41 protein-coding genes, 2 tRNA genes and 1 pseudogene (1 of these 44 only partly in view) are annotated in these 48,555 nt (G+C 40.4%); 16 read left to right on the top strand and 28 right to left on the bottom strand.

The window, feature by feature from the left end; genetic code table 11:
• Window positions 1-73: 73 nt before the first annotated feature.
• A pseudogene (locus A9479_RS01090) lies at window positions 74-1,204 on the top strand (methyl-accepting chemotaxis protein); the annotation flags it as partial.
• Window positions 1,205-1,284: 80 nt separating this feature from the next.
• Here the strand turns inward: A9479_RS01090 and A9479_RS01085 are convergent.
• The 3 genes from A9479_RS01085 to A9479_RS19905 form a co-directional block, all read right to left on the bottom strand.
• Window positions 1,285-2,820 carry a leucyl aminopeptidase family protein gene (locus A9479_RS01085; protein WP_064662483.1) on the bottom strand — a complete coding sequence of 512 codons (1,536 nt, stop codon included), beginning with the start codon at window positions 2,818-2,820 and terminating at the stop codon, window positions 1,285-1,287.
• Between the two features lie 110 nt (window positions 2,821-2,930).
• Window positions 2,931-3,986 carry a DNA polymerase IV gene (gene dinB / locus A9479_RS01080; RefSeq protein ID WP_033102619.1) on the bottom strand — a complete coding sequence of 352 codons (1,056 nt, stop codon included), beginning with the start codon at window positions 3,984-3,986 and terminating at the stop codon, window positions 2,931-2,933.
• A gap of 72 nt (window positions 3,987-4,058) precedes the next feature.
• Entirely contained in the window at window positions 4,059-4,235 is a 177-nt protein-coding gene (locus tag A9479_RS19905) for a hypothetical protein (protein WP_013464196.1), read from the bottom strand.
• A 317-nt stretch (window positions 4,236-4,552) separates the two neighbouring features.
• On the opposite strand from A9479_RS19905, the gene A9479_RS01075 reads away from it, so the two are divergent.
• The 3 genes from A9479_RS01075 to A9479_RS01065 all read left to right on the top strand — a co-directional run bounded on the left by A9479_RS01075 (window position 4,553) and on the right by A9479_RS01065 (window position 7,105).
• Entirely contained in the window at window positions 4,553-4,984 is a 432-nt protein-coding gene (locus tag A9479_RS01075; RefSeq protein ID WP_028834338.1) for a thioesterase family protein, read from the top strand.
• 12 nt (window positions 4,985-4,996) lie between these two features.
• A complete protein-coding gene (locus tag A9479_RS01070) occupies window positions 4,997-6,049 on the top strand; it encodes an aldo/keto reductase (protein ID WP_064662482.1) in 1,053 nt (350 codons plus the stop codon).
• Window positions 6,050-6,172: 123 nt separating this feature from the next.
• Window positions 6,173-7,105, top strand: coding sequence for an ABC transporter substrate-binding protein (locus tag A9479_RS01065; protein WP_010390904.1), 933 nt, complete (start codon window positions 6,173-6,175; stop codon window positions 7,103-7,105).
• Here A9479_RS01065 and A9479_RS01060 read toward each other — a convergent pair.
• The 3 genes from A9479_RS01060 to A9479_RS01050 form a co-directional block, all read right to left on the bottom strand.
• Window positions 7,038-7,658 (bottom strand): fumarylacetoacetate hydrolase family protein, encoded by a 621-nt coding sequence (locus A9479_RS01060; protein ID WP_064662481.1) that lies wholly within the window; start codon window positions 7,656-7,658, stop codon window positions 7,038-7,040. The two genes, A9479_RS01065 and A9479_RS01060, sit on opposite strands and share 68 nt — an antisense overlap.
• Before the next feature lie 242 nt (window positions 7,659-7,900).
• Window positions 7,901-10,417: an exo 1,3/1,4-beta-D-glucan glucohydrolase gene (locus tag A9479_RS01055; protein WP_064662480.1), complete on the bottom strand. Its 2,517-nt coding sequence runs from the start codon at window positions 10,415-10,417 to the stop codon at window positions 7,901-7,903.
• 16 nt (window positions 10,418-10,433) lie between these two features.
• Window positions 10,434-11,699 (bottom strand): sugar MFS transporter, encoded by a 1,266-nt coding sequence (locus A9479_RS01050; protein WP_028834342.1) that lies wholly within the window; start codon window positions 11,697-11,699, stop codon window positions 10,434-10,436.
• A 251-nt stretch (window positions 11,700-11,950) separates the two neighbouring features.
• On the opposite strand from A9479_RS01050, the gene A9479_RS01045 reads away from it, so the two are divergent.
• The 3 genes from A9479_RS01045 to A9479_RS01035 are packed head-to-tail and all read left to right on the top strand — an operon-like array spanning window position 11,951 to window position 15,642.
• Entirely contained in the window at window positions 11,951-13,285 is a 1,335-nt protein-coding gene (locus A9479_RS01045) for a GH1 family beta-glucosidase (RefSeq protein WP_064662479.1), read from the top strand.
• A 15-nt stretch (window positions 13,286-13,300) separates the two neighbouring features.
• Window positions 13,301-14,629, top strand: a complete 1,329-nt coding sequence (locus tag A9479_RS01040) for a glycoside-pentoside-hexuronide (GPH):cation symporter (RefSeq protein WP_024601541.1) — start codon at window positions 13,301-13,303, stop codon at window positions 14,627-14,629.
• A gap of 11 nt (window positions 14,630-14,640) precedes the next feature.
• A complete protein-coding gene (locus A9479_RS01035; RefSeq protein ID WP_064662478.1) occupies window positions 14,641-15,642 on the top strand; it encodes a LacI family DNA-binding transcriptional regulator in 1,002 nt (333 codons plus the stop codon).
• Between the two features lie 32 nt (window positions 15,643-15,674).
• Here A9479_RS01035 and A9479_RS01030 read toward each other — a convergent pair whose 3' ends face one another.
• From A9479_RS01030 to A9479_RS01010, 5 genes are read right to left on the bottom strand one after another with little or no spacing between them, the layout of a single operon-like run.
• Window positions 15,675-17,636, bottom strand: coding sequence for a response regulator (locus A9479_RS01030; RefSeq protein WP_064662477.1), 1,962 nt, complete (start codon window positions 17,634-17,636; stop codon window positions 15,675-15,677).
• Window positions 17,637-17,661: 25 nt separating this feature from the next.
• The gene (locus A9479_RS01025; RefSeq protein ID WP_064662476.1) at window positions 17,662-18,123 is read right to left on the bottom strand and encodes a response regulator; all 462 of its coding nucleotides are present in this window, start codon (window positions 18,121-18,123) and stop codon (window positions 17,662-17,664) included.
• A 1-nt stretch (window position 18,124) separates the two neighbouring features.
• Entirely contained in the window at window positions 18,125-19,609 is a 1,485-nt protein-coding gene (locus A9479_RS01020; protein ID WP_064662475.1) for an ATP-binding protein, read from the bottom strand.
• Window positions 19,610-19,627: 18 nt separating this feature from the next.
• Window positions 19,628-19,837: a hypothetical protein gene (locus A9479_RS01015; protein ID WP_028834349.1), complete on the bottom strand. Its 210-nt coding sequence runs from the start codon at window positions 19,835-19,837 to the stop codon at window positions 19,628-19,630.
• A gap of 17 nt (window positions 19,838-19,854) precedes the next feature.
• Entirely contained in the window at window positions 19,855-21,195 is a 1,341-nt protein-coding gene (locus tag A9479_RS01010; RefSeq protein WP_028834350.1) for a sigma-54 dependent transcriptional regulator, read from the bottom strand.
• Window positions 21,196-21,422: 227 nt separating this feature from the next.
• Here A9479_RS01010 and A9479_RS01005 point away from each other — a divergent pair, with 227 nt between their 5' ends.
• On the top strand, window positions 21,423-21,938 hold the full coding sequence (locus A9479_RS01005; protein WP_013464184.1) for an NUDIX hydrolase: 516 nt from the start codon (window positions 21,423-21,425) through the stop codon (window positions 21,936-21,938).
• A gap of 28 nt (window positions 21,939-21,966) precedes the next feature.
• Here A9479_RS01005 and A9479_RS01000 read toward each other — a convergent pair whose 3' ends face one another.
• The 3 genes from A9479_RS01000 to A9479_RS00990 form a co-directional block, all read right to left on the bottom strand.
• A complete protein-coding gene (locus tag A9479_RS01000) occupies window positions 21,967-22,473 on the bottom strand; it encodes a YgjV family protein (RefSeq protein ID WP_024601536.1) in 507 nt (168 codons plus the stop codon).
• A gap of 62 nt (window positions 22,474-22,535) precedes the next feature.
• The gene (locus A9479_RS00995; protein WP_028834352.1) at window positions 22,536-23,102 is read right to left on the bottom strand and encodes a Crp/Fnr family transcriptional regulator; all 567 of its coding nucleotides are present in this window, start codon (window positions 23,100-23,102) and stop codon (window positions 22,536-22,538) included.
• A gap of 6 nt (window positions 23,103-23,108) precedes the next feature.
• Window positions 23,109-24,143, bottom strand: a complete 1,035-nt coding sequence (locus tag A9479_RS00990; RefSeq protein WP_028834353.1) for a nitronate monooxygenase family protein — start codon at window positions 24,141-24,143, stop codon at window positions 23,109-23,111.
• A gap of 200 nt (window positions 24,144-24,343) precedes the next feature.
• On the opposite strand from A9479_RS00990, the gene A9479_RS00985 reads away from it, so the two are divergent.
• Window positions 24,344-25,720: an NAD-dependent succinate-semialdehyde dehydrogenase gene (locus tag A9479_RS00985; RefSeq protein ID WP_064662474.1), complete on the top strand. Its 1,377-nt coding sequence runs from the start codon at window positions 24,344-24,346 to the stop codon at window positions 25,718-25,720.
• A gap of 71 nt (window positions 25,721-25,791) precedes the next feature.
• Here the strand turns inward: A9479_RS00985 and A9479_RS00980 are convergent, their stop codons facing one another.
• From A9479_RS00980 to A9479_RS00965, 4 genes are all read right to left on the bottom strand, one after another.
• Window positions 25,792-26,328 carry a DUF924 family protein gene (locus A9479_RS00980; RefSeq protein WP_028834354.1) on the bottom strand — a complete coding sequence of 179 codons (537 nt, stop codon included), beginning with the start codon at window positions 26,326-26,328 and terminating at the stop codon, window positions 25,792-25,794.
• 132 nt (window positions 26,329-26,460) lie between these two features.
• A complete protein-coding gene (locus A9479_RS00975) occupies window positions 26,461-27,540 on the bottom strand; it encodes an endonuclease/exonuclease/phosphatase family protein (RefSeq protein WP_064662473.1) in 1,080 nt (359 codons plus the stop codon).
• 9 nt (window positions 27,541-27,549) lie between these two features.
• The gene (locus tag A9479_RS00970) at window positions 27,550-27,921 is read right to left on the bottom strand and encodes a hypothetical protein (RefSeq protein WP_064662472.1); all 372 of its coding nucleotides are present in this window, start codon (window positions 27,919-27,921) and stop codon (window positions 27,550-27,552) included.
• 72 nt (window positions 27,922-27,993) lie between these two features.
• Entirely contained in the window at window positions 27,994-28,242 is a 249-nt protein-coding gene (locus tag A9479_RS00965) for a TIGR03643 family protein (protein ID WP_013464176.1), read from the bottom strand.
• A 143-nt stretch (window positions 28,243-28,385) separates the two neighbouring features.
• On the opposite strand from A9479_RS00965, the gene A9479_RS00960 reads away from it, so the two are divergent.
• Together A9479_RS00960 and A9479_RS00955 are read left to right on the top strand one after the other, a co-directional pair.
• Complete coding sequence (locus tag A9479_RS00960; RefSeq protein ID WP_064662471.1) at window positions 28,386-29,042, top strand: YoaK family protein; 657 nt, start codon at window positions 28,386-28,388, stop codon at window positions 29,040-29,042.
• Window positions 29,043-29,098: 56 nt separating this feature from the next.
• Window positions 29,099-31,168 (top strand): TonB-dependent receptor, encoded by a 2,070-nt coding sequence (locus A9479_RS00955; RefSeq protein ID WP_064662470.1) that lies wholly within the window; start codon window positions 29,099-29,101, stop codon window positions 31,166-31,168.
• A gap of 58 nt (window positions 31,169-31,226) precedes the next feature.
• On the opposite strand, the gene A9479_RS00950 is transcribed toward A9479_RS00955, so the two are convergent.
• The 5 genes from A9479_RS00950 to A9479_RS00930 form a co-directional block, all read right to left on the bottom strand.
• Window positions 31,227-32,366, bottom strand: coding sequence for a Na/Pi symporter (locus A9479_RS00950; protein WP_064662469.1), 1,140 nt, complete (start codon window positions 32,364-32,366; stop codon window positions 31,227-31,229).
• A 402-nt stretch (window positions 32,367-32,768) separates the two neighbouring features.
• The gene (locus A9479_RS00945; protein ID WP_064662468.1) at window positions 32,769-33,761 is read right to left on the bottom strand and encodes a fatty acid desaturase; all 993 of its coding nucleotides are present in this window, start codon (window positions 33,759-33,761) and stop codon (window positions 32,769-32,771) included.
• 165 nt (window positions 33,762-33,926) lie between these two features.
• Window positions 33,927-34,736: an ABC transporter substrate-binding protein gene (locus A9479_RS00940; RefSeq protein WP_064662467.1), complete on the bottom strand. Its 810-nt coding sequence runs from the start codon at window positions 34,734-34,736 to the stop codon at window positions 33,927-33,929.
• A gap of 1 nt (window position 34,737) precedes the next feature.
• Window positions 34,738-36,018, bottom strand: coding sequence for a GGDEF domain-containing protein (locus tag A9479_RS00935; RefSeq protein WP_064662466.1), 1,281 nt, complete (start codon window positions 36,016-36,018; stop codon window positions 34,738-34,740).
• Between the two features lie 500 nt (window positions 36,019-36,518).
• Window positions 36,519-36,603, bottom strand: a tRNA-Leu gene (locus A9479_RS00930).
• 271 nt (window positions 36,604-36,874) lie between these two features.
• Here A9479_RS00930 and A9479_RS00925 point away from each other — a divergent pair.
• Complete coding sequence (locus A9479_RS00925; RefSeq protein WP_064662465.1) at window positions 36,875-37,375, top strand: RDD family protein; 501 nt, start codon at window positions 36,875-36,877, stop codon at window positions 37,373-37,375.
• Between the two features lie 114 nt (window positions 37,376-37,489).
• Here the strand turns inward: A9479_RS00925 and lptG are convergent, their stop codons facing one another.
• Window positions 37,490-38,557 carry an LPS export ABC transporter permease LptG gene (gene lptG, locus A9479_RS00920; RefSeq protein ID WP_016900139.1) on the bottom strand — a complete coding sequence of 356 codons (1,068 nt, stop codon included), beginning with the start codon at window positions 38,555-38,557 and terminating at the stop codon, window positions 37,490-37,492.
• The gene (gene lptF, locus A9479_RS00915; RefSeq protein WP_029609988.1) at window positions 38,554-39,666 is read right to left on the bottom strand and encodes an LPS export ABC transporter permease LptF; all 1,113 of its coding nucleotides are present in this window, start codon (window positions 39,664-39,666) and stop codon (window positions 38,554-38,556) included. The genes lptG and lptF overlap by 4 nt, the downstream gene beginning before the upstream one ends.
• Before the next feature lie 307 nt (window positions 39,667-39,973).
• Between lptF and pepA the strand changes: the two genes are divergently transcribed.
• The 3 genes from pepA to A9479_RS00900 all read left to right on the top strand — a co-directional run bounded on the left by pepA (window position 39,974) and on the right by A9479_RS00900 (window position 45,015).
• Window positions 39,974-41,485, top strand: coding sequence for a leucyl aminopeptidase (pepA, locus tag A9479_RS00910; protein ID WP_064662464.1), 1,512 nt, complete (start codon window positions 39,974-39,976; stop codon window positions 41,483-41,485).
• A 172-nt stretch (window positions 41,486-41,657) separates the two neighbouring features.
• On the top strand, window positions 41,658-42,104 hold the full coding sequence (locus A9479_RS00905; RefSeq protein ID WP_013464165.1) for a DNA polymerase III subunit chi: 447 nt from the start codon (window positions 41,658-41,660) through the stop codon (window positions 42,102-42,104).
• Between the two features lie 58 nt (window positions 42,105-42,162).
• On the top strand, window positions 42,163-45,015 hold the full coding sequence (locus A9479_RS00900) for a valine--tRNA ligase (RefSeq protein ID WP_064662463.1): 2,853 nt from the start codon (window positions 42,163-42,165) through the stop codon (window positions 45,013-45,015).
• Window positions 45,016-45,144: 129 nt separating this feature from the next.
• Here A9479_RS00900 and A9479_RS00895 read toward each other — a convergent pair whose 3' ends face one another.
• Window positions 45,145-46,446, bottom strand: coding sequence for an outer membrane protein transport protein (locus A9479_RS00895; protein WP_064662462.1), 1,302 nt, complete (start codon window positions 46,444-46,446; stop codon window positions 45,145-45,147).
• A 282-nt stretch (window positions 46,447-46,728) separates the two neighbouring features.
• Here A9479_RS00895 and A9479_RS19580 point away from each other — a divergent pair, with 282 nt between their 5' ends.
• Window positions 46,729-47,049 (top strand): hypothetical protein, encoded by a 321-nt coding sequence (locus A9479_RS19580; RefSeq protein WP_081745107.1) that lies wholly within the window; start codon window positions 46,729-46,731, stop codon window positions 47,047-47,049.
• On the opposite strand, the gene A9479_RS00890 is transcribed toward A9479_RS19580, so the two are convergent.
• Both A9479_RS00890 and A9479_RS00885 read right to left on the bottom strand, forming a co-directional pair.
• Window positions 47,009-48,226 (bottom strand): HD domain-containing phosphohydrolase, encoded by a 1,218-nt coding sequence (locus tag A9479_RS00890; RefSeq protein ID WP_016900134.1) that lies wholly within the window; start codon window positions 48,224-48,226, stop codon window positions 47,009-47,011. The two genes, A9479_RS19580 and A9479_RS00890, sit on opposite strands and share 41 nt — an antisense overlap.
• A gap of 284 nt (window positions 48,227-48,510) precedes the next feature.
• Window positions 48,511-48,555 (bottom strand) — tRNA-Arg (locus tag A9479_RS00885); it runs 30 nt beyond the window's last position.

The following is a 48,555-nucleotide window of genomic DNA, read 5'->3' as shown; positions in this document are numbered from 1 at the left end:
TATGATAATTTAAACGAGTCAGGTAAAGTGGCCTGACTTAAACAAACTGGTCTCCGATGAACTCGGGGCGATTCAATGGATCATCGGCTCGGGCGTTTACCTTGATACCATAGACAACACCTTTTCGCAGCAACGTACTATTATCGTTATCAATGTAATGATTATGATCGTCGTTGTCGTACTTTTTAGCTACTTTATTGGTCGCAGTATTTTAACGCCGACTCGTTTAGCAGCAGAAATGATGAAAGATATATCTCAAGGTGAGGGGGATTTAACCCGTACTCTCAACGAAAATGGCAATGATGAAATATCTCAGCTTTCGAGATCATTTAATTTGTTTGTCTCTAAAATTAGGGAGTCTTTGGTGCTGGTTGCCAAAAGCGCAAACGATGTAAACGAGCATGCCCATGCTGTAGATGATTCTAGCAAAACCAGCCAGTCGTTTATTGAGCTTCAAAACGACAGTAGCACCCAAGTAGCCGCGGCAATGGAGCAAATGACTCATCAAATTCATGATGTTAGCCGTAATGCCGAAGCTGCTGAGCAAGCCGCAAATGATGCTGCTAGTAATGCATCAACGGGTAAAAATGTAGTGTCGAAAACCATTACCGCCATTGAAACCCTCTCTAGTAATATAGAAACCGTGAGCAAAGTGACCGCCGACCTTGCTCAAGAGAGTAATAATATTGGCTCGGTACTTGATGTTATTAGAAGCATTGCTGAACAAACCAATCTGTTAGCGCTAAACGCAGCTATTGAAGCTGCAAGAGCAGGTGAACATGGAAGAGGCTTTGCAGTTGTAGCCGACGAAGTAAGAACACTTGCCAGCCGGACAGGTAAAAGCACTGATGAGATTCAAGCTATGATAGCTAAGCTGCAAGAAGGGGCTAAAGCTGCAGTTGAAGCGGTAAAATCTAGCCAAGAGATTTCTATTTCTACGGTTGAACAAGCCTCTTCAGCTAATGCATCACTTGATGAAATAGACAGGCTGGTATCGGTGATCACCGATATGAACGGCCAAATTGCTCGCGCCACAGAGCAGCAAACATCAGCCGCAGACGAGGTGAATTTAAGAATTAACGATTTATCACAATCTACAGAGCAATCATTGGGTAACACCAAAGATTTAACTCGCGCTAGCGACAAACTCAAACAAAGCAGTGTTGAGTTATCAAGCGTGGTATCGCGCTTTAAGCTTAGTTAACCTGAACTCCGGATAATAAATATCTTCCACCAATTAAAAAGCCCTGATTTTCAGGGCTTTTTAGGATTATTTATAGAAAATTATAAACAATAGCGGGCAAATAAACTGCTTACTGACGCTGCAGTTGGTTTACCATGTTGCCAGTCGCCGCCTTCAACGCCACTACCAGCAATATCCATATGTATATAAGGAAGTGGTAAAGTAGATTCACTGCCATGCTTATCTAATCCACCTACCACAGCTAAAAATGCCATAGGGAATTGATGGCCGCGCGCTGTGACAGCAGAAGCTGCATTATTACTAGAAAGCACATCGTCAGCTAAAGTGCGTGGTTTTATAAAATCATAATCTTCACGGCGTGAACGCGACACTTCAGCACCGTCAGCCCATAAATCACCACAATCGGCTAATTGGCGTGAAATATTAGCACTACGCGCGGGCCCATTCTCAACATATGCGCCATAAGGCCCCATAGCGCGCGCAGCGTGCCCTGTTAAGGTTGCCACTGTAAACAACGTTGGATTTATTTCATTTTTAGCTAAATCTTTCATTTCACTAAGTAAATCCCCCATAGCTAAACGCCCTTCGGCATCGGTATTACCAATACGTACTCGCACACCTTCACGGCTAGTAATTATTTCATCAGGGACAAAACAATCTGAACCAATAGAGTTGCGTACAACCGCTAAAAAGGCAATCACTTTAACCCCTTTAGGCTGATAATCGGCTACTGCTTTCATAAATCCAGCAACCGAGGCCGCACCGCCTTTATCGCGGCTCATGCCCGCCATAAAACCACCGACTTTTAAATCTGCACCGCCCGTGTCATAGACTAAACCTTTACCAACAAACATCAGTGTTCGGGTTACTTCGCCCTCAGGCACGTATTCAAGTTTAACAACGCGTGGATGATGACGCTCTACCGCATACGATGCGCGAGCAACGGTACTTAGCATGGGGTAATGCTTATCAATGGCAGCTAAATCATCAATCACATCAACGCTCACCGCACTGTTTTCAAATAACTCAGTACAATAATCAGCAAAACGTGGGGGGGCCATGCGTTCAGGCTCGGTGCCACATAAATCACGTGCGGCATATTGCCCCGCAGCTAACGCATTGACTGCTTTGATTGTTTGCTCATTGGCATCAATTAAGCCTATTTGAGTAATAGGTTCAATACCTTGACCATGAAACTCACGCGCTTCTAGGGGTTGCCATAATGCTTGGCATGCGCCTAAGTAAGCCACTTCAAGAGCATGTTGATAACGGCTATCCGTATTTAAAGCGGGTAAATAAATAGCAGGGTTAACACTACCTGATGCTTTTGCCTCATTAATGGCTAATTTGGCTGCATCAAAATAACGACGAACGTCGTCATAATCTCTGTTTAAAGAGCCTGTTGGCGCTAACACGACACGTTTACCGGCAATCACTAACAAGGTGACTTGATTGCCTATGCGAGAGTCTACTTGGGCTTGGTCTAAAATTGCATCACGCAGTGGCGTATTTGGTAAATGAGAAAAGTCGTTGCTGATAATAATAAGTGCATCATGCGATGTACAATCTAGGCTTGCACTTACCGGCTTAGCCAGTACTGCTTTTGGATATGCCATAAAAAAGGATCCTGTTAGAAAACGTAGTCCCTATTATTATTTATTTAGCAATTTATAACCAGTGAACTGCGATAACCTGCATATTTACTGGCAACTTGGAGTTACACGTTTTACACATCTAAAATACTGAGCTGTAAATTATGCTCTGGTTGATTTTTAATACCCACGCCAATTCCTAATAAGCGCACCGGTTGTTGTAATCCACGTTGATAGGCTTTGGCGAGTAACTCTTTAAAAATAGCCGTGTTTAATTGATGCGCAGCTTGATCTGCTGAGGTCACTACAAAATTAGCAAATTTAACTTTAACACTTAATTTATTAATTTTATGTTGTAGTTGCTGTTTATTTAATCGAACCACGAGTTCATCTAACAGTTGCGGTAATTGTTCAAGGCATTCATCTAGGCTGTTTTTGTTGTATTCATAAGTATGTTCCACACTCAATGACTTACGTACCCGCTCGGTGGAAACGCGCCCTATATGCTCACCCATGCACTTTTGATATAACGACACACCAAAATTACCCACATGCTGTTGCATCCAATTAGCCCCTTTTTCGCGCACATCTTGCCCCGTGTATAACCCTTTTAAATTAAGCTTTTCTAGAGTTACTTTACCCACCCCTGGAATTTTACCTAATGGCAATTGGGCTAAAAACGAGTCAACCTGCTCAGGCAATACTACAAATTGGCCATTGGGCTTATTTTCATCACTAGCAATTTTGGCTATAAATTTAATTGGGGCAATCCCTGCAGATGCAGTCAGTCCTGTGGTATTAAAAATATCGGTACGAATTTGCTCAGCAATTAACGTTGCACTACCTTTAAAAGCAGTACTATGGCTCACATCTAAATATGCTTCATCAAGCGAAAGAGGTTCTACAAGGTCAGTATAGCGGTTAAAAATGGCGCGGATCTGTGTTGATACTTGTTTATAAACAGCCATTCTGCCAGGCACAATAACTAAGTCAGGGCAAAGCTGTTTGGCATGATAGTTAGACATAGCAGAGCGCACCCCATACTCTCTAGCAATATAGTTAGCGGTAGAGAGCACTCCACGGCGACTATTTCCGCCAATTGCCAGCGGTACGCTTGCAAGCTTAGGATTGTCGCGCATTTCTACGGCCGCATAAAAGCAGTCCATATCTATATGAATAAACTTTTTCATCACACAATAACAACTGTTTATTTATACAGCCATTATTGTGGAATCACTTTTAATTAGCAAGCATGTTATTGCTTAAAAAGAGCGTTTACTTTTCTTTGGCTTATTAAAACAATACATCCAAAATAAAATTTCTAAAGAAAAGCCTAATAAAATCAAAACAATTGCCCCAGCCTCATTACCCATAGCGTAACAAGTAAACGACGCTATAAAAACGGTGCATGCCAATAACCAATTAATTATATTCTGCATAGTTATCTCCTTGTGTGTTAATAGTTACTATAGCCATGAATTTAAAGAGGTACAATTTTTACTCAAGGGTTTTTATTTAGCACTGTTGTTTTTTTTAAGGTTAAGGTTTGTTCAATCTGAGGCAGTTTACTCGCGGCGCGAGGTTTATAGCCTAATTGTTTAAATAAAAAAGGCGCAAAGCTTCCATGTCCTGCTTACGTCCCTTATTTACATCCATGAGGGCAATACAGAATAGCTCCACCCCTAGTTATAATTCCCTTGAGCTCATCCGACCATATTGCTAATCTAAATGCTTTAAAACTAAGAGCAATAAATACATGGAAACGTTTAAACAACAACACCCTATTCATACCGATATCACTGTGGCATGGGGCGATATGGATGCCCTACAGCATGTTAATAACTGTGTTTACCTGCGTTATTTTGAAATAGCCAGAATCGATTTTTTAAATAAATTAAATTTATTTGATACCATCAACTCAAAAGCCACGGGGCCTGTGATCAGTGAAAATAATATTCGCTATAAGCGTCCAGTTACCTTTCCCGACACATTGAGCGTAGGTATTACCATTAGTGATATTAAATCTGACCGCTTTGTAATGAACTACAGTGTGTTTAGTCATGCGCAAAACGCGATAACAACCACCGGCATGTCAAAAGTGGTAATGTTTGACTTTAAAACAGGCCAAAAAGCCACGATCACTGAGCCATTGTTATCGGCTTTAAAAGCAAACTCTCAAACCGAATAATTAGGATTAGCAATGCAATATAGTCAATTAGGCAGTAGTGGTGTTAGCGTTTCAAGAGTGTGTTTAGGTAGCATGACCTGGGGAGTACAAAACACCCAACATGATGCCGACCAACAGATAGCCTATGCGCTTGAGCAGGGTGTGAACTTTATTGATACAGCAGAAATGTATGCTGTTCCTCCCTCTCCCGATACCTACGGTAAAACAGAAGAAATTATAGGCAATTGGATAGCACGTAATTCACAAAAACGAAAAGACATTGTTATTGCAACTAAAATTGCCGGTAATGGGCTTTCATGGATCCGTGATGGCGGTGATATTACTCGCCAAGCTGTTATTGATGCCGTTGATCATTCTCTAAAACGCCTACAAACCGACTATATTGATTTATACCAGCTACACTGGCCAAATCGCCGTACCCCTCACTTTGCTAGGCAATGGCCTGGTATGCTTAAATTTACCGAGGTAGATGCAAAACAACACACCGCTGATATGCTTGATATTTTAGAGGGGTTAGATGCGTGTGTTAAAGCAGGAAAAATTAAGCATTGTGGGCTTTCTGATGATACGCCTTGGGGAATTAGCCAATTTTTAAATTTATCAAAAGAGCATAACTTGCCAAAAATGGTGTCTATCCAAAACGAGTTTAGCCTAGTACATGCCAAAGATTGGCCTTATTTAATAGAACAATGTGTACATGAAGATATTGCTTATTTACCTTGGTCACCATTGGCCGCAGGGCTATTAACCGGTAAATACCTAAATGGAGCACGCCCTGAAGGCTCCCGCTGGACATTTATGCAGCGTAACGGTATTTTTCGTGATACGCCACAATCACAACAGGCGACCAAAGAGTATGTTGAACTTGCCCATGCACACGCTATCACCCCAGCTCAATTAGCGCTGGCTTGGTGTAATCAAGTCGATGGAGTGACATCATCTATTATTGGTGCCACTACTATGGCGCAATTAAAGGAAGACATTGATGCGTTTGACCTAACACTGAGCGATGACGTGTTATCAGCGATTGATATCATATTTAGAAATAATCCAATGCCTTACTAATGAAATCAAGCAAAGGGTAAATGTTATTCAATAATGTTGATTCTTTGCTATTCTTTATGTTTATTTTTTAAGCGCTAAGGTATAATTAAATACAGTCATTTAATAAAGAATTATCAGCTTTTTATGGATACAGCTCGTTATTTCTGCCTGCTATTTTTAATATTCTCGAGTAACAGTATTAGCCAATCTAAAAATCAGCTCACTGAAATTTTATGGCTACAAAGCAACACACCACCTTTTCACTTAGACTCAGAGAATACTCAAATGGGCTTGTGTGACAATTTAACTAAGCAACTAATCAGTAGTATAAAGGATGTAAAACATACTCGATTATTTGTTCCACAAAAACGAATTAATAAATATATCAAAGAAGGCAAAAATGTCTGCTTTCCATGCGTAATCCATAAAAAGAGCACCAACGAAGTCTATACATACTCACGTCCTACCTCTATCTACCCTGAGTTTAGTATTATTACAACTAACCAAAAAGCAGAAACACTTACTAAAGCACATGGTAATCCTATAAATTTAATTAGTTTACTTAGCGATGAACGCTTTACCTATGGACAAGCCGCAGCACGACGTTTTTCACCACACATAAATATGATTATTGAAAACTCTTTGAGCCATCATAACGTGTCCTTGAGCTTAAGTAGTGATAATGAGAGTGGCGTTGTGATCGATAGGCTGAGGCATGGCTTTTTAGACTACTCGCTCGATTATCCTTTTATGGCCAGTTACTTTAACCAGCAACAACACCCTATAAAAATCGTTAGTATACCCATAGCTCAAAATACGCGCTCATTAATCAAAGGAGCTGTAGGCTGTGCGACTAATGCGCCTAATGATTTTGCTAATCAGGCAATTAAGAAAATTAATGCGGCATTAGAAAGTACCATACTAGAATCAGCGGCTCATCAACTAAGCCAGCGACACTGGCTAAGTGAACATATCGATAATTTTGATAAACAATATTATCAACACATAATTAACTTTGACTCACAGACCAATGATGCTCCAATAAACACTGCTGACCAGAATAAAGAGCAACGTTGAACTCTCGTCCAGTACTAACCATCCCTACGCCAGCAGGCGTGCCAGTCATAATAATGTCGCCTTCTTCGAGGCTCATAAACTGACTAACCTCAGCCAATATTTGTGCAGGTTGGTGCAACATAAGTTGGCTATCACCATGTTGAACCGGCTTGCCATCAATATGTAATTCAAATATAAACGATGTCATTTCTGGCGTTAACTCAATAAAATCACTAAATAGTGCTGACCCGTCGAATGCTTTAGCACGTTCCCACGGCAAGCCCTTTTCTTTTAAACTGCTTTGCAAAGCTCGCTTAGTCAAATCGAGTCCAATCCCTACCCCTGCAAGCTGCTTATTTTTAACCACAAAGCATAATTCAGTTTCATAATGCAACGTATCACCGTTATGGGAAGAGAGTAAGGTATTAGTGATCGCGCTATTAGGCTTATTAAAAATTACCATTTGCTCAGGGTGTTCGTTGTTTAATTCAGCAATATGCGCACTGTAATTGCGCCCCACACAGACTATTTTTGAAGGCTGTATGCTCTGCGAAGCCAGCTTTATTTGATTCACTTTCTCACCTGTTAATTACATAACGCTTTTAATATTTCGGCATACTCTCAAATAATTAACGCAAAAGCGAATGCAGTTTTATTATGTTTTTATGATAACTATTGAGCTGAATATAATCAATCACATAGAATGGAATAAAAGTAAGAAGGGACTAATTTGGTAGGTTTTTGTATACGCGGTTTTAAAGCAATAAGCAGGTACATTTAGTACCTGCTTATTGATGTTTGTTAATAGGTTATTGACTACTTACAAGTAACACTACTTTGCTCGACAGCATTTGCTGTAATAGCCAGCTTAGCAATAGATACATGCCAATCACCTTGCGTGCTTAACTGCCAAGGGGTGAACACTTGTGCTAAGTCAACACCTTGCTCTGCAAAACAACTTAAGTTGATGTTTAATGTTTGCCATTGACCTGATTGCTCAAGGTTATCAGTAATATCAAACTTACCCTGACAACTCTCACCACACCCCATACCAACCCATAACGGACTAGCCGCGGCTTTATCTACTTTAATTTGTATTTGCAGCTGACCATTGTTTTCAACGTATGAACGTAAGTCAGATGGAAACGCAGCGGCTAAATTAACGCCAGCCAGTGCTTGGCCATTAAAACGAATAGCGCGTGCATCTTCTTGCACCTCTTTATCAAATGTTTGGATGCTCACCGCACCTAATGACTCGCGACTGCTCGCCACCGTTTTTTGTTGCTCACCACTTTTTAAAACCAGTGACCACGGTGCTTTAATTGCACGCTCAAACAATACTAAATCATCCAGTTTTTCAGTCTGTTGAGTTTGCTCCACCAAGTCATCTTTTAAGACATTACTATCGTTGTAAGTTAAACCAAAACCATAAGGAAGTAATGGGCTGTAAGCTTCGTCGTTACGGTTTTCATTATCAATTGGATTATTAGGCCATGAAAAAGATAGCTTGCCTTTAAAGTCATGATTAATTGAACCGTCTGCATTTTTAAACAAGACATCGCTAATAGCATCGCCTTCACTACCTGGAAGCCAAATAGCAACGAACGCATCACTGGCGTTAAGCTCAGCATTAACCCACATAGGGCGACCGCTTATAAATAATGAAACAACAGGAATTCCCGCATCTTTAAACTTACGTAGTAACGCTAAGTCGCTTTTATTACCGCGCTGGTATTCGAGGTTATCAACATCACCATTACCCTCTGCGTATGGTTGCTCACCAAACACCACAATGGCAACATCAGGGCGTGCAGTATATTCCCCTTCAACGCTCAGCGCTGCACTGCCACCAGCTTGCTCTACAGTATCTTTAATACCTGCATAAATAGAGCTGCCACCAGGAAAATCACTGTTTTTATTACCTGTACCTTGCCACGTAACGCTCCAACCACCCGACTGCATACCTATGTTATCAGCCCCTATGCCTGCAACTAATACGTTGGTTTTAGGTGATAATGGCAGTAACTGCTGCTTATTTTTAAGTAATACTAAAGACTCGCGTACAGCCTGTTTAGCCACTGCACGGTGATCGCTACTACCAATAATTTCAGTTTTTCCAGACAGGGGGCGCTTCGCAGGGCTTGGTTTATCAAATAACCCTGCACGCATTTTAACGCGTAAAATACGCGTTACTGCATCATTAATTCTACTGAGTGGGATTTCACCGCTATTAGCTTGGTTAACCAAGTTGCTAAATAATGGTTTCCACTCATCCGGTGCCATGTATACGTCTAAGCCCGCATTAGCCGCTTGAGCACAGTTACTATTAGAACAGCCTTTAACCTGCCCGTGGCCATTCCAGTCACCGACAACAAAGCCATCAAAACCCATCTTATCTTTAAGCACATCGGTCAGTAAATATTTACTGCCGTGAATTTTTTCACCATGCCAGCTATTAAACGAGGCCATTACCGTTTGTGCACCAGCACCCAAACCACCAACATAACCTTGAGCATGAAGCGCAAATAATTCTTCTTCAGAGGCGATATTATTACCTTGATCATCGCCATTCACAGTACCGCCATCACCTAAAAAATGCTTAACCGTACTGACTACACGCGTATCTGACAAAAAGTCTTCATCAACAGCGCCTTGTAAGCCTTTAACAATTGAGGCTGAATACGCTTTTACTATTTCAGGGTCTTCAGAGTAGCCCTCGTAAGTGCGACCCCAACGATCATCTCGCACTACGGCAACCGTAGGTGCAAATACCCAGTCAATACCGGTAACCATAACTTCACGCGCCGTTGCTGCGGCAATTTTTTCAATAAGTTCAGGGTTGTTCGCCGCCCCTAAACCAATATTATGCGGAAACAAAGTCGCACCAATCACATTGTTGTGTCCATGTACCGCATCGGTGCCCCACATTGTAGGAATCGTGCTGCCATCGAGGGAATCATCAATAGACGCTTGATACATCTTTTCAGCTAAATCAACCCAGTCTTCGGGGGTTGCATGTTTATTGTTATTTGGAAACGAGCCACCGCCGTTTAAATAGGAGCCAAAGCCATATTTACGCATATCTTCAACCGTAATATGACGAATTTCAGGTTGGATCATTTGCGCTATTTTTTGCTCTAGTGTCATGGTCTTTAGCATATCTGCGATTTTTTGCTCCATTTGAGCATCGCTTTTAATACCGGTTTCTATTGTTGGCCAAATTTCTTTTTGATTTGTCGCATCGCTAGCACTGTTAGAGGGTTGCGAACAACCGCTGCTGGCTATTGCTGCTAGCATCAGTGCAGTGACTGAAAAAGTTCGTTTAATAATCATAGCATTCACCTAAAACTCAAAGACGAGTTGACGTTGTTTTTTTTGCACCAAACAGCGCGAAGTAAGTAATATATAAATAGCAGCCAATAGGCAGTATAAGCGCTAGTTGCACACCGATATTGTCAGCCAGCATACCTTGTAGTAATGGAATAATAGCTCCACCTACAATCGCTAAGCATAAAATACCCGACCCCTGTGAGGTGTATTTACCCAAGCCTTGAAGCGCTAAACTAAAAATAGTAGGGAACATAATAGAGTTACACAGACCAACCAATAAAATAGCCCACATAGCAAGTGAACCTTGACCTGTCATTGCAATTAACACTAACACACCGGCCAAAATACCATGACAAGCTAACACCTTGGCTGCATTTAATTTTTGCATAATCGCAGCGCCAGCAAATCGCCCTATCATTGCACCTGCAAAATAATAGCTAATATAATGTGCAGCTTGTTGCTCAGGTAAACCTGCAATATGGTCAAGGGTTAAAAAGCCGACTAAAAAGCTACCAATCGCAACTTCAGCACCTACATAAACAAAAATACCAATAGCGCCCAAAATAAGATGGCGATATTTCCAAACACTGCCTAAGTCAACAAACTCAGTGTCACCTTGATTTTCAGCTTCACTATCAATCGCTTTACCGAGTTTAGGTAACTTCAAAAAAGCAAAAATAATAGCCAGTGTCAGTAAACTTGCACTGAGCATTAAGTAAGGGAACTTAACTTGTTCGGCTGTAGCTTGACTAATTTCAGACAAAATCAACCAACTACCAAATAATGGCGCAACCGTTGTTCCTAAAGAGTTAAAAGCTTGGGTCATGGTTAAACGCGAAGACGCTGTTTTTGCAGGCCCTAATACGCTTACATAAGGGTTAGCAGAGACTTGTAAAATAGTGATCCCTGAAGCAAGCACAAATAAAGCAAGTAAAAATAGTTCGTAAACATGTGCCTCTGCAGCGGGGTAGAATAATGCACACCCTATCGAAGCAACAACCAAACCAACAACAATACCAAATTGGTAACCTATTTTACTAACGAGTTTTCCTGCAGGAATTGACATAACAAAGTAGGCACCAAAAAAACAAAATTGTACCAACATTGCTTGGGTGTAATTAAGGGAGAACATTCCCTTTAAATACGGAATTAAAATATCGTTCAGGCAAGTAAGAAAACCCCACATAAAAAACAAGGTCGTAAGCGATGTTAACGCAAAGGTGTGTGTAGACCCTGGTTTTTGGCTGTTTTCTGCTGCCGGTAGTGGCTGTGTGATATGTGCCATAGTATAATCTCTAATTATTTATAATTATCAGATTGTTACCTCTATTTAATTGCGTTTAGTAAAACTTAAAATGCAGATAATAGTTGCAACACCAAATGTAAGCGCTTACATTTATAGCATACAGAGAAAATTTATCAATTTATTTACAAATAATATTGTAAGCGCTTACATTGCTGTATTATACAATTTCTATTGCTTAGCTAATTACGGTAAAGCGCATTATTATTGCAAGCTTAAGGACGTATCTCATTGTGTTTAAAACAATTTCTTTGCCAGGCACGTCAGCCCTTTTAAAATCGCCGTTTATTTTTGGTGTTGCCACGGCCTCTTTTCAAATAGAGGGAAGCCACAACACGCGCCTACCATGTATTTGGGATACTTTTTGTAGCAAACCAAACACCATTGCAGATAACAGTAACGGCAATCACGCCTGTGAGCATGTAAAATATTGGCAACAAGACGTTCAAATGATTGCCGATTTAGCCGTTGATGCCTATCGACTTTCTATTTCTTGGCCGCGCGTTTTACACCAAGATGGAAGTTTAAACATTCAGGGCATGGCGTTCTATAAGTCATTACTACAAGCTCTTAAAGCACGCAATATTAAAACTTATGTCACTTTATATCACTGGGATTTGCCACAACATTTAGAAGACAACGGTGGTTGGCTCAACCGCGATACAGCTTACCAATTTGCTCATTACGCTCATATAGTAACTCAGCAACTAGAGGGCTTAGTGGATTCTTATGCGACCTTAAACGAACCGTTTTGTAGTGCCTACCTAGGCTATGAAATAGGGGTACATGCACCAGGCATAAAAAGTCAAAAAGCAGGACGCCAAGCGGCGCACCATTTACTACTAGCCCATGGACTTGCGATGCAAGTGATACGCAAAAACTGCCCTAAGATAGAGGCCGGTATTGTGCTTAATTTTAGCCCTGCCTATCCATTTACTCCTGACGATGAACGCGCTGCTAAATTAGCTGATGACTATCATAACCAATGGTATATTCAGGCAGTGCTGGAAGGCCGCTACCCTGAAGTGATTAAGGAGCTTGCAAATGATGCAAAACCTGATGTTGCAAATGGCGACATGGCAATAATTAGCCAAAAAATCGATTTTTTAGGGGTTAATTACTATACTCGTATCCATTACAAAAATACGCCAGATCATTGGTTTAGCGAAGCTCCTTTAGAGAATATTGCCACCACTGATATGGGCTGGGAAATATACCCACAGGGATTGTGTGAACTCCTACTTTCATTAAATGATCGTTACACGCTACCCAAAGTATATATAACTGAGAACGGTGCAGCGATGGCCGATGTATTAATAGATGGAAAAGTAGATGACATACATCGAATCAATTACTACCATACACACCTTAATGCCGTTCATAATGCCGTTGAGCAAGGCGTTAATGTGCAAGGCTACTTTGCATGGAGTTTAATGGATAATTTTGAATGGGCCTATGGCTATGAAAAACGCTTTGGGCTAGTCTATGTTGATTACCAAACTCAACAACGCACCTTAAAACAAAGCGCAATTGCGTATCGTGATTTTCTTAAACAGCGCCAAAAATAATAATGAGTGGCTTTTATGCTGAGTAAAAAAGAAAAAATAGCTTATGGCCTAGGTGACACGGCCAGTAATATTATTTTTCAAACCGTAATGCTATTTTTAACCTTTTTTTACACCGACATTTTTGGTATTTCGCCTGCTGTTGTTGGTACCCTTTTTTTAGTCGTCAGAGTCATTGATGCAGTTACAGACCCAATAATGGGCGCCCTGACCGATGCCACTCATACAAAATACGGTAGCTACCGACCTTACCTACTTTGGCTTGCCATCCCCTTTGCTGTTATAAGCGTGATTACCTTTACTACCCCCGCGATGGATGACGGCAACAAAATTATTTACGCGTTCGTTACCTACACCTTGCTAATGTTGGTTTATACCGCAATTAACATTCCTTATTCGGCACTTGGCGGCGTACTCAGTAGCAATCCTAACGAACGGGTTTCTATTCAATCATATCGATTTGTGTTTGGCATGCTGGGGGGGTTATTGGTTACGAGCTGCACTTTACCTTTAGTAAAGTGGTTTGGGGAGGGTAATAACGAGTTGGGCTATCAACTCACCATGCTGGTTATGAGTTGCCTAGGTGTAGTGTTATTTCTAATTTGTTTTCGTTACACCAAAGAGCGGGTGATCAATCCACCACATAAATTATCTTTAAAAACACAACTTCACGTTTTATGGCAAAATCAGCCGTTTAAAATATTGTGTATGGCAGCACTGATATTATTGACCAGTATGGTGCTGCGCACGACATTAGCTATTTACTATGTAAAGTATGTTCTTGGAAAAGAAGATTTAATCACCGAATTTGTGACTTTAGGTATGGTCGGTAATATTATAGGCTGTGCGTGTGCGCAACCTTTAAGTAAACGCTTAGATAAAAAAACGGCTTATATTTATCTGCAATATATTTCTGCCATATTGAGCTGTTTTGCTTTTTTTGTCCCTAATGAGCAAGTTTTACTCGCCTTTTTAATGTATTTTTTATGGTGCTTTTTCACTCAAATGGCGACACCTTTATTGTGGGCAAAAATGGCAGATGCTATTGACTACGGAGTTTGGCAAAATGGTCAACGACTCACAGGATTGGTTTATGCAAGCGTGGTATTTTTTATCAAATTGGGGCTCGCATTAGGCGGCGCTATAGCGGGTTGGTTACTTGCGTATTATCAGTATCAAGCCAATGTAGAATTAAGCGAAGCAACTAAAAGCGGTATTTTAACCTCATTTACACTCTACCCTGCTATTGGCAGTATACTTGTGGCTTTAATAATGACTAAATACAACTTAGATAACAAAACCATAAAAAAAATCACCGCCGATTTAACACAAAAAAGTAATTTGTAACAAGGAATAGTATGGCCACCATTTATGAGGTGTCAAAGCTTGCAGGGGTATCACTTGCCACTGTTTCAAGAGTAATGAACAACAATGCAAACGTAAGTGATGCAACCAGAAAAAAAGTGACTTTAGCGATGGAAGAATTAGGCTACCGCCCAAATTCTATTGCGCAATCACTGGCCTCTAATTGCTCTAATAGTGCTGGCTTATTGGTTTCTGAGTTAAAAGGTCCTTTTTATGGCCCTATGATGAGCGGCATAGAAAACACCCTCAGAAAACAAGGTAAACACGTTATTATTACCGCAGGGCACAGTGACGCAGAGCGAGAACAACAAGGCATAGAGTTTTTAATTAGCCGTAATTGTGATGCACTTATTTTGCATGTTGAAGCGGTTAGCGATGAATATTTAATAAAGCTGAGCAAAGGTAAAACACCATTTGTTTTACTCAATCGCCATATTCCTGAGCTCGCCGATCGCTGTATTATTCTTGATAATGTTAAAGGGGGCTATTTAGCGACTAAATACATTCTTGAGTCTGGTCACAAAAACATTGCTTACATTAGCGGCCCTTTATGGAAAAAAGACGCCCAAGAGCGTTTAAACGGACATAAACAAGCACTTGCTGAACACGACATTGAGTTTGATGAAAACAGTTTGTATGAAGGTGACTTTATAGAGGACAGCGGCTACGAAGGATTTTCTGCTCTTTATAAAAATAACCCCGCCATTACTGCCTTAGTTTGCGCCAATGACGAAATGGCAACGGGTGCAATGGTCAGTGCCAGAGAGCATGGCATTGAACTACCCGCACAACTTTCAATAATAGGCTACGATAACGTGTTCTTTACCCGCCATGTATACCCCCCTTTAAGCACTATTAATTACCCAATAGATGAAATGGGTAAAGTAGCTGCACAGTGGGTACTGAGCCATGTATATCAAAAAAGCGTACAGCCTATTCAAACTTTATTTCAGCCCGAATTAGTCATACGCCAATCGGTCGTTAATATTACCTAGCTAATTATTATATAAATTGGCAAATAGTGGCGTTAAACAAGTTTACTTAATAGCGCCAAGTTTATTGGTTTAAGCAAAACTTGCTCTATTTCTAGCTGCCTAATGTGTACGGCATCAGGCTCCATTCCACTAATAATAACTCGTTGAATATCAGGATAGTGTTCTTTAATAAACCCAGCAAGCTCTAAACCTGAACCATCGGGTAAATGCATATCGAGTAATACTTTGTCGTAATTACTGTTATGCTCAAGCGTCGCCTTACAGTCTTTGACACTTGTTGCTATATCCGTGTCTACATCCAAACTTTCTAATAATAACTGAGTAATTTGTCCGGCATCAGCATCGTCTTCCACTAATAAAAATCGCTTTATATTAGTATTATGTTTTGGCGTTGGCTGTATCGATGAAACACGTTGTGTTTTTTCCCCCAGCGCTGACTCTAAGCATTGGTAAAGTAAGTTGGAATCCACAGGTTTAGCAATCATATCGTCAAACCCTAGCGCGGTTAGTTCGTTATGAATGCCTTTCATGGTGGCCGCGGTTAAAGCAATAATCGCCCCTTTAAACCCTAACTTTCTAAGTTCAATCGCTGCTTCTTTTCCGCCCATAACCGGCATATGAATATCTAAAAATATAATATCGTAAGCGGCGCGGCCCTCTGCGAGTTGCTTTTTAACCTTATCAAGCGCTTGTTTGCCATTATCAGCATAATCTACATCTGCACCCGCTGAGCCAATTAAATGGCCAACTAACACGCGTAAATCGCGTAAGTCATCCACCACCAACACTTTGCCACTTACTTCGCATGGCGCTACTTTTTGCTGCATGTTGGGGGTTAAATCAAGTTTTAATAAATTGCGCTCTACCTGTCTGATATCACCAGGGTATAAGGAAATGGTAAACGTTGAGCCCTCACCTACATAAGAATCTAATGAAATAGTACCCTGCATACGACTAAGTAGCTCAGAACAAATAGCTAATCCCAAGCCCGCACCACCTACTGAGCGCGACTCTACATCGGCAATTTGCTCAAAAGGCTTAAAGATGAGTGCTTGTTTTTCTGGAGCAATACCCAAGCCTGAATCTTTAATGCTAAAAAAGAGCATTTCACGTTCAGCCACCGTCTCTGTCCATGCGTTAACGATAATTTCGCCTTGCTCGGTAAATTTTATCGCATTATTGATCAGGTTAATGAGAATTTGTCGTACCCGAGTAGCATCTACACGAATAACTAATGGCAAAGGCTCCAGTGATTCAAATTTTAATGATAAGCCTTTATCAAGGGCTGATACACGCATTAACGTAAACACGTCGGCCATTAGGCTATCAAGATTAACATCCCCCAAGCTTAGCTCAAGCTTATCGACCGCAATTTTAGATAAATCTAAAACATCATTCAGTAAGCTCAATAAGTGTTTGCCATTACGATAAATAACGCCCAACTCATTTTCAGCTTGCTTGCTAAAATCACTGAGCATAAGTAGTTCGGTATAGCCTAAAATAGACGACAAGGGAGTTCGCAGTTCGTGGCTTAAATGCGCTAAAAAGCGGTCTTTTGAACGGTTTTCAGCCTCCGCTTTTAAACGCTCCACCCGCTCATCTTCTACATCGCGGCGCGCTAATGCATAACGAATAGAACGGGCAAACCGGCTACCACTCATTTCACTTTTAACTAAGTAATCAACCGCACCAGCATCAAGCGCAGCCGAATCGAGGGCATCGTTAGATTGCCCCGTTAACATGATAATAGGCCCACAAAAGCCATTCTTAATCGCTTGCTTTAAAACACTTAAGCCATCTGAGGCCCCTAAGCGATAATCAAGCAAGCAAATATCATGTTGATTTTTACTCAACACTTCCACCGCCTGCTCAGGAGAAGTTATCCACTCTATGTCAAACACATGGGAACTGAGCTGCTCTAAATAGTCACGAGTTAAAATATAATCATCTTCATCGTCTTCAACCAATAGCAGTTTCGTTGCCTTTGCTAACATAGCCTCTCCTGTTTTAATAGTATGCTTAATCGTTAAACGTGCTTGGTAGCTCTACAAACTCAACCCAGTATTTACCTAGTGTTTTCATCAACTCAACTAACCCGTCAAACGTAACCGGCTTAGTTATGTAAGACGCAGCGCCTAGGTTATAACCTTTAACCATGTCTTCTTCTTGCTTAGATGTGGTTAAAATTACCACTGGAATGCCTTTTAGGTTTGGATTTGCCTTAATAGCTTCAAGTGCTTCGCGGCCATCCATTCTCGGCATGTTTAAATCAAGTAAAATTAAACCAGGTCTTGGTGACAGGGTTTTATCTTGAAACTTCCCTTTACGCTCTAAATACTCTAAAAGCTCTACACCGTCTTCAACAAAGTGTAATTCATTTAAAACGCGACTTTCAGCGAGGGCATCTTGGGTTAATAAACGATCATCTTCATCATCGTCTGCCATTAAAATGGTAATGGGTTTTACGCTTGTTAATGGCATATTATGCCTCTCCTTGTAATGTGAATAACTCTGCATCCACAGGTAGTTTAATAATGAAGGTTGCGCCTTCGTTAGGGGTGCTTATTGCTGTAATAGTTCCGCCATGTCGCTCTACAATTCTGCGACACACAGATAATCCAATGCCGGTTCCTTTATATTGAGAACGCCCATGTAAACGCTGAAATGGCACAAATATTTTATCCGCGTACTCATCAGAGAAGCCGATACCATTATCTTTTACGGTAATGACATGCCAACTTACTTTACTATTATGGTCTTCACTAAACTCGCTAATTCGTTCAAAGCTAATATCAATAACAGGGTTTACGTTAGGCGCTCTAAACTTCACTGCATTTGAAATTAAGTTTAAAAACAGCTGATGCATTTGACTCGGATCAGCCTGAATGATTGGCATATCAACCGTTATCACTTGCGCATTAGATTCATCAATGGCTATTTCTAAATCGCTTAAAATATCATTAAGTATGCTATTTAGATTGGTGTCGGTAAAATCTTTACCTCGAGTTGTTACTCGAGAGAACTCTAATAAATCATTAATTAAATTAGACATCCTTTGTGCGGCATTTTTCATGCGGGCAATGTAATCTGCGCCTTTTTCGCCCAACTCGTCTTTAAACATGCTTTCAAGCCGATCACTAAATGCTTGGATTTTTCTTAGCGGCTCTTGCAAGTCATGACTGGCAACAAAAGCAAACTCTTCTAACTCTCGGTTACTGCGACTCAACTCATCAGAATATAACGTAAGTTCTTGGGTACGTTCGGTCACTTTACTGGCTAAGGTTTCGTTTTGCATTTCGAGCTCAGCTCGATATACCGCCGCATTTTTTAAGTTAAGCCGCGCAAGTAAAAACATACCACCAATAAGTAAAGCACTCGTGATGGCTGTAATTGCAAAAGTGATTTTTGCCTCGTTTTTTATTTGCGCTAATTTAGAAAAGTGACTGACTTTAAATAACAGCTCACGATCTTGGATATCATTAACAAGTACACGAATCTCTCGGTATAGGTCACGCCCTTTATGAGAGTTGAGTATGAGCATTGCACGTTCTTCTTTGTCATTTAATGCTAATTGAACTGTGCTTTTAAGCTCAGCAATTTTACTATCAACTAATAAAATTAACGTTGCAATACGCTCAGCTTGCCCCTCAATTTCAGAGTTTAAAGAGCGAACATAATCGGTTTGCGATTCAATTTGTGCAACCGCATCGTAATATGGAGCTAAGTAATCATCGTCCTGCGTTAATAAATACCCGCGCTGCCCTGATTCAGCCTGCACTACAGAGAGATGCATTTGCTCAATGGCTGTACTTAGCATATTAGTATTATCTAAACTTTGCTGAGTACGCGTTAAGCCTTGTATGGTATTAACCGCTAAAAATGCATTACCTACAATAATGCATAGTATTATGGAGATAAATAACGCCCATATAACATTTGCTTTGCCTTGCTGTTTGCGTTTAATCATTTATCGTCCTGGTTTTTATTATTTTGAGTCTGAAATAAGCTGTAAACTGTCACTACATGCTTGGCAATTAACAATTATTTTATCGAGTGCCTCGAGTGCTTTTTCGACGGGCATATCGTTTTCAAGTACTAGCTTGATAAGCTCAGCATTCATTGAAATACGATTTAACGGTGCCCGCGCATCATGTACTAATTCGTTTAAAGGCTTTATTTGTTTAGTTAATGCCATACTATCCTCATGTTGTTTTATTTATATTCGCCAATGCCACCATATGCGTTAAGGCGGTTATAAAGCGTTTTAGTACTTATACCTAACATTTGTGCAGCCAATGTTTTATTACCTTGTACTTTATCGAGTGTTGCATGAATAAGCTCTTTTTCAACTTCTTCAATGGTTTGTCCTGCAGAAACCTGATTTTCCTGAGCTTGATTATTTACTCGTGAAAAAGGTGACTCTAGGTTATCAGGCAGTGCCACATCGCTTGTTTGTGGATCGCTCATAATAAAAGCGCGATGAATTGCATGACGAAGTTCACGTACATTACCTGGCCAGTCGTACGTTTGCAGCTCTTTAAGTTGCTCGTTCGTCCAGCTAAAAGCAGTGCCATTTTCGTCATTTAACTGCTCTAAAAAGACTTTTGCCAATAATGGAATATCGTCTTTTCGTTCACGTAATGGCGGTATATCAATAGGAAATACGGCAAGCCTGAAGTATATATCTTCACGTAAAATATTATTTTGGGCTAAATCGATTAAAGAACGGTTGGTCGCAGAAATAACGCGGCAGTTAGTTGGAATTTCTCGGTTGCCACCTACCCTTGTTACTTTTTTTGTTTCTAATACGCGCAATAAATTAGGCTGCATGCCAATGGGCATTTCAGTGACTTCATCTAAAAATAAGGTGCCATCATTTGCCTGTTCAAACACGCCCTCTTTGCGGGCTATCGCCCCTGTAAAGGCACCTTTTTCATGACCAAATAATTCACTGCCAATAAGCTCTTTTGAAAGGGCGCCACAGTTGCTAGCAACTAAAGGTCCTTCGCATTGACTGGCATTATGAATCGCTTGTGCAACCACTTCTTTACCGGCACCACTTTCACCTACTAACATTACGTTAGCCTGTGTTTTAGCAACACGCTCTATCATAGTATAGAGCTTTTGCATTGCCTCAGATTCACCAATTAAGGTATCAAAATGATGGGTGATAGCGTTTTTCTTAGCTTTTTTAACAGTTTTTTTAGGACCGTTTAAAACCAGTTCTAAATCTTCTCGCTGCAGCGGCTTTAATAAATGCGTTACATTGGGCTCACACATATCGGCTAAAATCCCCTTAACCGATGGGTGACCTGAAATAAGAGTGACTTTAGGAGATTGACCAATCATTTTTAAATGATCTAATAAATGCAAGCCACTGCCATCGGGTAACATGAAATCCAGTAATACATGATCAAAGGAATTATTCTCAAACCACTGATGCGCTTCTTCTAAACTGGTCGCAGTTTGAATATTATGCCCAAGAAACTCAACAATGTGACAAATAACATCACTAAATTCGATGTCGTCATCAACTAAAAGTATATTTAACATGATTAATCCCTATGCTTTTTTATTATTCTACTCACCCCTTTAAACAAATGAAAGGTATTCAGAGCAGGACTAAAACAATGACATTTTATTTTTTAATAGTTCGCCATTATAACTACAGATATATGTATAAACGCTTAAATTAACAATCTTTTCAGTTAATTACTTTTTAACAATGAAGTAATTAATACAACCAACTGATATAATTTACCTTTATTGCTGGAGTCGTTATGCGCCTATTAAAAACCACTATTCACCCCACTATTAATATTACTCAAGGTCGTCAGTTTACTCGCCCTACTGCTCGCGCAATTGTATTTAAACAGCAGTACATTTTATTAATGTACACTCAGCGCTATGACGATTTTAGTTTACCCGGTGGTGGCGTAGACTTACACGAAAGCATTGAACAAGGACTTATCAGAGAGCTTAATGAAGAAACTGGCGCGCAAAATATAAAAATCTGCAGTGAGTTTGGCCTCTATGAAGAATATCGTCCTTGGTACAAAGATGACTTTGATATTATTCATATAAAGTCATACTGTTATGTATGCGAAATTAACGAACAACTAGGACAAGCACAGCTTGAGCACTATGAGCAACAAAATGGTATGCAAGCTAAATGGGTAAATATTTTTGAGGCGATAGCTCACAACGAACGCACATTAGCTAATAGCGATAAACAAGGATTGTCGATTATTCGAGAAACCTTTTTATTAAAAGAAATTGCCAAACAGTTCTTTTAATAAGTTTACATTGCTGCATTTTACGTTCCTACTTGAGGTTCAGCAAGACTTTTTTACTAATATAAAATCGATATAAACCAAATAAGTTACTACTTAAAAATAGGCTTTCCATAATTATTGCCACAGGGGAGCCAGCAAAAATATTATGCGTTATCCAAAAAGAGGTTCCCACCACCATACATAACCTCAAGTGCAAGTCTCTATTTTGAAATGAAGCAATGGTTTGTATTAATGTCGCCACCAGCGCAAAGCCACTAAACCAATCTTGCCATGTTAAATAAACGGCTAAACAACTCACTGCCATAAATCCAAACATGGCCCAAGTATGCTTAAAGTATATACAGTAAAAATAACGTAACGCGGCAATAAGCATTAAGCAGCCGGCACTGTTATAACCCAAAATAAAAAAGTGGACTGAGGTTAATAACACAGAGGTAAATAAACAACATAAGATAATGCGTCGGGACTTAAACTGAAATGAAGCTAAGTCGAGTAAAGTCGCGACGGCAACCAATGATTGGGCAATTAAAAACATAACACTCCAAGGCACTTAAGGCATAAAAATGAGGAGTGTATAGTGCTTTATATAAACAGCACTTAACTTAAGTTAAGTCGCTTACGAATTCGTGATAACGAAATGGCCGAAATACCTATATACATAGCCACTTGGCTTAAGCTTAACTGCGCCAACCAATGCGGTTTATGTTTAAGCAAGTAACAGTATCGCTGCTCGGGGCTGTTGAGTAATAAAAATGCTTCTTTGGCTTCTTTAAATATTAGTTGCTGCGCAATGAGTTGCTGCTTAATGAGTTGGTACTGTGCTTGCTCAAATAGTGTTAGCGGTACTTTAATTACACTTGCCTCATTAATTACTTTTAATTGGTAAAAAGCGGGGCTTGAGGTCATCCAATTGGCAAACAGCAATGCAAACTCATTTTTAAAATAAAACTCTTTGCATTTTTGCCCGCCATCAATATCATCATGAATAGCACCTAAAACCCCCTCCACAATTAAATAGCCATAACGCTGTACATCGCCTTGGGGCAATAACACGGTATTGCGCGCGACAAGCTGTTGAGGGTAAATACCTGCCAATTGTGTTTTAAGCTTATTTATAAGCACTTCATAACTATCGCCAAGCGATAAAAGTGGGTTATCAGACATTAAACATTACCATTTTTCCATTAAAATATGCGTAATATCCGCAGCTGATACCCCCACCCGAGGCACATACTTTTGACCACACCATAAAGGCGAAAAATCACTTTGGCCTGCTTTTTCAGCGCATGTTCTTAATGCAGTTATTGCGCTACTAGCGTGAGGAAACGAAGGCACGCCCTCAGGCATAGTACCTAACTCGAGCATGACGCGATTTTGAATACCCCGCGCAGCTCGACCTGAAAACAAAGTAGTTAGTGCGGTGCTATCTTGAGCCTGCTCTAAAATAGCTTGCTGATGTAAAGCAGATGTTTTTGCCTCTTTACATAATAAATAAGCGCTACCAACTTGAACTCCACTGGCTCCCAGCGCTTTCATATGCTTTACATCATCTGGCGTTGCAATACCTCCTGCAGCAATAATCGGTAATGATAAATGCTCAACACAACGCTTAACTAACTGCTCAGTGGTTTGTTGTAAGCTTAAATCCATTGATAAAAAATGCCCTCGATGCCCTCCAGCTTCTAAACCCTGAGCAATAACAGCATCAGCGCCATTTTCACTGAGCCAAATAGCTTCATCTAAAGTGGTCGCCGTTGAAATTACTTTAGTGCCCCAGCTTTTTATTTGCGCCACAATAGCGTGCTTAGGTAAACCAAAATGAAAACTCACAACCGCCGGTTTATAGGGTGCAATAATATCAACAACGGCTTGGTTTATAGGCTGACGGGATGCCCCTGCGGTTAAACTTTGCGGGTCAATTTCATACTCTGTAAAATAAGGGGTAAGCATATTATGCCATTGCTGCTTTTGTTGGCTGGTGTAATCAGTAACCGTGTGACAAAAAAAGTTTAGATTAAATGGTTTATCTGTTTTTTGAGTAAGTAAGTCGAGCTGTTCAACTAACTGTGCTGGCGATAACATAGCGCAAGGCAACGACCCTAGCCCGCCAGCTTCACAAACGCTTGCAGCCAATTCAACGTTTTGTACGCCCGCCATAGGCGCTTGAATAAGAGGTAAATCGATATTAAACAATGACTGTATCATCTAACTACTCCCTGTAACTTTTTCAACAACTTGCAGTATTTACAGAACCATAGCAAAAACAACGAACAAACAAAATCTAGATTTTTGTATAAAGTAATATAAAAACCATTATTAACAAAAAGTTATGAATTTTTATAAACTATCGCCCAACTGGCTTTGGTTTTGCACCTACCCTATTACATAATTTGTTAGGAGGTAAAATGAGTAACACAGTAGATACGATCAATCCCGCAACCGAGCAAGTCATCAATAGCTATACGCTGCTTTCTCAAGCTCAAGCAGAACAAGTGATCGAAAAGTCTCATGAAACATACTTAACATGGCGATTAACCTCGTTTACTGAGCGCGCTAAATACCTGAATAAGCTAGCCTCTTTATTTGAAGAGCAAAAAGAAGCGCTTGCTAAACTGATGACCGAAGAAATGGGTAAAGTGTACGAACAAGGCTTTCAAGAAGTGCAGCTTTGTGCTGACATTTGCCGTTATACCGCAGAACATGGCGCCGATATGCTGAGCGACGAAGAACGCGATATGCAAGGCGGTCGTGCAATTATAAGTTATCGCCCCACTGGCGTGTTGCTAGGTATTCAGCCATGGAACTTCCCACTTTATCAAGTTATTAGATACAGTGCCGCAAATATTATGGCGGGTAATACCACGGTATTAAAACACGCGGGCAATGTATTTGGTATGGCAGAAAAAATAGATACCTTATTTAAACAAGCTGGGTTCCCTGAGCATTGCTTTAGTAACTTACTAATTGACGGAAAAACAGCCAGCGCACTTATCTCTCATAAACACATTAGTGGCGTTACCTTCACAGGAAGTGATGGCACAGGTAAAAAAGTAGCTGAGCAGGCCGGTAAGCACGTTAAAAAAACGGTATTGGAGCTTGGCAGTAACGATGCTTATGTTGTACTTGATGATGCCGACCTTGCACTAGCAGTTAAAACCTGTTTACAAGGCCGTATTATTAACAATGGGCAAACCTGTGTGGCTGCCAAGCGCTTTGTGGTAGTTGACTCATTATACAATGACTTTAAAGAAGCGCTGAGCCAGCAATTTAAAGCAATTAAAATGGGCGACCCTATGGATAAAGATACGGAACTGGGTCCTATGGCACGCGAAGATTTACGCGACAAAATTCATCAGCAAGTGCAAGACTCGGTAAATGCAGGCGCAAAAGTAATTGTAGGCGGCGAAATTCCGCAGCAAACAGGCTATTACTACCCACCTACCGTGTTAGAAAATTTATCACCAGGGATGCCTGCATACGATGACGAATTATTTGGCCCTGTGGCATCTTTGATTAAAGCCAAAGATAATGATGACGCTATGCGTATTGCCAACGACTCCCGTTATGGACTAGGCGGCGGTATCTTTTCAAAAGATGAGAAAAAAGCCATTGAGCTGGCTAAAAAGCATTTTGATACCGGTATGATCAACATAAACGGTTACGGACTGGCACAACCGAACCTACCATTTGGCGGTGTTAAAGACAGTGGCTATGGCAGAGAACATGGCGGCTTTGGTATTCGCGAGTTTGTGAATGTTAAAAACATCATGATTAATAGCTAATATCAGGTATCTGGTTAATAAAACTAAACACCGCGCTTGTAATAAACGCGGTGTTTTTTTGCCTGATGAATCTAAAAACCTGAATTGGGCTGTTTTAAAAACTCGCGTTCTTCTTCTGTAGACTCCCGCCCCAGTATTTTATTACGATGCGGGTAACGATTAAATTTATCGATAATCGCTTTATGTTGATACTCAAAGTCTAAGTTATTTTGAATACCTAACGCCTTAAATAGCCGGACTGCTTCCTTATGAATTAACTGCGATTCGCTGTGCATAAAAGGCATATACAAAAATACTCGCTGCTCATCCGTCAACTTCTTATCAAACCCTTTTGTAATGGCCGATTGTGCTAACGCTAAAGCCATTGAATCACAGGCGAATGATGCTGGCTTGTCACGATAAATATTTCGCGAGAACTGATCAAGCACGATAATTTCAGCTAGGCTGCCTAATGCACTCTCACGCCATTGAAATAACTCACTCGCACTCGCTTGCTGGTGTAATTGGCCAAAACGAGCCTGAATCATCAAATCAAACGCCTCATCTTTTTGCCACCACTGCTTAGGCTCAAGCTCTGCAAACCAAAAGTCGATAATTTCATTAAACATAATGAATCTCTTTGTTAATTAACACTCAACTAAGTAGCTCGCTATATAAAATCCCGCAAATTTAAAAGCACGACCCTAATGTATTAATTTTGCCTTTCGCCTAAAGCCTTTAACCTAACATCTGTACTTCATCTAGCCTTTTTCAAACCTAGGCACTTTACGTTTATCGGCTTTGCTCATAGCAAGCTCTTGTATATCTTGCTGCTTTTGCTCACTTGGTTTTGTTTCTAGGGATTGCTGATTAGCATCTTCATAAACAAGTTCGGTAAGCAGAGCAAAGTGATCGGAGCCATATTTAGCAAGACGTTTGATACGCTTTACAGTAAAACCTGTAGAGTGAAATAAGTGATCGAGCGGCCAGCGCATAAAAAAGTAACCAGCATGAAAAGTGTTAAAAAAACCACGGCCTTTACGGGGGTCTAAAAAGCCACTGATTTGCATAAATAAACGGGTGCTGCGTGACCAAGCTACATCATTTAAATCGCCGGCGACTATCGTCGGGCGGCTTGGATTTTTAAGCGCTTTAGCCACCATTATTAGTTCGCTATCGCGCGGACGCGATGAATCTTTTTCTGTTGGGCTCGGTGGGGCAGGATGAATAAAGTGGCCTTGCATTTTTAGCCCTTGATGATTTTCAAACAAAATATGAATAGAGGGAATATTATCTTCTATGAGTTCACAAATTTGTGCATCGAGTATGTTAAATTTACTAAAGACATGCATGCCGTAGCGGTTATCTTTTGGGCACTGTACTTGATAAGGGTAGTTTTTTTTAAGCACGGACAATTTATCTTGCCACCAACTATCGCTTTCTAAGGTGATAAGTAAATCGGGCTGATATTTATCGACTAAGTTGATTAACTGCTCACTATGTCGATTCGACATCAGTACATTAGCGGATAAGATTCTGATGCTATGATCACTACTTTTTGGCGCTGTTAATACTTCTTTTTTAGCAAACCAAGTGTAGGGATAAATCCACTTAGCTTGAAGCGCACAAATAATTAAAGCAACAGCCGCTATTAATGAGTATGCAATAAAGTCGATTTGCCACATACCTATTAGTGCAACGATAATTACAGCGCTTGCTAGGTAGCACACCTGCAAGCGCACAAAGTCGCAACTACGTATCAAGTAATGCTGACTGTATGACAGGGGTAATAAGGTTATTAATAACAACAAGCCAGTAACTATGACCAATACAGTGAGCATTTATAAATCCTAATAGCGCTGTAAAATAGAGAGTATTTCACGAGTGTCGTGCACTAGATGAATAATAGTGCGATCAACTTCTATTCGCACCGTGCCTCGTTCTCGGTCTATTACTCTAGCACGCTTATAAATATCACGCTCGAGGATATCGCCTTGATGATAACGGGTGTGCCATCCTGGTGGAGTCCACCCTTGGCGAATTAAATGCCTTGCTTGTTTTTTAGAGATTCGTTTTTTGTCATGGTATTGGTTATATTTATGCTTTTTCCAGTGGTGTTTATTAGCATGCTTATTTTCATGTTTGTCTTTGTGAGGCACTGCAAATGCGTTTGTTGCCGTTAGCGTAAAAACCATTAATAAAATACTTATTAGTGTTTTCATGGCTGTTCTCCAGTGTGGTTATTACTGAAGATTATTAACGCTTAAGCCTGAACAACACATGAAACCCTAAAGTTAGCGCTGTTTGTACTGTGTTTTACAATGACTGCGCATAATCGCGGGGTCGCGCAACTTTAGGTGTTTAGTTTTACGCCCGGCATGGCGCTTACGCCACACTTTAAATGAGCCACTAGATATGTGGTCACGCATAAAATTAACTAATTGAGAGTAATTTAGCCCATAAAGATTTTCAATGGCTTCAAACGGTGTTCTATCTTCCCATGCCATTTCTATAATCCGTGATTGCTGTTCTTGGTTAAACATATTTATTCCAAATTGGGTTAATACGCAAAAGTTAAATTTAGCGATCATCACTTGGTTGTGATGTTAAAAATATAACCTCTTTTTATTTATTAACTTTAATTAAGTGTATGATAAACCTACATACTGAAACTGGGGCTTAAAGGATGTTTACAAAACTACCTAAGTGGGTTGAATATGGTGCATTTACCCTCGCTTTTATTGCCGGTATGGTAAACGCTGTAGGCTTATTAGGATTTGAACAGCAAGCAATTTCTCATGTTTCGGGGTCGATTACCTCATTAGCTATTGAACTTACTACCAACATCAATGCAGCGTTATTTTTAATTGCGATTGTACTGAGTTTTATATTTGGCTCGGCATTAACAGGCTTAATGCTTTCAGGCGGTTCACTTAAGCTAGGCCGCCATTACGATACGCTCTTATTTATTGAGGGTATTTTACTACTGGTAAGCGCACAGCTACTTCAACATTCGTATCCTTACTCACTTACACTCGCCTCTGCCGCCTGCGGCTTACAAAATGCTTTAGCCACTAACTACAGCGGTGCTGTAGTGCGTACCACTCATTTAACCGGTATTTTTACCGATTTGGGTTTGATGTTTGGTAAAGCCCTAAAAGGAGAAGCTTTTGACAATAGAAAATGCTTGGTCTTTGTATTAATTATTGCCGGTTTTTTAACCGGTGGAGTGGTAGGCGTATTGCTATTTAAACATTACTCAGTGCTCACTTTAGTTTTTCCGGGTATTTTTTGTATTGTTTTATCGATTACTTATCGGGTTTATAGGTTGAGTGTGCTTTAACCAATTCACAAAATCCCCTACCCTAAACTTATCAAATTGCCGATGTGCTGGAATTTATGAAATATTACTATTTACCCCCTTTATTGTTATGCAGTCAGTTAAGTTTAATTAATAGTGCGTGTGCTGAAGATACCGCGCAATCAATTGAACGTATCACCACCACAGCATCACGTAGTGAAGCGCTTTCCACCCCATTACCTTTGGTGATCAGTGTCTTAAGCGAATCACAGCTTGAGCTTATTGCCCCTACCCATGTAGAAGAAGCACTGCAACGCGTTGCAGGTGCCAATGTACAACGTGGTAATGGTCAAGAGTATTTACCCGCCCTGCGCTCGCAGGTGCTTTCTGGTACGGGGGCTTGTGGAGGGATTTTAACTGCTGAAGATGGTATTGCACTTCGTGCAGCTGGGTTTTGTAATATTAATGAGCTGTTTGAAGCACATAGTGAGATGGCAAAGCGTATTGAAGTATTAAAAGGCCCAGGCTCTGCACTGTATGGCTCAAATGCAGTGCATGGCGTAATTAACGTCATTACACCAGACACGACCCAAGGTGGTGGTTTGCTGGGTGTTGATTATGGCTCTTACGGTTATGCTCGCTATAAATTGCGTGCAGGCCATGCTATGGATAATTCAGGGTTCGGTATTAATGCCAGCTTTACCGATGATGGCGGTTACCGAGATGATGAAAGCATTAAACAACAAAAAATAAATGTGCGACATCGATACGCTAACAACAACTTAAGTTTAATATCGGGGTTGACCTATACCGACTTAGACCAACAAACCGCAGGATATATTAGTGGCTTTCAAAGCTATAGAGATGAAGATATTGCACAGCAAAATTTTGATCCTGACGCCTTTAGAAAAGCCCGAACGCTCAGGGCTTGGAGTAAAGCAAGCTGGCAATTAGGAGAAAACACGCTTGTTGTTACTCCTTATATTCGTGACCAAAGCATGGACTTTTTCAAACACTTTTTACCCGGTACTCCGCTCGAAAAAAACAGTCAAACGGGGTTTGGCCTACAATCGCTTTATCAACATTATGTGAACGACAATACGAACTTAAAGCTTGGCTTTGATGGTGAGTTTACCCAAGCCGATTTTTTACAAACCCAAGATAACCCCACCCAAGGCTCTGCGTTTTTAGTAGCCACAGTGCCGCAAGGTAAACATTACGATTACCAGGTTGACGCCACCTTATATGCTCCATTTGCCGCTATTGATTGGCAACTAAATAATTGGCTTATAACCGCAGGACTGCGTTATGAGCACATGCAATATGACTATCAAAATAATATGCTTGCAGGGCGTACAAAAGAGGATGGCAGCGAATGTGGTTTTGGTGGCTGTCGTTATAGTCGCCCCGAAAGCACTAAAAATAGCTTTAATAATCTTTCGCCAAAACTCGGTGTGAGCTATCAGCTTAATATTAACAATACACTATACGCTAACTTTTCAAGAGGCTATCGAGCCCCCCAAGCGGCTGAGCTCTATCAATTACAACGCGAGCAAAGTACTGCCGACTTAGACGCAGAAATAGCTAATAATGCTGAGATGGGTATTAAAGGGGTGTACAACAATACTCGCTATGGCTTATCGATGTATGCGATGAGCAAGCACAATACCATCTACCGCGACAGTGACTTTTTTACTGTTAATGACGGCCAAACTCGGCATCGCGGTATTGAGCTTGAATTAGCGCATAGCTTTAATCAGCACTTATCTGTTAATTTTGCAGGCACCTATGCCAAGCATACGTACTCGAATGAGCAAGTTATTGGCAGCATTAACATTAAAGGTAACGATATTGATACCGCACCTCGAAAGGTTGCTAATATCGATTTTAACTGGCAAGCCAACGAGAGTATTAGCCTTGCGCTGCAATGGCACTATGTTAGCCGCTACTTTACCGACCCTGAAAACTTACATGAATATCAAGGCCACGATATTTTAAGCTTGCGCGGCCAGTGGCAAATTAGTCCACAGCTATTACTGAGTGCCCGAATTATAAACTTAACTAACACTGCCTACGCTGAGCGCGCCGATTACACCAGCTTTACTGGGGATCGTTACTTCCCAGGTAAACCACGTAATGCCATGTTGTCTGTAAGTTACCAGTGGTAAAACAAAAAATGCGCTATATAAATTATATAGCGCATTCCTTTTATACGTTTATTTCTGCTTATCGAACGGCCAGTACAATTAAACCAGGCACCACAAAGAACGATCCTAGTATATAGCCTAATGCTGCTGATTTATTATTTGTACCAATTTCGGCTAGCTTTTCAGCAAGTTTAAGCGGTATTTCACGCAGCACAGGAACGCCGTAAATAAGTGCAACTGCAAATACATTAAACATAACGTGTACCAATGCAATTGTTAGCGCAACCTCAGCCATAGGCCCTGTAATTGATGTGGCCGCTAATAAAGCAGTAATGGTTGTACCAATGTTAGCTCCCAGTGTGAATGGGTAAATTTGACGCGTAGTAAACACACCACTTCCAGCAAGTGGGATCATCAAACTGGTTGTCGTTGATGATGACTGAACCATAATTGTTACTGCCGCACCTGATGTGATACCCGCGATAGGCCCGCGCCCAATGGCTCCATGCAGTATATCTTTTGCAGTGCCAACCAGCGCTTTTTTGAGTAATTTACCTAATGTAGTTACGGCAAATAAAATCAAACAAATACCTGCAATAACCATCGCTGCACCTAGCATTTTTGTATCTAAAAAACTAAATGCATCTTTTATTACGCCAACAGCTGGTTTTACGAGTGGTTTAATAAAGTTGTAGCTCTTTAATGATAAGTCGGCATCACCAATAAATAAGAGCGATAAAGCAGCAGACATTTTTTGCAGCAAACCAAACATTATTTCTAGCGGTAAAAATATAATAACGGCAAATAAATTAAAGAAATCATGAACAGTTGATGCCGCAAATGCACGTTGGAACTCTTCTTTAGAGCGAATATGGCCAATAGACACTAAGGTGTTAGTAATAGTAGTACCAATATTTGCACCCATCACCATTGGAATAGCAATACTTAACGGTAAACCGCCAGCAACTAGCCCCACTATAACTGAGGTAACCGTTGATGATGATTGCACTAAAGCGGTTGCTAAAGCACCTAATAATAATGCGATAAACGGGTTGGTTGCGAATGCAAAAATCTCTTTCGCTCCCTCAGTACCGCCCGACGCTAATTTAAAACCACCACTGACAGTGCCAACGGCTACAAGGACTAAATAAACTAAAAAGGCGATAGCAGCCCAGTTAAGCGTTTTTATTAATAGCGTATTGCGCTTTGATTCACTCATGTTTAAATCTCAGTTTTGTCTTACCGATTATGGCATTTTGATGACGTTTTTTTTTCAGAGCGCATTAGAACACCTAAATATTACAGAAATATTTCAATTCGATTAACGTGCTTTTTTATTCATAACATAAAAACATAAGGGTGAAAAATTGAGTATAAGGCAAGCCATAACTTTAAAAACAATCAATTAAAATCAAAAAATTAAACTTATTATTCAATTACATAACAAAGCGCTAAGTGGCATCAATTAAGGACTAAATTTAAAAAGGTCTGAGTAATAGATTAAGTTGGTATTAAAGGGAAGTTTTATAAGCTTTATCTGACTTTACTAGGGGTATTGCCTAGCCTTAGGCTAGGCAAGGTTAATAAAGCAGCAACCTCGAAGATTGAGTAAAAACGAGCTTTATGATTGATACAAATTAGCTTTTTTTATACTAGCAAAATCATTAAAACGCACACCGTGCTGGCGCATCACTTCAAGAATTTTTTTGCTAATCATTTGACGTAAATAAAACGGCTGATTCGGCACAAAATGATGAATAGTATGAGTATGCCCAAAGTTAAAACAAAACAAATTAAACGGCATAAACAAACGGCTAGTAATTACGTGAGTTTGCTCAAGCATATTATTAACACCGCCGTAATAATGCATACTGGAGGTAACAAAATTAAGTGAGCTCGAACGTACAATGTTAGGCACTATCAGCACCACCATTAAAAACTCGAACACATTCATTACATCGAGCAATAATGCCGGTGAGTCAGCCGCAATCGGGGTAAATAAATTAATTAAATGAAACGCTATCACACTGTATAAAATAGCAAAATAAGCAGTAGTAATTGGAAAACCTGCGTTAAACACTTTAAAAAAGCTAAATCCTTTAATTTCTTTACTAAAACGTTTTGCGTTAATTAATAAACCAAGCAATCCATCAACAATCACCAATGCACGTAAAAACGGGTTTTTAATACCATTACCTACCAAACGTTCTTCTAGGTCTTGCTCAGTGCCCGACGTTTTGTGGTGATGCAAATGCATCTTGCGACGATACCACGGGCTAATCGTATTAGGGCGCATCAACCACACAGTAAACATCATAAAATTGTGTAAAAAAGGCTGGTTGCGAAAGTACTGCTTATGAATAAGATCGTGCTCAAGCTCGTGCGAAATAGAGGTGGCTATAGCGGCTAATATAATACAAAGCCAAGCAGGGATAATGGCAAAGTAATACAAAGTACCCACCCCAATTAACGCACTTAGCGAGAGCAATAAGATAGCCATTCCCAAGGTGTTTTGATGCATTAACAATGGATGTTTTTGACGAAGCAGCGCTTCTTCAGCCTTAATCGCTTTAACAATGGCTTGAATATTCTGTTTTGCGGTCAATTGAGTCATGATGTTTTATTCGCAACAAGAGGTTGAGGTATATAATATCCGAGTAAAAAACTCAGTACAAAGTAATTTAATACTAATTAATTTACGGGGAAAAAAAGTATAAGATCATAATCAAATTAAATATCTCACTTTCTTAGCGCGTGCTATTGGGGCATTTTAAAGCACTTATAAAGCCACATTATACTTTTTAAGAAGCATTTTTTGTTTATCTCCCTTGATAGATAAACGGCCACTGTTCCATATATTTATTAGCGTTTGCCTTCTTTCTGCGGGCATTTTATTTGAAAAAATAGGTATTTCAACCAATTTATTTTCTAAGCCTGGACGCACTATTTTTAATCCATTGTTCCAATCAAATCGATTCAACATGTACTGTAAAACCAGCATATTATCTGCATATAGATCGATTCTTCCCGCTTTAATCATCTGAAAAATCCGTTCTACCACATCGCTAGAGCCCGCGATTACTTCCACTAAATCAGAATTATTTGGATCATCAATATAATTTTGATAATCAACACTTACCGAGCTGTAATCCCACCCAGGCCCTGTTGCAACACGCTTTCCTTGTATAGATTGAATCCCATCATAGCGCCAGGATTCATCTTGCCTAACAACAAAAGCAGTTGGATATGCAAATGTTGCCTCTGTGGCGTACTCGAAACTCACTTCGGTGTCTTGCGAAAATAAATATTCTGGCAACATATCGCAAAGACCATCCGCAACCATATCGAGTCCCCTTGCCAAAGGCACTTCGTAATATTCTAATTGATAGCCTTTTGATGTATATATTTGCTCTAGCATATCAATCACAAAGCCGCGGGCAGGAAAACCCTCTGACGGAAATATGGTCATAGGAGGCCATTGGTCGTAGCAAACTTTTAATGTATTGGCATGACTAAAGTTACCTATACCCAATGCTAACAATAAGGATATAAGCAGCACTTGAGAGATCTTTTTTTTATCTTTAAACATTCTATTTTTCAACACGATCACGCCCTTTATCTTTAGCGCAGTAAAGCTTCAAGTCAGCGACTTTGAATAACTCAATAACTGAGCAGTCTTTTAGCTCGGATGAGGCAACGCCTTGGCTTACAGTATAGATTACAGTCTCACCATCAACTTCTAAGGTTGAATCAACCACAGCCTTTCTTATTTTATTAGCGAGTTTGAACGCGTTATCAAGCCCTGTATTTGGAAGAAATAGTGCAAACTCCTCTCCACCCACTCTACCAATAAGGTCAGACTCTCTTATCATGCTCTGAGCTGTGTCGGTAAAATGAATAAGCACCTTATCACCAACAAAATGTCCATACGTATCGTTAATGTTTTTAAAGTAATCTAAGTCAATTAAAATAAAAGATGCGGGTAATTTCTGTCGCTGAGAAAGTTCTAGCAAATGATTTGCTGTATCAAAAAAGCTCCCCCGATTTAAAGTACCCGTTAGAGAGTCTCTTGTTGCAAGCGTTTTAAGTTTTTCATTTAATACTTGTAGATCTTTTGTACGTTTTGTAACGGCCTCTTCCAGCCAATCTCGCTTAGATTTTTCATCCTCGAGTAATCGCTCCCGATCCCTTTCCATACTAAAGAGCATCGTATTCATATGATCTTGGAGCTGGCTGAGCTCGTTGTTTTCAATATGTGAAAGATTGATCCGTTTACGTGTATTTTTACTTGATTGGACCTCATTAACTTGTTGCATCAATTCTTTTAAAGGCCTGGCTAGGTAACGATCGAAAGCCCAAATAAATAACCCAAACAAAATTGATAATTTTATCATTGCAGTAATAGCAATTAAGAAAAAACCAAATAAAACACGATCTAAAACCACCTCAGACGATGAATAGAGCACCAAAGTGCCAAGAAAAATCCGTTTACCATTAAGCGTCCAATACAACTCAGATTTAGTTTCAAAAATTGAGAGAGGAAGTGAGGCTTGAGTGTAAGAACGTTTAGAAATCATGCTTTTGCCATGTTTGTCAAAAACATCAACTCCCTCAATAACCGGCATTTTAATAAGCCCATCAACGAGTACACCTAACTGTGTTTGGTCATATTGCCACAAACTCGTCGAAACAGGACCCTGAACAGTTTCTTGCAACTGTTTTAATTCATAGGAGATTGAGTTTTGTGTTTTTAAGTATTCAGTTAAAAACTGCATGCTTGTTATGAGGCAGGTTACAAACAAGTAGATAGAGAAAATAACGCGCATCATTTTTTTAGATAAACTGTTTGGACTACGGTAACTTGCAAACATTAACAATGGCACTTCTTAATAAACTTTATAGTTGAGCTTAGGTTAATTACATTCTTAATGGAAGCAAAGAACAGCATAAGGAATAAGTGTTCTCATTTCTGGCGGCTTTAGGCAACTCAAATTTGAGGCATAAAAAAACCCCTGCTAAATCTAGCAAGGGCTATAAAAAGTGGTACCAGCGGCCGGACTTTTACTTATAACAGCGGCACCTCACGTGCCGCTCAAGTCCAGCCACTCAAATTTAAGGCATAAAAAAACCCCAACCAATTTGGTCGGGGCTATAACGTATATAGCTGAATAAATAATTCATCCCTGAAGCTGCATCCATCGTTCATCCATGAACTCACTTCGAGTCACTGCGAAACTACGTTTCGGTTCACTCTCACCCAGCAGCCGGACTTTTACTTATAACAGCGGCACCTCACGTGCCGCTCAAGTTCAGCCACTCAAATTTGAGGCATAAAAAAACCCCTGCTAAATCTAGCAGGGGCTATAAAAAGTGGTACCAGCGGCCGGACTTGAACCGGCACGCCTTGCGGCAGGGGATTTTGAATCCCCCATGTATACCAATTTCATCACGCTGGCATCATTTTTCTTTAACCTTCTAAACACGAGAAGATAAAGAAAAACCACTTTAGAGTGAAAAATTATGTACCCTCTTCCATCTCATTGCTTAGCATTATACAAACAATAAGCAAAGCGGCAAGCGTTTTATGTATTAAGCATGATCAACCGCTTAACATTTAGGCACCCATTAACATTTGAGCCAATATCGAGTTAAGCACGTAGCGTAATAGGTAGTATTTGACGACTTATTTGCTAAACTATCGCGCACATTAACAGTGAGAGTATATTTATGTTGGCTGAGTTTCCACGGGCAGGGTTTTGGCGCCGTTTTGCGTCATTGGTGTACGATACATTAGCTATTATCGCTTTTGCGATGCTAACGGTGGTATTGTATTTATTTGCTATTCAAGGGCTTATTTCCCTTGATGTTATTGCTCTTAATGGCGCTGAAGATGTCTCAGCACGTATTCAGGACTCACTGTTACTTTCAGGGATTCGCAGCTCACTGTTAGTTCTGGTTGGTTTGGTGTTTTTTGGTTATTTTTGGACTAAAAGCGGGCAAACAATCGGTATGCGTGCGTGGCGATTAAAAGTACAAACCCATCAGGGAAACTTAATTAGCTGGCCACAAGCCATTATCCGCAGTATCAGCGCATTGCTGGGTTTAGGTAATTTAGTGGTATTAGTGGATTTTAAAAATAAAAAAGCACTACAAGATTACTTATCAAAAACCGAAGTGGTTACGCTCACCAAAGAAGAAAATAAACGCGTTTATCGCGAGCTTGATTGATACCAATCCGCAATAATACTTAATTAAGCGAATTGGTATAACCTCAAGTTAAAGAATAAAAAAACGCGGCGCTTTTTATAAAGGCCGCGTTTTTTATTTAAGCTTTAAATTTAGTTATACCCGCTTATTCATTAAATAAGCTGCAAACCCAGTAAATAAGATACTCGGCAAAACGGCGCCTATAATTGCAGGAATTTGATACACCATTACCACAGGCCCAAATATCTCATTGGTTAGGTGAAACACAATACCGGTTACCACCCCCATAATTATGCGGGCGCCCATAGTTACAGTGCGTAGTGGACCAAATATAAACGATAAAGCAACCAACAACATTACGGCAATAGACACGGGCTGCATTAATTTACGCCAGAGCGCTAAATCATAGGTGCTGGTGTCTTGCTCATTTTGTTGTAAGTAAGCTAAATATGACCATAGCCCGGAAAACGACAGTGATTCTGGTTTTACCGATACCACGCCTAGCTTTTCGGCGGTAAGCTGCGACGGATAAAACTCTTCAGAAACTTGTTCAGTGGTAATTAACTCTTCACTGATCATCACTTTATTTACATCGCGCAATAGCCAACCACTATCTCGCCCTACGGCTTCTTTTGCTTTGGTGATTTGTGTTAGTGATAAAGATTTATCAAAATGATACATATTAACGCCGCGCAGCATGCCATTTTGGTCAACATCTTCAATGTTAATGAAGTTATTACCATCTTTAGCCCATACTCCTTTTTGCGCATTAAACACATCACCACCATGAATCGCTTGATTACGCATTTCCTTAGCGTGCAGCTGTGCAGCAGGAGCGCCCCACTCGCCTAAAGCCATTACGCACAATGCCATAAAAATAGCTGTTTTCATTACTGAGCCAATAATTTGTAAACGCGACATCCCCGCCGCTTGCATTACTACCAACTCACTATTTGAGGCAAGCGCTCCTAATCCAGTTAAGCCACCAATAAGTGCAGCCATAGGAAAAAACACCACTAAATCATCTGGAATACTGTAAATAGTGTACAGCATGGCAGTCATTATATCGTAGCTCCCGCGCCCTACAGATTTAAGCTGCTCAATAAACTTTATTAATGTACTAATACCCACGAGCACCATTAACGCAAACCCTGTGGTTTGCAAAATGCTACGACCTAAGTACCAATCAAGTGTTTTCATCATAGGTTTTGCTCCCGCTTAGTGACGACAGCTTTAAGCCAAGCACCCAATGGACGACCTCTAATAATTAATAAGCTACCAATAAATAATGCACTTAAATGAATCCACCACAGTCCAATTGATGGCGGAATTTTGCCATCCTCTACTGCAAATTTGGCCGCATTAAGTAAAATAAAATAGCCTAAATACAAGCTGATAGCGGGTACCAATTTTGCAAATTTACCTTGGCGAGGGTTTACTACACTCAAAGGCACGGCCAGCAAAGTTAATAACGGAATGGAAAGTGGGATCGCTAAACGCCACTGCCACTGTGCAATTGCTTCGGGAGTATTAATTGACATAAGTTCACGGGTTGGCACAGCTTCTAATTTACGACGTTGATGCTCTATTTCTTGTTCGCGAATTTGTACGCTGTAACCATCAAACTCAGTTAAGTTAAGCGAAGGCGCTTCGCCATCAGTTTCGTAGCGTTTACCATCAGTAAGTACTAACTGCTGCTCACCATTTTGTGCTTCAATTACAACGCCTTGCTCAGCGTATACTAAACGCGCTAAATCGCCTTTTTCACTATCTGGCAACTGCGCAACAAATACTTTATTAAGTTCTTTGCCGCCATTTTCAATATTATGAATAAATACCACGGCTTTTTCGTTACCGGTTTGTTGAAAACGCCCAGCTCTAAGCGCCGATAATCCAGCATCCGCCTTTGCTTGCTCTTTTAATTGATATTCTTGCTCGCTAGCCCAAGGTGCAACATACAAGGTAAGTACCGCGGCGAGTAACGCTAAGATGACACTAGAAATAAGCGTAATGCGCACCACATACCACTCACTCACGCCACAAGCTTTAAGTACTGTCATTTCACTGTCAGCGTAAATACGGCTGTAAGCTAAAATAATTCCTAAAAATAAACTCAGGGGTAAAATTAATGATGCTAACTGTGGCAACTTAAGCGCAATCATTGCGAACACGAGTTTTGCTGGGATACTCCCCTCTGAGGCATCACCAAGAATAACAACAAACTTTTGCGACAAAAATATGGTCATTAAAGTTAAAAATACGGCGACCTGCGATTTTAAAACCTCAGTGGTCAAATAACGGAAAATTAGCAACATTCGCCCCTGTTAAACATGGAATTTCAATATAATAATAAAAAACGATGAGTGAACTAGTTAATTCACTCATTTTAAATGAGTATTAAGCACATATTATAAGCCATCAATATTAATTATCCTACCTAACATCACGATATAATGTTGCATTAGTTACCCTTAAGCATATAAAGTTCAAATACACAGTAAGAGTCGAGTAAAATCTACTAATATTAGCGCTAGACCTAAAAATTTAGGTAAAAAGACTAGAAAACACATTTTTAGTCCCAATTTAGCTTCTATAGATGACTCAAAATCAGGAGTGACAATGGAATTCAACGTAAAAAGTGGTAGCCCAGAAAAACAACGCAGTGCGTGTATTGTTGTGGGTGTATATGAACCACGCAGGTTATCCCCCATTGGTGAACAACTTGATAAAATTAGCGATGGTTATATCTCTAATTTATTACGCCGTGGCGACTTAGAAGGTAAGCCAGGACAAGTACTACTATTGCATCATGTGCCCAATATTTTAAGCGAACGTATTTTACTTGTTGGCTGCGGTAAAGAACGCGAACTTGACGATAAACAATATAAGCAAATTATTTCTAAAACTATCAACACGCTAAACGAAACGGGTTCAATGGAGGCCGTGTGCTTTTTAACTGAACAACATGTTAAAGGGCGTGATACCTATTGGAAAGTACGTCAAGCTGTTGAAACAACACAAGATTGCCTTTACACCTTTAATCAGCTGAAAAGTAAAAAAGTAGACCCTCGCCGCCCACTACGTAAAATGGTGTTTAATGTGCCTACGCGCCGCGAACTGACTATAGGCGAAAGTGCCATTGAGCATGGTTTAGCGATTGCAGCAGGTAGTAAGCTGTGTAAAGACGTTGCTAATATGCCGCCTAATATTTGTAATCCAGCGTACCTTGGCGAGCAAGCCAAAGAACTGGAAGCTAATTTTGATAACATCACTGTTGAGCTAATTGGCGAAGATAAAATGGCCGAACTAGGAATGAACTCATACCTAGCAGTAGGTCGTGGCAGCGATAACGAATCAGTTATGTCAGTAATTAACTACAAAGGCGCAGGCGATGACCAAGCGCCTATCGTTCTCGTTGGTAAAGGCTTAACCTTTGACTCAGGCGGTATTTCATTAAAACCAGGCGAAGGCATGGATGAAATGAAATACGACATGGGGGGCGCAGCTGGTGTTATTGGCGCTATGCGCTCACTTGCACAAATGCAGCTACCTATAAACGTAATTGGTGTTTTAGCCGGCTGTGAAAACATGCCAAGCTCAAACGCCTATCGCCCAGGAGACATACTAACAACTATGTCTGGGCAAACGGTAGAAGTACTTAACACCGATGCCGAAGGCCGTTTAGTATTATGTGATGCGCTGACCTATGTTGAACGTTTTGAGCCTGAAACCGTGATTGATGTTGCAACCTTAACCGGTGCGTGTATTGTCGCTTTAGGTGCCCATGCTACGGGTTTATTAGCTAATCATAATCCACTGGCGCATGATTTATTAAAAGCGTCTGAGCAAAGTGGCGATCGTGCATGGCAACTGCCATTATGGGATGATTATCAAGATCAACTTGAAAGCCCGTTTGCCGACTTTACTAATTTAGGTGGGCGCGCTGCAGGTACTATTACCGCGGCCTGTTTCTTATCTAAATTTACTAAAAAGTATAACTGGGCTCATTTAGATATTGCCGGTACTGCATGGCGCAGCGGCGCTAAAAAAGGCGCAACAGGTCGTCCTGTTCCTATGCTGACTCAGTATTTATTGAACCGAGCTGATATTAGCGAAGCAACTCACGACTAACAAACTAACACAGGGCTTCACAGCTCAATGTAGAGTATAAAATAAGGCGCTTTTAAAGCGCCTTATTTATTGGGTATTAATTGAAGCAAACCCCGTTATATGGCAAAATCCCCTTCTTAATTTGTGTGTATTTAATAACAGCACAATCAATGTCATGGGAAATCCCGATACAATGAACATGAATGCCCAGTTTTTCATTTTAAAGCAACAAGATGAGTCATTAGCTAAAGCCGATGATCACTTTGCTTTAGCAGCTCAAATAGCTGGGCAACAGTATCGGCTTGGTCAACGCGTATTTATTTTTGTAGATAGCGAAGAAACCGCCAACAGCATTGACGAAACTATTTGGACATTTGATGCCGACAGTTTTGTACCTCACAATTTACAAGGCGAAGGCCCAAAAGGCGGCGCACCTGTAGAAATAGGCACAACACCACCCGTTGGTAATCGTAAAGTATTAATTAACTTGGCCAATCACTTACCGGATTTTATTCGTCGGTTTAACCAAGTTTTTGATTTTGTACCCGTAGAGCCCGTAGCCAAACAAGCCGCTCGTGAGCGCTTTAAAAAACTACGCCAACTCGGTGCCAATATCACCACGCAAGATATTAATCGCTAACGCTCACTGCGTACAAAGCTAACTAACTCATTTAAGTACTTATTTAAGGTTCTGTGTAATGGATAAAACCTACAATCCGCAAGATATTGAACAGTCTCTCTATCAAGACTGGGAACAAAAAGGCTACTTTAAGCCATCTGGCCAAGGCACCCCATATTCAATTATGATCCCGCCGCCAAATGTCACGGGTAGCTTACACATGGGCCACGCTTTCCAAGATACTATCATGGATACCTTAACGCGCTTTAAACGTATGCAAGGTAACAATACGTTGTGGCAAGTAGGTACTGACCACGCAGGTATTGCCACACAAATGCTAGTAGAGCGTAAGCTTGCGGCAGAAGAAGGTAAAACACGCCACGATTTAGGCCGTGATGCATTCATCGATAAAATTTGGGAATGGAAAAACGAGTCTGGTGGCACGATTACAAAACAACTTCGTCGCCTTGGTGCTTCTGTTGATTGGGACCGTGAACGCTTTACCATGGACGATGGCCTATCAGAAGCTGTTAAAGAAGTGTTTGTACGCCTTCATAAAGAAAACCTAATTTACCGCGGTAAACGCCTAGTAAACTGGGATCCAAAATTACACACGGCGATTTCTGATCTTGAAGTTGAAAACAAAGACAAACAAGGCCACATGTGGAACTTACGTTATCCACTTGCTGATGGCGTAAAAACACAAGACGGTAAAGACTACATTGTTGTTGCAACCACGCGCCCAGAAACCATGCTGGGTGACTCAGGGGTTGCAGTAAACCCAGATGACGAGCGCTATCAAGACCTAATCGGTAAAGAGGTTTTACTACCGATTGTTAATCGTCGTATTAAAATTGTTGCCGATGAACATGCCGATAAAGACAAAGGTACAGGCTGTGTAAAAATCACCCCTGCGCACGACTTTAACGATAACGAAGTAGGTAAACGTCATCAAATGCCGATGATTAATATCTTCGATAAAGACGCGGCTATTTTAACAAAAGGTGAAACCTACACCTTTGATGGTAAAGAACTTGAATTTGACGCGCCTATTCCTGAGCGCCTGCATGGCCTTGACCGTTTTGACGCACGAAAAGCCATTGTTGCTGAATTTGAAGAGCTCGGCCTACTTGAAAAAATTGAAGACCACGGCTTAACCGTTCCTTACGGTGACCGTTCTGGTGTTGTTATCGAACCACTACTAACTGATCAGTGGTATGTGCGTGTTGCACCACTTGCTGAACCTGCAAAAGACGCAGTTAAAAACGGCGACATTCAATTTGTACCTAAGCAATACGAAAACATGTACTTTTCGTGGATGAATGACGTACAAGATTGGTGTATTTCACGTCAGCTTTGGTGGGGTCACCGTATTCCAGCTTGGTACGATAGCGAAGGCAACGTATACGTTGGCCGTGATGAAGCGGAAGTTCGCCGCGACAACAATATTGCAGATAGCGTAGCACTAAGCCAAGACGAAGACGTTCTTGATACCTGGTTCTCATCAGCACTGTGGACATTCTCAACTCAAGGTTGGCCAGAGAATACTGATGACTTAAAAACTTTCCACCCATCTGACGTGTTGGTAACCGGTTTTGATATCATTTTCTTCTGGGTTGCACGTATGATCATGATGACGCTGCACTTTATAAAAGATGAAAATGGTAAATCACAAGTGCCATTCAAAACAGTTTATGTAACTGGTTTAATACGTGACGATAACGGCGATAAAATGTCTAAGTCAAAAGGTAACGTACTTGACCCACTAGACATGATTGATGGCATTGGCCTTGAAGACTTAGTACAAAAGCGTACTGGTAATATGATGCAGCCTAAACTTGCCGCTAAAATTGAAAAAGATACCCGCAAAGTATTTGCAAACGGTATTGAAGCACACGGTACCGACGCACTACGCTTTACTTTAGCTGCCATGGCATCAACCGGTCGTGATATCAACTGGGATATGAACCGTCTTGAAGGTTACCGTAACTTCTGTAATAAATTATGGAACGCAAGCCGTTACGTATTAATGAACACAGAAGAGCAAGACTGTGGCTTTAACGACAGTGAAAAACAGTACTCGTTAGCTGATCGTTGGATTTTAGGCCAATATGAAGCAACGGTTAAAGCCTACACCGAGCATCTTGATAACTACCGTTTTGATTTAGCGGCGAACACGCTTTATGAATTCACCTGGAACCAGTTCTGTGATTGGTACTTAGAGCTGACGAAGCCGGTATTATTTAAAGGCAATGAAGCACAGCAACGCGGTACACGTCATACCCTTATTACCGTACTTGAAAGCTTATTACGCTTAATGCACCCAATGATGCCTTACATCACAGAAACGATTTGGCAACGTGTTGCACCACTTGCTGGCCTTGAAACAGCGGGTACCAGTATTATGGTTCAGGGCTTCCCTGTTTATAACCAAGCCAATGTTGATGCACAAGCAATGGACGATTTAGAGTGGGTTAAGCAATTCATTTTAGCAATTCGTAATATCCGTGGTGAAATGGATATCAGCCCAAGTAAACCACTTAGCGTTTTACTGGCTAACGCATCAAGCGATGATGTGCGCCGTATAAACGAGAATGAATCATTTTTAGCGTCACTTGCTAAGCTTGAAGCGTTTACCCTGCTTGAAAACAAAGACGATGCTCCAGCGTGTGCGACCTCTTATGTTGGCAATCTTGAGATTATGATCCCAATGGCGGGCTTAATTGACGTTGAAGCTGAGCTTGCACGAATTAACAAGCAACTTGAAAAAGCAGAAAAAGGGCTAGCCCAAGTGCAAAACAAACTCGCTAACGAAAAGTTTGTTAACAACGCACCTGAAGCAGTACTGGCTAAAGAAAATGCTAAGCTAGCTGAATTTACAGATGCTAAAACTAAGCTACTTGAGCAAAAAACTAAGATTGAAAGCTTATAATTAAACCGTTACGGATGGCTTATGCTATTCGTAAACAGTTAATTTATAAGTATAAAAAAAGCCGCTTACTTCATTTGAAGTAAGCGGCTTTTTTGTGTCTAGGCTCTAGACTCTAGACTCTAGGCAGAATTAGAACGTGTAGTTATACTGAGCACCAATAAGTACGGCATGACCTTTTGATTCAAAAGACCATTGCTGAGGTAGCGTTTCGCTTTCTACTTTTTCAGTGAACTTTTGCGTTTTACCACGTAATACACTCACACCCAAATCAACATTTGAGTTTTGATCAATCGCGTAGTAACCACCGAACGAGAACCAGAAGCGGTCTGTATCAGGAATAGAAATTGATAAATGCTGTTGTGACACTGGCGACTCATCAAACGCAAAGCCGGCACGTAGCATTAAGTTTTCGCTGTATTGGTAATCAGCACCGATTGAGTAGCGCATTGCATCAGAAAAGTCTTCTGTTTTTTCAAAGGCGCTGAACTTATCGCCTGTAGGCGCAGTAACTTGCGCTTCTAATGAGTCAAAGCTGCTCCAACCTGTCCATAATACGCTGTAGTGAACGCCTAGTTTCTCGTCTAACTGATGAGAGCCTGAGAACTCAGCAATTGCTGGTAATGTAATTTCAACAGAGCCCGGTAATTCAAGCTGTCCGTTTAATCCACCAGGAATAAATGAAGGTAATTCATTCGAGTATTCACCTTCAAAAGTAATATCTGTTTCTGTACGGTAGTTAAAACCAAAGCGGCTATTTTCATCTAGCTGATACATTAAGCCGATGTTTAAGCCGTAGCCCATATCATCACCTTCAAGGTGAACAGCATCAGCACTTGCAGGAATAGAAGCAATAGCAGGGTTTACAGGAGGTACTACACCAAACTTACGGATAATCTTCGCTTCTGCATAAATTGCATTCAAACCAATACCAAAGCTAAACTGCTCTGATACTTTATAAGCAACACTTGCGTTCATGTTTACAGTAACAATTTCAGTTTCACCGGCAATTTGGCCAGCTGCGTAATCATCGTTAAACTCAGTAGCAAGGCCAAAGTTAGAAAAAGCACCAAACCCAACCGATACTTTATCGTTTACTGGCATAGTGAAATAACCTGCTGGAATAATCGCGCTTGGTGCAATGCTGTCGTCATCTAGTACGCTGTTATCCAAACCGTAAGCATTACCTGTGCCTTTAAGGCTCACATCAGGAATGACAGCCATAGCTGCAACGCTAAGTTGCTTCTCTTTAAACAACGTCATTAATGCTGGGTTACGTGCAACCACAGACGCATCGTCTGCTACAGATGCTTCACCTGCGTATGCACGACCTAAACCAGATACGTTTTGCTCAGCAAGCTGAAAAGCCGCTGCAAAGGTATCTGCTGAAACAAATGCCAGCGATGCCGCAATAAGAGTTTTAGTAAATTTCATTGTTGTGTCCTTAGCCAAACTTACTGTTTGGATAGCTATGTGTGTTGTTATTAGAGTTTCAAACCTGCGTACCCTACCTTAATTTTTTATAAAAAACCTTACTAAAACGTTAAAAAAAGCCAAAAAACACGTTTTTTAACGGCAATTTAACAACTATTTAAAACTCATCGGACAAGAAGTGTGGTATTAGAGTATATACTCTAATGAGATTAATTCTTATTTGCATTGACTTAAAATACTTTGCAATTTACACTGCAATTAAAATCACAAAGGGAGAAAACTGTGATCATTTTACTTATTCTTGCTGGGCTTATTTTTTGCGGCATTAGTGTTTATTTCTTTTATAAGGCAAATTATTGCGCGTGTACGCGTGCTGGGAAATGTGACAATCCTGTCAATCAATATTGGCTCGCAGCCATTGCCATGGCGATTATTTCTTTGGTTTTTTGTTGCTTAGCGCTGCATGTAGAATTAGGCACATTACTGTGGTTAACGCTGATGGGAAGTTGTTTTTTGGGTGGCTATATTTCTGTTAAAACAAACGAAAAAAGAAGATGTAACGCTAAAGCAGTAAATGCTCTTTTAAAAGCCGAGGCAAATTAATCTTATAATCAGCAGGTTTAACACTTGCCTGTATTTTTATCTCGTTATTATTTAAGCTTAAATCTATATCTTTTGCGGTAACATGGTGGTTATGTTTAGCATTGTAAAAAAGCTTCACTTTAGGTTTGATAGGGTTTGAATGATTGCCCTCTAGCACCAACGCCAAACGCTCATTGGTTAACTTAACAATAGTCCCTACTGGGTGTACACCTAAACACTTAATAAATAACTGTACTAACTCTGCATCAAACAGCTGTTTGTTAGCCAACAAATAGCGAAGCGCATTAATTGGCTCATCACCCTCTTGATGCGGTCTATCTGCTGTCAATGCATCGTATACGTCTACAATCGCAATGATCCGAGCTGGGCGGCTTAATTTGCTTCCATCTACACCTCTTGGATAGCCTGAACCATCAAGACGCTCATGATGATTTACAATCATATCAAGCATTAAAGGCGTAATACCTTTTCCGCCTTTTAACAATCCTAAGCTTTGTGCGACATGCTTTTTTATTGCCGTCATTTCGTTACCCGTGACTTTTCCTGGTTTGGAAAATATCCCTTGCGGTAACTTAGCCTGACCTAAGTCATGCATTAAAGCCCCCATTGCAAGCTCTTGCACAACAGCGCGTTTATAACCTAAGTATTTAGCAAACACCGCTGTAAAAATGGTGCAGTTGATCATATGACGCCAGTTGTAACTGTGCTTATCTTTGATCCGAGTTAAAATAGTCATAGCGTGTTCATTACGAAATACAGAGCTCACTATTTCATTACTTATTTCATTGAGCGCTTCAATATTAAGTGACAAACCTGATGTTAAGTCACCAAAAATACTTTGTAGTTTTCTGTTGTGCGCATCATAACTCACACTGGCTTTTGCAAACTCTTGCTCTAAGCTTATAGCAACCTTTGCCTTAACTGGCTTCTCCTGCTTTGCTACAGGAGCTTGTGGTTTTTGTTTTTCTTTGTATTTAGCAGGTACGGCGACATCACTTTTTGTAAAGTCAATGAGAAGCTCAAGCACCCCTTCGGTAATTAAACGCTGAATGATTGATTTATCACGAACCAAACCACTGGTTTTAATTTTTATGCCATCCACACTCTCCTGCTGCTTAGTAACGCTATTTACGTACATGCCTGGAACGAGTTCTGATATAGGTAAGGTGATTAGCATAAAAATGAGGGTTTCTATAATTAATGAATATATACTTTAAATAGCATTATTTAGCTATAAAAGTCTAGCTTTTGAGTTCAGGGTAATAATAAATGATTAACATCAATAATTATACGCACCATCAAGAATAAACCATAAGCTCAGCAATGAATATACGCCTAAAGGTATAAAATAGATTGCTACATATTTTATTATCGAAAATTAAATAAGGTAAGGCAGCGGACTAATTTAAATAATTGTAGGTATTTTGAGGAAGAAACAGGAAATGATACTTTAAACGCAAATGGCGCTCTCGGTAGGGATCGAACCTACAACTTAGCCTCCGGAGG

The organism is Pseudoalteromonas sp. MQS005 (genome assembly GCF_001661605.1).
Lineage (GTDB): Bacteria > Pseudomonadota > Gammaproteobacteria > Enterobacterales > Alteromonadaceae > Pseudoalteromonas > Pseudoalteromonas tetraodonis.
Note: the sequence above shows the minus strand (reverse complement) of the source record. Positions and strands in the feature narration are given on the sequence as shown.

Bases quoted from the DNA above. Each gene is read 5' to 3' on its own strand.
- A9479_RS01085 (WP_064662483.1), bottom strand. From the start codon at position 2,820: ATGGCATATCCAAAAGCAGTACTGGCTAAGCCGGTAAGTGCAAGCCTA.
- dinB (WP_033102619.1), bottom strand. From the start codon at position 3,986: ATGAAAAAGTTTATTCATATAGATATGGACTGCTTTTATGCGGCCGTA.
- A9479_RS19905 (WP_013464196.1), bottom strand. From the start codon at position 4,235: ATGCAGAATATAATTAATTGGTTATTGGCATGCACCGTTTTTATAGCG.
- A9479_RS01075 (WP_028834338.1), top strand. From the start codon at position 4,553: ATGGAAACGTTTAAACAACAACACCCTATTCATACCGATATCACTGTG.
- A9479_RS01070 (WP_064662482.1), top strand. From the start codon at position 4,997: ATGCAATATAGTCAATTAGGCAGTAGTGGTGTTAGCGTTTCAAGAGTG.
- A9479_RS01065 (WP_010390904.1), top strand. From the start codon at position 6,173: ATGGATACAGCTCGTTATTTCTGCCTGCTATTTTTAATATTCTCGAGT.
- A9479_RS01055 (WP_064662480.1), bottom strand. From the start codon at position 10,417: ATGATTATTAAACGAACTTTTTCAGTCACTGCACTGATGCTAGCAGCA.
- A9479_RS01050 (WP_028834342.1), bottom strand. From the start codon at position 11,699: ATGGCACATATCACACAGCCACTACCGGCAGCAGAAAACAGCCAAAAA.
- A9479_RS01040 (WP_024601541.1), top strand. From the start codon at position 13,301: ATGCTGAGTAAAAAAGAAAAAATAGCTTATGGCCTAGGTGACACGGCC.
- A9479_RS01035 (WP_064662478.1), top strand. From the start codon at position 14,641: ATGGCCACCATTTATGAGGTGTCAAAGCTTGCAGGGGTATCACTTGCC.
- A9479_RS01030 (WP_064662477.1), bottom strand. From the start codon at position 17,636: ATGTTAGCAAAGGCAACGAAACTGCTATTGGTTGAAGACGATGAAGAT.
- A9479_RS01025 (WP_064662476.1), bottom strand. From the start codon at position 18,123: ATGCCATTAACAAGCGTAAAACCCATTACCATTTTAATGGCAGACGAT.
- A9479_RS01020 (WP_064662475.1), bottom strand. From the start codon at position 19,609: ATGATTAAACGCAAACAGCAAGGCAAAGCAAATGTTATATGGGCGTTA.
- A9479_RS01015 (WP_028834349.1), bottom strand. From the start codon at position 19,837: ATGGCATTAACTAAACAAATAAAGCCTTTAAACGAATTAGTACATGAT.
- A9479_RS01010 (WP_028834350.1), bottom strand. From the start codon at position 21,195: ATGTTAAATATACTTTTAGTTGATGACGACATCGAATTTAGTGATGTT.
- A9479_RS01005 (WP_013464184.1), top strand. From the start codon at position 21,423: ATGCGCCTATTAAAAACCACTATTCACCCCACTATTAATATTACTCAA.
- A9479_RS01000 (WP_024601536.1), bottom strand. From the start codon at position 22,473: ATGTTTTTAATTGCCCAATCATTGGTTGCCGTCGCGACTTTACTCGAC.
- A9479_RS00995 (WP_028834352.1), bottom strand. From the start codon at position 23,102: ATGTCTGATAACCCACTTTTATCGCTTGGCGATAGTTATGAAGTGCTT.
- A9479_RS00990 (WP_028834353.1), bottom strand. From the start codon at position 24,143: ATGATACAGTCATTGTTTAATATCGATTTACCTCTTATTCAAGCGCCT.
- A9479_RS00985 (WP_064662474.1), top strand. From the start codon at position 24,344: ATGAGTAACACAGTAGATACGATCAATCCCGCAACCGAGCAAGTCATC.
- A9479_RS00980 (WP_028834354.1), bottom strand. From the start codon at position 26,328: ATGTTTAATGAAATTATCGACTTTTGGTTTGCAGAGCTTGAGCCTAAG.
- A9479_RS00975 (WP_064662473.1), bottom strand. From the start codon at position 27,540: ATGCTCACTGTATTGGTCATAGTTACTGGCTTGTTGTTATTAATAACC.
- A9479_RS00970 (WP_064662472.1), bottom strand. From the start codon at position 27,921: ATGAAAACACTAATAAGTATTTTATTAATGGTTTTTACGCTAACGGCA.
- A9479_RS00965 (WP_013464176.1), bottom strand. From the start codon at position 28,242: ATGTTTAACCAAGAACAGCAATCACGGATTATAGAAATGGCATGGGAA.
- A9479_RS00960 (WP_064662471.1), top strand. From the start codon at position 28,386: ATGTTTACAAAACTACCTAAGTGGGTTGAATATGGTGCATTTACCCTC.
- A9479_RS00955 (WP_064662470.1), top strand. From the start codon at position 29,099: ATGAAATATTACTATTTACCCCCTTTATTGTTATGCAGTCAGTTAAGT.
- A9479_RS00950 (WP_064662469.1), bottom strand. From the start codon at position 32,366: ATGAGTGAATCAAAGCGCAATACGCTATTAATAAAAACGCTTAACTGG.
- A9479_RS00945 (WP_064662468.1), bottom strand. From the start codon at position 33,761: ATGACTCAATTGACCGCAAAACAGAATATTCAAGCCATTGTTAAAGCG.
- A9479_RS00940 (WP_064662467.1), bottom strand. From the start codon at position 34,736: ATGTTTAAAGATAAAAAAAAGATCTCTCAAGTGCTGCTTATATCCTTA.
- A9479_RS00935 (WP_064662466.1), bottom strand. From the start codon at position 36,018: ATGTTTGCAAGTTACCGTAGTCCAAACAGTTTATCTAAAAAAATGATG.
- A9479_RS00925 (WP_064662465.1), top strand. From the start codon at position 36,875: ATGTTGGCTGAGTTTCCACGGGCAGGGTTTTGGCGCCGTTTTGCGTCA.
- lptG (WP_016900139.1), bottom strand. From the start codon at position 38,557: ATGATGAAAACACTTGATTGGTACTTAGGTCGTAGCATTTTGCAAACC.
- pepA (WP_064662464.1), top strand. From the start codon at position 39,974: ATGGAATTCAACGTAAAAAGTGGTAGCCCAGAAAAACAACGCAGTGCG.
- A9479_RS00905 (WP_013464165.1), top strand. From the start codon at position 41,658: ATGAACATGAATGCCCAGTTTTTCATTTTAAAGCAACAAGATGAGTCA.
- A9479_RS00900 (WP_064662463.1), top strand. From the start codon at position 42,163: ATGGATAAAACCTACAATCCGCAAGATATTGAACAGTCTCTCTATCAA.
- A9479_RS00895 (WP_064662462.1), bottom strand. From the start codon at position 46,446: ATGAAATTTACTAAAACTCTTATTGCGGCATCGCTGGCATTTGTTTCA.
- A9479_RS00890 (WP_016900134.1), bottom strand. From the start codon at position 48,226: ATGCTAATCACCTTACCTATATCAGAACTCGTTCCAGGCATGTACGTA.